The 56247-nt window shown below is 68.1% G+C and carries 50 protein-coding genes (2 of these 50 cut by a window edge); 18 read left to right on the top strand and 32 right to left on the bottom strand.

Annotation, left to right across the window (positions count from 1 at the left end):
* The 4 genes in view from AC3A6J_RS13900 to AC3A6J_RS13885 are tightly spaced (at most 42 nt apart) and all read left to right on the top strand, a layout consistent with a single transcriptional unit that may run on beyond the window.
* On the top strand, window positions 1–1094 hold the 3' portion of the coding sequence (locus AC3A6J_RS13900) for a TRAP transporter large permease (RefSeq protein ID WP_487860532.1). The gene continues 814 nt to the left of window position 1, outside the view; the window shows 1094 of its 1908 coding nt (coding positions 815–1908); its start codon lies beyond the left edge, outside the window; its stop codon occupies window positions 1092–1094.
* Between the two features lie 42 nt (window positions 1095–1136).
* A complete protein-coding gene (locus AC3A6J_RS13895; RefSeq protein ID WP_487860531.1) occupies window positions 1137–1676 on the top strand; it encodes a VOC family protein in 540 nt (179 codons plus the stop codon).
* A 2-nt stretch (window positions 1677–1678) separates the two neighbouring features.
* Window positions 1679–2947: a ribulose-bisphosphate carboxylase large subunit family protein gene (locus AC3A6J_RS13890; protein ID WP_487860530.1), complete on the top strand. Its 1269-nt coding sequence runs from the start codon at window positions 1679–1681 to the stop codon at window positions 2945–2947.
* On the top strand, window positions 2944–4269 hold the full coding sequence (locus tag AC3A6J_RS13885) for a four-carbon acid sugar kinase family protein (protein WP_487860529.1): 1326 nt from the start codon (window positions 2944–2946) through the stop codon (window positions 4267–4269). The genes AC3A6J_RS13890 and AC3A6J_RS13885 overlap by 4 nt, the downstream gene beginning before the upstream one ends.
* 36 nt (window positions 4270–4305) lie before the next feature.
* Here the strand turns inward: AC3A6J_RS13885 and AC3A6J_RS13880 are convergent, their stop codons facing one another.
* Together AC3A6J_RS13880 and AC3A6J_RS13875 are read right to left on the bottom strand one after the other, a co-directional pair.
* Entirely contained in the window at window positions 4306–5175 is an 870-nt protein-coding gene (locus AC3A6J_RS13880) for an alpha/beta hydrolase (RefSeq protein ID WP_487860528.1), read from the bottom strand.
* 109 nt (window positions 5176–5284) lie between these two features.
* Complete coding sequence (locus AC3A6J_RS13875) at window positions 5285–6961, bottom strand: methyl-accepting chemotaxis protein (RefSeq protein WP_487860527.1); 1677 nt, start codon at window positions 6959–6961, stop codon at window positions 5285–5287.
* 121 nt (window positions 6962–7082) lie between these two features.
* Here AC3A6J_RS13875 and AC3A6J_RS13870 point away from each other — a divergent pair, with 121 nt between their 5' ends.
* Window positions 7083–8729, top strand: coding sequence for a phosphoethanolamine transferase (locus AC3A6J_RS13870; protein ID WP_487860526.1), 1647 nt, complete (start codon window positions 7083–7085; stop codon window positions 8727–8729).
* 18 nt (window positions 8730–8747) lie between these two features.
* Here AC3A6J_RS13870 and pgaD read toward each other — a convergent pair whose 3' ends face one another.
* From pgaD to pgaA, 4 genes are read right to left on the bottom strand one after another with little or no spacing between them, the layout of a single operon-like run.
* Window positions 8748–9332 carry a poly-beta-1,6-N-acetyl-D-glucosamine biosynthesis protein PgaD gene (gene pgaD, locus AC3A6J_RS13865; protein ID WP_487860525.1) on the bottom strand — a complete coding sequence of 195 codons (585 nt, stop codon included), beginning with the start codon at window positions 9330–9332 and terminating at the stop codon, window positions 8748–8750.
* The gene (gene pgaC, locus AC3A6J_RS13860) at window positions 9322–10599 is read right to left on the bottom strand and encodes a poly-beta-1,6-N-acetyl-D-glucosamine synthase (protein WP_487860524.1); all 1278 of its coding nucleotides are present in this window, start codon (window positions 10597–10599) and stop codon (window positions 9322–9324) included. The genes pgaD and pgaC overlap by 11 nt, the downstream gene beginning before the upstream one ends.
* The gene (pgaB, locus tag AC3A6J_RS13855; RefSeq protein WP_487860523.1) at window positions 10596–12650 is read right to left on the bottom strand and encodes a poly-beta-1,6-N-acetyl-D-glucosamine N-deacetylase PgaB; all 2055 of its coding nucleotides are present in this window, start codon (window positions 12648–12650) and stop codon (window positions 10596–10598) included. Before pgaB ends, pgaC begins: the two co-directional genes overlap by 4 nt.
* Window positions 12650–15163 carry a poly-beta-1,6 N-acetyl-D-glucosamine export porin PgaA gene (gene pgaA, locus AC3A6J_RS13850; protein WP_487860522.1) on the bottom strand — a complete coding sequence of 838 codons (2514 nt, stop codon included), beginning with the start codon at window positions 15161–15163 and terminating at the stop codon, window positions 12650–12652. The genes pgaB and pgaA overlap by 1 nt, the downstream gene beginning before the upstream one ends.
* A 511-nt stretch (window positions 15164–15674) precedes the next feature.
* Here pgaA and AC3A6J_RS13845 point away from each other — a divergent pair.
* Entirely contained in the window at window positions 15675–15869 is a 195-nt protein-coding gene (locus AC3A6J_RS13845) for a hypothetical protein (protein ID WP_487860521.1), read from the top strand.
* 228 nt (window positions 15870–16097) lie between these two features.
* Here AC3A6J_RS13845 and bdcA read toward each other — a convergent pair whose 3' ends face one another.
* Window positions 16098–16811, bottom strand: a complete 714-nt coding sequence (gene bdcA, locus AC3A6J_RS13840; protein WP_487860520.1) for an SDR family oxidoreductase — start codon at window positions 16809–16811, stop codon at window positions 16098–16100.
* A gap of 70 nt (window positions 16812–16881) precedes the next feature.
* Here bdcA and AC3A6J_RS13835 point away from each other — a divergent pair, with 70 nt between their 5' ends.
* Window positions 16882–17472 (top strand): TetR/AcrR family transcriptional regulator, encoded by a 591-nt coding sequence (locus AC3A6J_RS13835; protein ID WP_487860519.1) that lies wholly within the window; start codon window positions 16882–16884, stop codon window positions 17470–17472.
* Window position 17473: 1 nt separating this feature from the next.
* On the opposite strand, the gene AC3A6J_RS13830 is transcribed toward AC3A6J_RS13835, so the two are convergent.
* Window positions 17474–18370 (bottom strand): LysR family transcriptional regulator, encoded by an 897-nt coding sequence (locus AC3A6J_RS13830; protein ID WP_487860518.1) that lies wholly within the window; start codon window positions 18368–18370, stop codon window positions 17474–17476.
* 120 nt (window positions 18371–18490) lie between these two features.
* On the opposite strand from AC3A6J_RS13830, the gene AC3A6J_RS13825 reads away from it, so the two are divergent.
* Window positions 18491–19108, top strand: coding sequence for an FMN-dependent NADH-azoreductase (locus tag AC3A6J_RS13825; protein WP_487860517.1), 618 nt, complete (start codon window positions 18491–18493; stop codon window positions 19106–19108).
* Window positions 19109–19126: 18 nt separating this feature from the next.
* Here AC3A6J_RS13825 and AC3A6J_RS13820 read toward each other — a convergent pair whose 3' ends face one another.
* The 4 genes from AC3A6J_RS13820 to AC3A6J_RS13805 all read right to left on the bottom strand — a co-directional run bounded on the left by AC3A6J_RS13820 (window position 19127) and on the right by AC3A6J_RS13805 (window position 22807).
* A complete protein-coding gene (locus tag AC3A6J_RS13820) occupies window positions 19127–19813 on the bottom strand; it encodes a class I SAM-dependent methyltransferase (RefSeq protein WP_487860516.1) in 687 nt (228 codons plus the stop codon).
* Between the two features lie 21 nt (window positions 19814–19834).
* On the bottom strand, window positions 19835–20815 hold the full coding sequence (locus AC3A6J_RS13815) for a Bug family tripartite tricarboxylate transporter substrate binding protein (RefSeq protein ID WP_487860515.1): 981 nt from the start codon (window positions 20813–20815) through the stop codon (window positions 19835–19837).
* Window positions 20816–20854: 39 nt separating this feature from the next.
* Window positions 20855–21892, bottom strand: a complete 1038-nt coding sequence (locus AC3A6J_RS13810) for a Rieske 2Fe-2S domain-containing protein (RefSeq protein WP_487860514.1) — start codon at window positions 21890–21892, stop codon at window positions 20855–20857.
* 108 nt (window positions 21893–22000) lie between these two features.
* Window positions 22001–22807 (bottom strand): helix-turn-helix transcriptional regulator, encoded by an 807-nt coding sequence (locus tag AC3A6J_RS13805; RefSeq protein WP_487860513.1) that lies wholly within the window; start codon window positions 22805–22807, stop codon window positions 22001–22003.
* A 199-nt stretch (window positions 22808–23006) separates the two neighbouring features.
* Between AC3A6J_RS13805 and AC3A6J_RS13800 the strand changes: the two genes are divergently transcribed.
* Entirely contained in the window at window positions 23007–23558 is a 552-nt protein-coding gene (locus tag AC3A6J_RS13800; protein ID WP_487860512.1) for a PH domain-containing protein, read from the top strand.
* Here the strand turns inward: AC3A6J_RS13800 and AC3A6J_RS13795 are convergent.
* The 6 genes from AC3A6J_RS13795 to AC3A6J_RS13770 form a co-directional block, all read right to left on the bottom strand.
* Complete coding sequence (locus AC3A6J_RS13795; RefSeq protein ID WP_487860511.1) at window positions 23461–24198, bottom strand: class I SAM-dependent methyltransferase; 738 nt, start codon at window positions 24196–24198, stop codon at window positions 23461–23463. The genes AC3A6J_RS13800 and AC3A6J_RS13795 overlap by 98 nt on opposite strands.
* A gap of 174 nt (window positions 24199–24372) precedes the next feature.
* Entirely contained in the window at window positions 24373–25761 is a 1389-nt protein-coding gene (locus AC3A6J_RS13790; protein ID WP_487860510.1) for an FAD-dependent oxidoreductase, read from the bottom strand.
* Window positions 25762–25767: 6 nt separating this feature from the next.
* Entirely contained in the window at window positions 25768–26313 is a 546-nt protein-coding gene (locus tag AC3A6J_RS13785; RefSeq protein WP_487860509.1) for a phosphonate degradation HD-domain oxygenase, read from the bottom strand.
* 13 nt (window positions 26314–26326) lie between these two features.
* A complete protein-coding gene (gene phnY / locus AC3A6J_RS13780; protein WP_487860508.1) occupies window positions 26327–27775 on the bottom strand; it encodes a phosphonoacetaldehyde dehydrogenase in 1449 nt (482 codons plus the stop codon).
* A gap of 19 nt (window positions 27776–27794) precedes the next feature.
* On the bottom strand, window positions 27795–29021 hold the full coding sequence (gene phnA / locus AC3A6J_RS13775) for a phosphonoacetate hydrolase (RefSeq protein ID WP_487860507.1): 1227 nt from the start codon (window positions 29019–29021) through the stop codon (window positions 27795–27797).
* A gap of 1 nt (window position 29022) precedes the next feature.
* Window positions 29023–29751, bottom strand: coding sequence for a phosphonate utilization associated transcriptional regulator (locus AC3A6J_RS13770; protein WP_487860506.1), 729 nt, complete (start codon window positions 29749–29751; stop codon window positions 29023–29025).
* A gap of 114 nt (window positions 29752–29865) precedes the next feature.
* Between AC3A6J_RS13770 and AC3A6J_RS13765 the strand changes: the two genes are divergently transcribed.
* Entirely contained in the window at window positions 29866–30996 is a 1131-nt protein-coding gene (locus AC3A6J_RS13765) for a 2-aminoethylphosphonate--pyruvate transaminase (protein ID WP_487860505.1), read from the top strand.
* A 124-nt stretch (window positions 30997–31120) separates the two neighbouring features.
* Entirely contained in the window at window positions 31121–33598 is a 2478-nt protein-coding gene (locus AC3A6J_RS13760) for a sensor domain-containing protein (RefSeq protein WP_487860504.1), read from the top strand.
* On the opposite strand, the gene AC3A6J_RS13755 is transcribed toward AC3A6J_RS13760, so the two are convergent.
* The 10 genes from AC3A6J_RS13755 to AC3A6J_RS13710 form a co-directional block, all read right to left on the bottom strand.
* A complete protein-coding gene (locus tag AC3A6J_RS13755) occupies window positions 33576–33812 on the bottom strand; it encodes a hypothetical protein (protein WP_487860503.1) in 237 nt (78 codons plus the stop codon). The genes AC3A6J_RS13760 and AC3A6J_RS13755 overlap by 23 nt on opposite strands.
* A gap of 20 nt (window positions 33813–33832) precedes the next feature.
* Window positions 33833–34384, bottom strand: coding sequence for a YbjN domain-containing protein (locus AC3A6J_RS13750; protein ID WP_487860502.1), 552 nt, complete (start codon window positions 34382–34384; stop codon window positions 33833–33835).
* Between the two features lie 25 nt (window positions 34385–34409).
* On the bottom strand, window positions 34410–35351 hold the full coding sequence (locus AC3A6J_RS13745) for a peptidylprolyl isomerase (RefSeq protein ID WP_487860501.1): 942 nt from the start codon (window positions 35349–35351) through the stop codon (window positions 34410–34412).
* On the bottom strand, window positions 35348–36088 hold the full coding sequence (locus AC3A6J_RS13740; RefSeq protein WP_487860500.1) for a hypothetical protein: 741 nt from the start codon (window positions 36086–36088) through the stop codon (window positions 35348–35350). Before AC3A6J_RS13740 ends, AC3A6J_RS13745 begins: the two co-directional genes overlap by 4 nt.
* Window positions 36089–36098: 10 nt before the next feature.
* Window positions 36099–37964, bottom strand: coding sequence for a putative porin (locus AC3A6J_RS13735; protein WP_487860499.1), 1866 nt, complete (start codon window positions 37962–37964; stop codon window positions 36099–36101).
* Window positions 37961–38662, bottom strand: coding sequence for an energy transducer TonB family protein (locus AC3A6J_RS13730; protein WP_487860498.1), 702 nt, complete (start codon window positions 38660–38662; stop codon window positions 37961–37963). The genes AC3A6J_RS13735 and AC3A6J_RS13730 overlap by 4 nt, the downstream gene beginning before the upstream one ends.
* A gap of 10 nt (window positions 38663–38672) precedes the next feature.
* The gene (locus AC3A6J_RS13725) at window positions 38673–39086 is read right to left on the bottom strand and encodes an ExbD/TolR family protein (RefSeq protein ID WP_337314779.1); all 414 of its coding nucleotides are present in this window, start codon (window positions 39084–39086) and stop codon (window positions 38673–38675) included.
* A 12-nt stretch (window positions 39087–39098) separates the two neighbouring features.
* Window positions 39099–40904 (bottom strand): DUF2341 domain-containing protein, encoded by a 1806-nt coding sequence (locus AC3A6J_RS13720; RefSeq protein ID WP_487860497.1) that lies wholly within the window; start codon window positions 40902–40904, stop codon window positions 39099–39101.
* 89 nt (window positions 40905–40993) lie between these two features.
* Entirely contained in the window at window positions 40994–42607 is a 1614-nt protein-coding gene (locus AC3A6J_RS13715; RefSeq protein ID WP_487860496.1) for a ShlB/FhaC/HecB family hemolysin secretion/activation protein, read from the bottom strand.
* Window positions 42608–42795: 188 nt separating this feature from the next.
* Window positions 42796–44022: an alkaline phosphatase PhoX gene (locus AC3A6J_RS13710; protein ID WP_487860495.1), complete on the bottom strand. Its 1227-nt coding sequence runs from the start codon at window positions 44020–44022 to the stop codon at window positions 42796–42798.
* A gap of 343 nt (window positions 44023–44365) precedes the next feature.
* Here AC3A6J_RS13710 and AC3A6J_RS13705 point away from each other — a divergent pair, with 343 nt between their 5' ends.
* Complete coding sequence (locus AC3A6J_RS13705; protein WP_487860494.1) at window positions 44366–44983, top strand: YdeI/OmpD-associated family protein; 618 nt, start codon at window positions 44366–44368, stop codon at window positions 44981–44983.
* A 27-nt stretch (window positions 44984–45010) separates the two neighbouring features.
* Here AC3A6J_RS13705 and AC3A6J_RS13700 read toward each other — a convergent pair whose 3' ends face one another.
* Complete coding sequence (locus AC3A6J_RS13700) at window positions 45011–45730, bottom strand: GntR family transcriptional regulator (RefSeq protein WP_487860493.1); 720 nt, start codon at window positions 45728–45730, stop codon at window positions 45011–45013.
* 113 nt (window positions 45731–45843) lie between these two features.
* Here AC3A6J_RS13700 and AC3A6J_RS13695 point away from each other — a divergent pair, with 113 nt between their 5' ends.
* Genes AC3A6J_RS13695 through AC3A6J_RS13675 form a run of 5 tightly spaced genes read left to right on the top strand, consistent with a single transcriptional unit; the run spans window position 45844 to window position 51004 of the window.
* The gene (locus AC3A6J_RS13695; protein WP_487860492.1) at window positions 45844–46731 is read left to right on the top strand and encodes a fumarylacetoacetate hydrolase family protein; all 888 of its coding nucleotides are present in this window, start codon (window positions 45844–45846) and stop codon (window positions 46729–46731) included.
* Window positions 46732–46740: 9 nt separating this feature from the next.
* On the top strand, window positions 46741–47760 hold the full coding sequence (locus tag AC3A6J_RS13690) for a TRAP transporter substrate-binding protein (protein WP_487860491.1): 1020 nt from the start codon (window positions 46741–46743) through the stop codon (window positions 47758–47760).
* A gap of 15 nt (window positions 47761–47775) precedes the next feature.
* Window positions 47776–49191: an FAD-binding oxidoreductase gene (locus tag AC3A6J_RS13685; protein WP_487860490.1), complete on the top strand. Its 1416-nt coding sequence runs from the start codon at window positions 47776–47778 to the stop codon at window positions 49189–49191.
* Window positions 49192–49207: 16 nt separating this feature from the next.
* Window positions 49208–49711 (top strand): TRAP transporter small permease, encoded by a 504-nt coding sequence (locus AC3A6J_RS13680; protein ID WP_487860489.1) that lies wholly within the window; start codon window positions 49208–49210, stop codon window positions 49709–49711.
* 12 nt (window positions 49712–49723) lie between these two features.
* The gene (locus AC3A6J_RS13675; RefSeq protein WP_487860488.1) at window positions 49724–51004 is read left to right on the top strand and encodes a TRAP transporter large permease subunit; all 1281 of its coding nucleotides are present in this window, start codon (window positions 49724–49726) and stop codon (window positions 51002–51004) included.
* 35 nt (window positions 51005–51039) lie between these two features.
* On the opposite strand, the gene bioD is transcribed toward AC3A6J_RS13675, so the two are convergent.
* From bioD to bioA, 3 genes are read right to left on the bottom strand one after another with little or no spacing between them, the layout of a single operon-like run.
* Window positions 51040–51762 carry a dethiobiotin synthase gene (gene bioD, locus AC3A6J_RS13670; RefSeq protein ID WP_487860487.1) on the bottom strand — a complete coding sequence of 241 codons (723 nt, stop codon included), beginning with the start codon at window positions 51760–51762 and terminating at the stop codon, window positions 51040–51042.
* On the bottom strand, window positions 51759–52991 hold the full coding sequence (gene bioF / locus AC3A6J_RS13665; RefSeq protein WP_487860486.1) for an 8-amino-7-oxononanoate synthase: 1233 nt from the start codon (window positions 52989–52991) through the stop codon (window positions 51759–51761). Before bioF ends, bioD begins: the two co-directional genes overlap by 4 nt.
* Window positions 52975–54369, bottom strand: coding sequence for an adenosylmethionine--8-amino-7-oxononanoate transaminase (gene bioA, locus AC3A6J_RS13660; RefSeq protein ID WP_487860485.1), 1395 nt, complete (start codon window positions 54367–54369; stop codon window positions 52975–52977). The genes bioF and bioA overlap by 17 nt, the downstream gene beginning before the upstream one ends.
* A 545-nt stretch (window positions 54370–54914) precedes the next feature.
* On the opposite strand from bioA, the gene AC3A6J_RS13655 reads away from it, so the two are divergent.
* On the top strand, window positions 54915–56247 hold the 5' portion of the coding sequence (locus AC3A6J_RS13655; RefSeq protein WP_487860484.1) for a nitric-oxide reductase large subunit. The gene runs 1004 nt beyond the window's last position; only the first 1333 of its 2337 coding nucleotides appear in the window; its start codon is at window positions 54915–54917; the stop codon falls past the right edge of the window.

Here is a 56247-nt window from a genome sequence, read left to right as displayed (position 1 = left end):
CGCTCTTCATCTTTCTGGGTGCGCTGATCGAGATGACGGGCATGGCGCGCGCAATGATCCAGTTTCTCGCGAGCCTGCTGGGCCATGTGCGCGGCGGCCTGTCGTATGTGCTGATCGGCGCGATGTACCTGGTGTCGGGCATCTCGGGCTCCAAGATCGCGGACATGGCCGCGATTGCGCCGGTGCTGTTCCCCGAGATGGTCAAGCGCGGCGCCAAGCCCGGCGACCTGGTCGCGCTGCTGTCGGCCACAGGCGCACAGACCGAGACCATTCCGCCGTCCATCGTGCTCATCACCATCGGCTCGGTCACCGGCATCTCGATTGCCGCGCTGTTCACGGGCGGCCTGCTGCCGGCCGTGGTGCTGGGCGCCGCGCTGTGCGTGGTGGTGTGGTGGCGCTATCGCCATGAAGACCTGAGCGGCGTTGCGCGCCACAGCAAGCGCGAGATCGGCCGGCTGCTGCTGGTCGCGCTGCCCGCGGTGCTGCTGCCCTTCGTGATCCGCGCCGCCGTGGTCGAGGGCGTGGCCACGGCCACCGAGGTGTCGACCATCGGCATCGTCTACTCGGCACTGGTCGGGCTCTTCGTGTACCGCCAGTTCGACTGGCAGCGGATCAAGCCGATGCTCGTGGACACCGCCTCGCTCTCGGGCGCGATCATCTTCATCGTCGGCTGCGCCACGGCCATGGCCTGGGGCCTGACGCAGTCGGGCTTCTCGCAGGACCTGGCACGCATCATGGGCGCCCTGCCCGGCGGCACCTATGGCTTCCTGGCCGTGTCGATCGTCGCGTTCATCGTGCTGGGCAGCGTGCTCGAGGGCATTCCGGCGATCGTGCTGTTCGGCCCGCTCCTGTTTCCGATTGCCAAGGCCGCGGGCGTGCACGAGGTGCACTACGCGATGGTCGTGATCTTCGCGATGGGCATCGGCCTGTTCGCGCCGCCCTTCGGCGTGGGCTACTACGGCGCCTGCGCGGTCAGCAAGGTCAACCCCGACGAAGGCATCCGGCACATCTGGGGCTACATGGCCGCGCTGCTGGTGGGCCTGGTGATCGTGGCCGCGTTCCCGTGGTTCTCGACCGGCTTCCTCAAGTTCTGATTTCCACACAACAACACACTCACATCACCGGAGCCAACCGCAATGAGTCGATTCCTCGGCGAGATTCGCCAGCTGGGCTATGTCGTGCACGACATCGAGGCCGCCATGGACTACTGGAGCACCACGCTGGGCGTTGGCCCGTGGTTCTACAACCCGCGCGTGCCCATCAAGAACTACCGCTACAACGGCGAGGCGCACGAGCCCCACAACTCGGTGGCGCTGGCCAACTCGGGCTATGTGCAGGTCGAGCTGATCCAGACGCGCAACGACGTGCCCTCGATGTACCGCGACTTCTTGCAGGCCGGGCGCACGGGGCTGCAGCACGTGGCCTACTGGACGGCCGACTACGACGCCGACCTGGCGCGCCTGACCGCGCAGGGCTTCAAGCCCGTGATGAGCGGTGAAGTGGGCGAGCGCGGCCGCTTCATCTACTTCGACACCGAGTACCACCCGGGCACGGTGATCGAGCTCTCCGAAGTGGCGGGGCCCAAGGGCAAGATGTTCGACCTGATCCGCAGCGCCTCCGAGGGCTGGGACGGCAGCACGCCGGTGCGGCCCTTTCCCGACCTGAGCACGCTGTGACGATGGCGCCCGATCGCGTCCGCGCGCGCTACCTGATCGAGACGCCGCTCGCGCCGGCCGCCGTGGCCGAGGTGATGGCCGGCGAGCAGTCGTGCGGCACCTTCACGCGGGTCGAGGGCGAGACCGATGCGCTGCGCGAACGCGCGCGCGCCACGGTCGAAGCCATCACCGAGCTGGCACCCGCCGAGGCGCCGAGCCTGCCGAATGCGCTGCTCGAACGCAAGGGCATGCGCGGGCCGTGGCGGCGCGCGCACGTCGACATTTCGTTTCCGGTGGCGAACATCGGCGCCAACCTGCCGACGCTCTCAGCCACGGTGTCGGGCAACCTGTACGACCTGGGCGAAGTGACCGGCCTACGGCTCGAATCGCTGCAGCTCCCCGCCGCCTACCGCGCGCGCTTCGAGTTTCCGCGCGCCGGCATCGCGGGCACGCGGCGCGCCACGGGCGTGGCGAGCGGTGCGCTGGTCGGCACGATCCTCAAGCCGAACGTGGGGCTCTCCGCCGACGAGACCGCGGCGCTGGTCGCCAGGCTCTGCGCTGCCGGCGTCGACTTCATCAAGGACGACGAGGTCTGCGCCGACCCTGCGCATGCGCCGCTCGCCGAGCGCGTGCCCGCGGTGATGGCCGTGGTGCGCGCACACCATGAGCGCACCGGCAAGCATGTGATGGTGGCGTTCAACATCACCGACGAGACCGATGCGATGAAGCGGCATGCCGACCTCGTCGAGCGCGAAGGCGGGTCGTGCGTGATGGCCAGCCTCAACTGGTGCGGCCATTCGGGCATCCAGACCCTGCGCCGCCACACCGGCCTGGCGCTGCACGGCCACCGCAATGGCTACGGCGCGCTGTCGCGCCATCCGCTGCTGGGCATTTCGTTCCAGGCCTACCAGACGCTCTGGCGGCTGGCCGGCGTCGACCACATGCATGTGCACGGCCTGCAGGGCAAGTTCTCGCAGCCCGACAGCGAGGTCGTCGAATCGGCGCGCGACTGCTTCACGCCGCTGGCCGAAGGCATCGACGACCGCGTGATGCCGGCGTTCTCGTCGGGGCAATGGGCCGGAACGGTGCCCGCGACCTGGGCCGCGATCGGCAGCGACGACCTGCTCTTCATGGCGGGCGGCGGCATCCTCGCGCATCCCGATGGCGCGGCAGCGGGTGTCACGAGCATCCGCCAGGCCTGGGCGGCCGCGCGCGCGGGCACGGCGTTGCAAGACGCCGCGAAGCACGCGCCCGAACTCGCGCGCGCCCTCGCCTTCTTCGGCAAGCCATGACGCCGCCTCCGGCCGTCGTCTACTACGGCGACGATTTCACCGGTGCCACCGACACGCTCGGCACCGCCGCGCGCGCGGGCCTGCGCGCGCTGCTGTTCCTGAAGACGCCCGATGCGGCGCGGCTCGACGCGGCGGGCCCGCTCGATGTGCTCGGCATCGCCGGCGCGGCGCGCGCGATGTCGCCCGAGGAGATGCAGGCCGAGCTCCGGCCCGTGGCCGCACTGTTCCGCTCGCTGAAAGGCGCGCGCGTGCTGCACTACAAGACCTGCTCCACCTTCGACAGCGCACCGCACATCGGCTCGATCGGTGCCGCGGTGCGCGTGCTGCGCGCGGCGGTCGAGACGCCGTGGACCGCGGTGGTGGGCGGGCAGCCGAACCTGGGCCGCTACTGCCTGTTCGGCCACCTGTTCGCGGCCGCGGGCAGCGGCGGCGAGGTCTTTCGCATCGACCGGCATCCGACGATGCGCCGGCATCCGGTGACGCCGATGGACGAATCTGACCTGCGGCTGCACCTTGCGAAGCAGGGGCTGGCCGATGTGTGTTCGATGCCGTTCACCGCGGCGTCGCAGGGCGCCGAGGCGCTCGACAGCGCATTGCAGCAGGCGCTCGATGCGCCGCCCGCGGACGCGGTACTGTTCGACGTGGCCGACGCGGAGCAGCTCGCTGCCATCGGCCAGGTGCTCTGGGCGCGTGCGCGCAGCGCTACCCTGCTGGCCGTGGGACCGAGCAGCGTGGTGGATGCGCTCGGAAGCGCGATGGCGCCGCGTGATGACGCCGGCGCGCGCGTGTTAGAGCGGCCCACGGTGGCGCCGGCGCACGGGCCCGTGCTGGTGCTGGCGGGAAGCCTGTCGCCGGTGACCGCGCGGCAGGTCGCCGCGGCGCGCTCCTTCGACATCGTCTGGCTCGATACGCCCGCCCTCGCGCAGCGCGATGCCGCCACGCTCGCGCGCCATGCAGAGGAGATCACGCAGTGCCTCGCGCACGGCCGCCATGTGCTGGCATGCACCCGCGCGCCCGCTGCGGACATGCCGCCGGCAGAAGTCAACGCCCAGGCACTCGCGCGCGCCGGCGGCGAGTTGCTGGCCCGCGTGCTCGCGATGGCGCCGCTGCGTCGCATCGGCATCGCAGGCGGCGACACCTCGAGCCACGGTGTGCAGGCGCTCGATGCCTGGGGGCTTTCCTACATCGCCGACCTGGGCGCCGGCGCCTCGCTGTGCCGCATGCACAGCGACGATGCGGCGCTCGACGGGATGGAGATCATGCTCAAGGGCGGACAGATGGGCGCGCAGGACGTGTTCGAGCGGCTGGTGCATGGCACCTGACGCGCGCGGCACGGCGCGTGACGCGGCTTCTTCGGCCTACTCGAAGATCCGCACCATCGCGTCTTCGAACGCGAGAACGTCCGCGCCCACATGGCTCGCGCCGAACTCGGTCTCGATGAGCTGCAGCCCTGGATAGTGGCGGTCTGAAATGCGCTGGTACATGGCCTTCACATGCGGCCCGTTGCAGTTTCTGTCGCAGTGCGCCAGGATCAATGTGACGGGAAGCGGCCTTCCGGCCAAGGCGTCGAACATCTTCTGCTCCAGCTGGTAGAGATGCGACTGCTGCTGCCAGAAGGCGGCCTCGATCGAGATGAAATGCGAGAAGACCAGGTTGTCGGGCGCTTCCAGGAACAATGCCGAGGCCGCGAGGTTGCCGCTCGTCGACAGGCCCGTGAGCATGCGCATCTTCGGATCGGCCCGGTACTTCGATTCGATGAAGGGAATCAGCTCCTTCGCGAGGAAGGCGTGGTAGGCGTCGGCACCGGGAAAGTTGTAGTCCTCCTGCCTGCGCGCGGTGTTGCCGATGCCGATCAGGAGCGCCTTCGTCCCGCGCTTCAGCAGGATGTTGCGCAGGTTCATGAAACGCGTGTCGGGCTGCCCGTTGGTGGCGTCGCCATCGAGCGCATAGATGGTGGGGAACGCATCGCTGCCAGCTTCGTAGGCCGCCGGAATGAAGATCGTGATCGGGTAGGTCACGCCGTTGGTGCTCGAGGTGATGCTCTCGCTCACGACACGGCCATCACCCGAGGGCGCGGGCGGCTGTACCGGCGCGCCGCTGGTCGGCGGCAGCATCGGCACGCCACCGCCGCCCCCACCTCCTCCACCGCCGCCGCAGGCAGACACGCCCGCAAGAAGCACGCAGCACCCGAGCGCCATGAGCACACGGCGAAGTTTGTCCAATCGCATGACGAGCCCTCTTTTCCTCCGGTGCCAGCCGCACCGGGCTGGGATCGTCGCTGTTAACAAGGAGGGCGTCAACGCCCGGGCGGTGTGCGAAGCCTGCGCTGTGCCGGTATCAGCCGGCGGTCGGCTGCAGCCGCAGCGCGGGCCCCGGCAGGCGCACCGGCACGGGACCGGGCCGCACCGCACCGGTTGCTGCGGCACGGTCTTCCTCGGGCAGCACGAAGCGGCTGATCAGCGCGTCGAGGCTTCGCGCCTGGTCGTGCAGCCCTTCCGACGCCGCAGTGGACTCTTCCACCAGCGCGGCATTCTGCTGCGTCATCTGGTCCAGGCGCGCGACCGCGCTGTTGACCTGCGCGATCTCCCGGCTCTGCGCCTCGGCCGCGGCGGTGATCGTGCCGAGGGTGCCGGCCGCCAGATGGACCGAGTCCATGATGCGGGCCATGGTGCGGCCGGCGCCGTCGACCAGCGCGGTGCCGGCTTCGACGCGCTGCACCGTGTCGCCGATCAGGCTCTTGATCTCGCGCGCGGCGGCGGCCGAGCGGGTCGCCAGCTGGCGCACTTCGGCGGCCACCACCGCGAAGCCCCGGCCCGACTCGCCGGCCCGCGCGGCTTCGACGGCTGCGTTCAGCGCGAGGATGTTGGTCTGGAACGCAATGCTGTCGATCACGCCCACGATGTCGGCCACCTTGTGCGAGGCGCGCTGGATGTCCTGCATGGTGCCGACCACCTGCGACATGGCCTCGCCGCCCTGCACGGCCACCTCGGCGGCCGTGCCCGCCATCTTCTCGGCGCGCGCTGCCTCCTCGCTCGACTGCTGCACGCCATGCATCAATTGCGCCAGCGCCGCGGCCGTCTGCTGCAGGCTGGCGGCGGTGTTCTCGGTGCGTGCCGAAAGGTCGGCGTTGCCGTGGGCGATCTCGCCGGCGGCGCTGCGCACGCCCTGCACCGACTCGCGCACGCGCGCCACCAGTTGGCGCAGGGCGCCCTGCATCGCGCCGAGGGCCAGCAGCATCTGCCCCGCCTCGTCGCGCGCATGGCCCTGGATGTCGTCGCGCAGGTCGAGCCGCGCAACGCGCTGCGCCGTGTCGCCCGCCAGCCGGATCGGACGGCAGATGCTGCGCACCAGCCACAGCGCCAATCCGCTCCCGAGCAGCAGCGCGGCGGCGCCGAACAGCGCCAGCGCCAGGCGGGCCGACGCGCTCAATTCCTCGATGCGCCGGCCGGCCGCGTCGATGGCTGCGCGCTGCGAGCCGGCGAGCCCCGACACGGCCGCGAGCAGCGCGGCGGCGCTCGGCTGGAAGCGCTGCGCATACACCGTGCGGATGCGCTCGGTGAGGCCCGAATCGCGCGCCGCCACCAGCTCCTTGACGGCGGCATTGAAGTCGCGGGCCGCGGCTTCGGCCGTCGCCAGCCGCTCGCGGTCGGCGTCCGAGCGCAGCCGGCCGGCAAGCGCTTGCAACCGCGCATGGAACCGGGCGTCGGTCGCCTGGATGTCGGCGGCCAGGATCTCGCCGACCTCCGGCTCGGAGCTCAGCGCCATGGCCTTGTAGCGCTCGGCATTGATGGACTGCAGGCGATAGGCGTCCTCGGCCATGCGCTCGGAGACGCCGCTCTGGAGAATGGTCTCGCGCGTGGCCTCGTCGATCTTGGCGAGCGATGCCATGCCGATGCCGGCCCCTGCGAGTGTCAGCAGCACGACGGTGCCGAAGGTGAGCAGCAGGCGACGGGCGAGAACGTTGGAGCGCGGGGAAGCAAGGGCGTGGGGGATGGGGTCGGTGGTCGCAGGCATGGTTCGACCGTCCTGCTGGCGGGACGGCAAGGGAGATGCACACATTGGACAGACATCTTGTTACGGCGTGTTGACGGTGCCGACCTTCCGGGCCGGTTCGCTCTGCCAGAATCCACCGCGCATGAACCACCCCGAAGCCGACCGCCTCCGCGAACCCGCTCGCGCAGCCTATCGGGGTGTCTGGTTCGCCTTCGCGGCGATCGCGGCCGTGCTGCTCGCGATGATCGTGCTGGGCCATGACGGGCGGCGCATCGCCCAGCTCGTCGCGCTCGCCGCGCCGGCCCTGGCGTGGATGCTCTGGCCGATACGCAGCCCGGTGCTGCATCGGTTCCGCACCGTGGCCATCTGGCTCTGGGCCATGGCTTTCACGTTCGACGGCGTGCTCCGCGCCTACCTGCTCGACACCTACCAGGCCGCGCCCGACAGCTCTTTCGTGCAGGCTGCAGCGGCCAACACCAACAGCCGCGAGACCTACGAATACCTCGCCACGCATTGGCGCGCCATGTTGATCTGGTCGGGCGCGGTCGTCGTGGCCGCGCTGATCGTCGCGCGGTCGGCCGGCCATGGCATGCGACAGGCAGATCGCTGGCCCCGCGGCGTTGTCGCGGTCGTTGCGCTGGTGCTCGTCGTGGGGAGCATCGCGCACCTCAGCAAGCCGTGGCGCCGGCTCCATCCGGTCTTGTTCTGGGCCAATTGGCACGACGCGGTACACAAGCTCCGCGCCGGCTGGGCCGACCAGCACGAGGAGCGCGAAGCCGCGCACGCACGTGCGCGGTCGGTCGCGCCGGTGATCGACAAGGAAGGGCCCTCGACCGTGGTGCTCGTCATCACCGACAGCATCAATCGCGACAACATGTCGCTCTACGGCTACCAGCGCGCCACCACGCCGAGGATGCAGGCCCACAAGGGGCAGCTGCAAGACAAGATGGTCGTCATGCGCAATGCCTGGTCGGTCGATGCGAGCACCCTGCCCTCGCTGCGCAACATGTTCAATTTCGGCCAGCCGCAGAGCGAGCAGCCGCAGCACGTGCTGGCGCTCGCGCGCGCCGCCGGCTACAAGGTCTGGTGGATGAGCAATCACGACGACGTGGCGATCGAACAGCAGCACGCGAAGCTGGCCGACATCGTCGACATCGTCAACCGCGTGCCGGGACGGGCCGGCGCTTCGCTCGACGGAGAACTGCTCGATTGCGTGCAGGAAGCGCTCGAAGACCCGACCGAGCGCAAGCTCATCGTGGTCCATCTGATGGGGGCGCACCCGCACTACAGCCTTCGCTTTCCCGCGGGCCAGAACCCTTTCGACGACCGGATCGACGATGTGGAAGAAGGGCTCGAGAAGCGCGGTCGATCGGCCTGGGTGCGAAAGTTCCGGCAGGAGTACGACTCGGCCATGCTCTATCACGACTTCGTGGTGTCCGAGACCCTGCAGCTCACGCGCCGGATCGGCCGCCCGAACGAGTATCGGGCATGGCTGTACCTGTCGGACCACGGGCAGGAAGTCGGCCACGGCAGTGACCATGCCGGCCACAGCCCTTCGACGGCATCGGGCTACCGCATACCGGCGGTCATCTGGCGCAACAGCCCCGAGTGGTCGCCCCACCCGGCCATCGGCGAACGGCCCTTCCGGGCCGACTGGATGGGCTGGACATTGGCCGACTTGCTGCACCTTCGATGGCATGGCGGCAGCAGCAATCGCAATGCCCTGGGGACGGACTACGGGTGGGTTGCGCCGGAGCTGCCGGTGAAGGTCGAGTCGTTCGTCCGTTGAACGGACGAAGCCACCGAACTAGCGCGCCGTGGGTGCCGGGCGCAGCGCGGGCTCCAGCAGGCCCGGCGTCGTGTCTTGTGCATCATGCAGATGGCCGTGCAGATCATGCTGCACCAGCAATTGCCGCGCGCGCTGCCAGGCCGACAGGCGCGCAGGTGGCACGGAGATGTACGACGCCAAGGCAAACAGCGACGAATGCGCCTCGTCGGCAGGTGCTGCGCGCCGGCGCTGCATCCGCCGCAGCGGCGCAATGGCCAGCATCGACGCGAGGATCGCGCCGATGACGAGGGCATACAGTCCCAGCAGATGCAGCACTTCGGGTTGCGAGCGTGCGCCGAGCACGTAAGGCCATGCGTACCAGACAGCACAGAACCAGATAGCAACGTTCACTGCGGGGCGCAGCACGCGCAGCCACAGGTACATGGCGAGGGTCCGCAGGGGCGAGCGGCCGTCACCGAAGGCGCGCAGCGGAATGCGTGCGGCGTCGATGATCGGTTCTTCTCCCGCGGGCTGCCCCCAGGAACGGCGCCGCACGGGTGGCGTGGCGTCGGTACCGGCGGTGGTGGTGGTGGCTTGGATGTGTAGATTGGATTCAGGGTGCATTGGAAACTCCTCGGTCAGGGCTCGTCCACACCGCGCGCTTGCCGCGACGGCGCAACAGGGCCTTAGGTAAGGCGACCACCGTGGCCGCCATGGTGATGGTCCAGAAAGCGATCGGGTACCAGATGGTCCCGACGAAATAGCGCATCAGGTCTCGGTCGTAGCGACGGTCGATCCACAGGCTCAGCAGCATCTGCAGGATGCAGGTCATCGCGAGCAAGGTGCCTTGCCAGTGCGGCAGCAGCGCCGAATGCCACGCCGATCCGGCGGGCAGGAAGGGGCGCAGAACGCCGATGATCAGAACGAGCGCCATGGCATAGGCCCACACCACGCTGACCATGTACTCGGCGTAGATCAGCCACATGCGCCAGTGACGAGGCCGCAGGATGCGGGTGGTGTAGCGCAGCATGGTCTGTATGCCCCCGAGGGCCCAGCGCTCGCGCTGGTTCCAGAGTCCACGCAGCGTCTCGGGCATGAGGATCCAGCACAGTGCGCGCGGCTCGAAGCGCAGCTGCCAGCCGCCGAGCTGGAGCTTCCAGCTCATGTCGATGTCTTCGGTCATCACGTCGGGACTCCAGAAGCCCACGTCGATCACCGCGCGGCGGCGGAACATCGCGATCACGCCCGAGACGGTGAACAAGGTGCCCACCAGCTGCTGAGAGCGCCTGATGAGGCCGATGATCGAGGAGAACTCGCCGACCTGCATGCGTCCGAGCAACGAGGTGCGGGTGCGGATGCGCGGATTGCCGGTCACGGCGCCGATGCGCTCGGAGTCGAGCATCGGCTTGAGCATCCATGCGATGGCGTTGACGTCCACCAGCGCATCGCCATCGATGCCGAGAATGTATTCGCCGCGCGAGAGCTGGCAGGCGGTGTTCAGACCCACAGCCTTGCCCTGGTTGCTTGTGTTGTGAATCACCCGCAACCGGCTGTATTCCGCCGTCATGGCGTCGAGCAGGTCGCCTGTGCCGTCGGTGCTGCCGTCGTTGACCGCGATCACCTCGAAGTTCGGATAGCGCGTACGCATCAGCTGCTCGATCACCTCGCGCAGGTGCGGTGCCTCGTTGAAACACGGCACCACCACGGTGACCAGGGGCTGCGATGCAAGCGTCTCCAGGGGATCGATGTCGACGTCCCGTCGGCGCTCGAAGAACCAGGCGTGCGACAGCCCACCCGCCATCCATACGTACGCCATGAAGAACGGGTAGTAGAAGACGAAGCCGAACAGCAGCGATGGCAGCATCTGCGAAAGGTCGTGAAAGGTGTTCATGGCGAGCGGCTCTCTGGCGCAGTGCTGGCTGCGGGTGTCGTGGCTTGAATCGGCAGGGCGCGCGGCAGCAGGGTGCGCACCGAGATCGCGCGGCGCACGACCTCCAGCGAAGGCTGGTTGTTGAGGAAGTCGTCCGGGTAGTAGCCCAGGTGCCTCACGCCCATGCGATGCAGCAGCGCCCATTGGCGCGCGAGTTCTTCGTCGGCCACCGGCTTGCCGGTGCGCCAGTCACGTGCCTGCAGTTCGAACACGGTGCCGTCCAGGCCGCCCGGCGTGGACGCCACCCGGCGCGCCAGGCGCGAAAGCCAGGCGTTCGCATCGTCCTCGCGCTCCATGCGGGGCATGGCCATCAATGCCACGTAGTCGTAGGCGGCGAGCGAAGCCTCGTAGCTCTGTGCGAACCACTGCTCCGCGGCCGGGTCGAGCACCGGCCGCGCGTAAAGGTTGCGCGCGGTTTCGAGGCCCGGCCGCCAGGCACCCGTGCGCGCGGCGAGCTCTTGCGTGAATTCCGTCAGGTAGCGCGTCTTGGCGTCCGTCCAGCGCGCCATCAACGCTGGATCGGCCCGGATGGCGGCCACGTCGGCCGGCAGGCCCCAGTGGCCGTAGGCAGCGAGCGCGGAGGGGCTTGCGTCCTCGTCGTCCGAGAGCGTGGCATCGTCATGGAACAGCAGGCCCTCGAAGAAGGCATGGCGCCCCAGGTCTTCGTAGATGTCGCCCACGAGCGAGCGCACCGCCGGATCGAAGGGCGACAGCCGGTGGTAGCGGTCGACCGGTGTGCCGCCGTCCGTGGTGCGCACCGTGTGCGTCGCCAGCGGGTTGGATGCCGGCAGCCGAAACGCCATGACCGGCATCCACGCGTAGACCTTCACGCCGGTGCGGCTACGCAACTGCCAGGCCGCGCGGCCGAAGAGGTCGGCCCTTGTCGGAAGCTGGCGGTTCGGAAAGTAGAGCGCATCGGCCACGCCGTCGCCGTCGGGATCGGCATAGGCCTGCAGGAACACCGCGCGCGGCCGTACCGCGGCCACGCGGTCGATCAATGCCGAGAGGTTGCGTTCCTGCTGCGCCGGGTCGGGATCGTAGACATAGTCCAGGTCCACATGCATGACCCGGTTGATCGGCCGCAGTTCGCCGCCGACGGGGCTGCGCAGCAGCCGGGCGTAGTCCGGCCCTTCGTTGTCGTAGGCCACCAGCGCGCGGCGAATGCGAGACAGCGGCACCGATGGAGCGTTCGGCCCGTCGTCGAGCGTGAAGCCGACCGGCATGCCTGCGCGTTCGGCGGCCTTCAGTGCCACGGCGTTGTAGGCGCCATAGGGCCACACGATCGCGCGGACCTTGGCGCCGGTGCGCGCCTCGATGATCTGCCGGCTGCGGCGCAGGTCCGACTCGATGCGCTGCATGTAGGTCGCGTCGTCCTCATAGCCGGCGGTGGCCGGATCGTAGCGGTGGGTCGCAGCCGACGGCAGCATGTTGCCTTGGGGATTGGCCTGCACGCCGGTGTGCAGCGCGTCGCTGTGACTCGCCAGTTCGACCAGGCCGGAGCGCGCCATTTCGGCGGCTTCGCTCCAGCGGAGGAAGTTGCCGCGGGGCACGGGCTTGTCGCCGTAGGCGACGTTGCCGTTCTCCGGTGCCTCGAGCCAGCCCGTCACCAACGCCAGCAGCGCCGGATACTTGAAGCGCTGCAGCAGCGGGAAGACCTTGGTATAGGCGCTGCGGTAGCCATCGTCGAAGGTCAGCAGCACGGGTCTGGAAGGCAGCGGGTTGCCGCCGGCGCGCGCATCGATCACCTGCTGCAGGCTGATCGGGTGGTAGTCGTTGTGCTGAAGCCAGGCAAACACATCGGCGAGCGTGCGCTCGTCGATGGCGGTTTCGTCGGGTGAGTCTTCGAAGCTCGCTCGCACGTCGCCCCGCACGTCGTGAAAGGAAAGCACGCGAAAGCTCACGCCATCGTCGGCGTCGGCCGGCGGCAGCGGCTGCGCCTGGCCCGGGAGCGCAAGGCCCAGCAGCAGCCAGGCAGCGGCGGCGCGCAGGAAGGGAAAGAGGTGGGTTCGCATCACGGCAGAGGCATCGAAAGATTCATGAAGACGCTGCGCTGTCGTTCGCGCACACCGTCGTAGGGATGGCTGGAAATACCCAGCCCGTATCGCAGAGTCAACTTCGGGCCCAGGGCCCATTTGTGTTCGTAGCGCAGGGCCCAGAGCGGGCCGGTGCCGAAGCCGGCCTGGTGGTAGCGGCCACCGGTGGCCTCGATGGCCTGAAAGAACTGCCGGTCGTCGCTTTTCCAGTTGAGCCATTGCGCGCGCACGGTCAGTTGCGCGCTGGCGTCGCTCGACGGGCTGAAGTACGGCACCTCCTGCTGCTGGCTGCGGCTGGCGCCGGCGCCGAGCCGCGTTTCGAGCTGGAAGCGTGGCGTGCTGACCCAGCGTTCGTGCCAGGTGAAGTCGAGGCCGTTGCGCAGATTGCCGTCGCTGAAGTCGAGCCGCCGCCATTGCAGATCGAAGCGGCGCGCCTCGTCGACGACATGGCTCAGGGCGGCACCGGTTTCGCGTGCGCCGACGCCGGCCACGCGCGCCTTCCATGGCAGTTCCTTGCTGTCGCCATCGAAAGTGCCCGAGAGCCGCCATGCGTCTCCCGCTCGGTAGTCGAGGCGACCGGCCATGCTGGACCGGTACGGCCCGGCGTTCGAGCGCTGTACGGCGCCCTCCGCCAGCCAGCGGCCGCGCTGCCAGTTCAGGCCGATGCCGCTGCGCGCCCAGCGGGCGTTGCCGATCGAGGTGTCTCCGCGCCCGAGCGACTGGTCGTAGAAGATGCGCCATTCGTCGTCGATCAGGCCCGAACTGAGCCGGCTGTCGACGCGCCATTCACGGTCTGCGATCGCACCACCTCCCGTCGAACCTTCGGCATCGACCTCGAGCAGAGGACCCGTGAACGCACGTCGCATGCGGCCCAGCTCGCGCACTTGCGCCGTGTCCGGCGCGTCCGCCTCGAGCGATGCGGCGCGGCGGCGCGCTTCAGCGAACTCGCCCGCGTCGAGCAGCGCCTCGACATGGCCGGCGCGCGCGCCGATGTCATGAGGTTGGTCGGCGGCAAGCGCCTCGAAGCGCGCGAGCGCCGCTTCGGGATGGTCGCGCAACCGTTCGGCGAGACCGGCACCGGCGGCGAATTCGGCATTGAGCGGCGCTTCGCCGGTCAACAAGGCGAAGCGCCGTTGCGCGAGTGCGTGCCGGTCGCCGTAGAGCAGCAGCTTGCCGCGCATGCCGTTGATGTCGGTGTACTGGTCATTGGGCCGGCCGGCTTCCGGCGCGAGCCGCATCAGCGCCGGCGTGGCGGCTTCGATCCGCGTCAGCAGTGCGTCGGCTTCTTCGAAGCGGCCGGTGTCGAGGTAGGCATAGGCCAGCCCCAGGTAGAGCGGATCGGGCACTGGCAGGTTCGCGTCGCCCGCGGCAACAGCCGCTTCGAACAACGGCACGGCCTCGGCCGAGCGGCGTTCTTCCGCGAAGGCGCGCGCCGCCGCGCCGAGTGCGTACGGCGGGAGATCGGTGCCGCTCTCGCGCAGCATCTCGTACTGCGCAATGGCGTCGGACGGGCGTCCGCGTTCGACAAGGGCCAGCAGGCGATCGCACGCCAGGCGCAAACGTAGCGTGCGCCATGCCTCGGTGTCCGCAGGCTCGGCGCGCGGCGCCGATGCATCGATCCGAGCCAGTGCGCCCTGCTGTTGCGCCAGCACCTTGTCGAGCGCAACCACCCGGGCAGCGCCCATGAGTTCGTCGCGTTCGCGCACGGCCCAGCGCAATTGCTGGGCGAGTGCCTGGTGTTGCAGCGTGGACAAGGCCAGCGCAGAGAAAGTCCCGGGGTGCGCCCGTTCTGCCGCCTCGGCGTCGTCGAAAGCGGCCGATGCCGCGCCACTCGAAGCCATCAGAAATACGACCTCGCGTTGCGCGTCACGTCCTTCGGGCTGCAGCGCGGCGATCTCGGTGTACGCCGCGAGCGCTTGCAGCGGATGGCCCTCGGCACGCGCAATGGCCGCATGGAGTTCGAGCCCTTCCACGCGCTCCGCGTCTTCCGTGGGCGCGGGTTCCACAAGCGCACGATGGATGTCTCTGGCACGGGCGGTGTCACCGCTGTCGAGACGCCAGAACCCCTCGTGGATCCGCGGCGCCCGCGCTGCGGGCAGGCGTTCCCGCCAGACCGCGACGGTTTCGCCTTGCAGCGCAAGGTCTTGCGTGCGGCGTGCAGCACCTGCCAATGGACCCAGCGCGTAGTCGTGCAATCCGGCGGGCGACCGCTCGCGGCCCAGGACCACCGCTTCGGCGAACTGGCGGTCGTCGACCGCGATCACGACCGCGTCGGACACCGCGCGTTGGCGCTGGGCATTGCTGAGCGGCATGGCAAGCCACGCCTTCAGCTGCGCCAATGCCTGTGCGGCCGAGATGCGGCCAACGCGTTGCGCGTCGATCAGTTCGTCGTGTTGGCGGGCGTCGTATGACGCCGTGCTGCGCTCTGCGGCGGCCGGCGGCTCGATGCCTTTCGGATTGGCAAGCGCCGCCGAAGCGCCGAAAGCCAGCATGCAAACGATGGGGGGTAAGACACGCACTTTCTGTGCGAGGTACTGAGGCAAGGCGTCGGGCTGCGCTGAATTGCGCGCGGCCACGACCCTGCCTCCATCAATCTTGTGGAATGGCACTCTGCTCCCTTGGGTGACACCGCTGCGCAGCGAGTCGCCAGGGCAGAAGCGAACGTTCAAGCACAAACTCGTGTGCCGGAAAGTTAGTAAAAACGGACTCTATGAGGATTTGCTAACAAAAGGTCGCGTTCTGGCAAAGATGTGGCCAGAGCGTGACCTGGTGCGCAGAAACCGGCTTATCTCCGCGGTTGAGCGCAAGAAAGCCTTCGAAGGGCTTGAATTGGCGTGTCAGCCGATCCAGCGATCGGAGCCGGGCCCTTGTCCGACGCTCAGAATCCCGGGGCGGGCATAACTTAAGTTCTCCCCGCTCCCTCTGCGGGACCTGGATGCACCACCGCACCCAGGTTTACACCCAGCTGCGCGCTGGGTTTTTTTCTCGCTCACCTGGACACACATGGCCGTTAAGAAGAACGACACGCTCGCCCGCATTCGGCAGAAGTTTTCCGTCCCCGCACGCCGCGGCGGATTGGTCAAAGTAGCGGGCGTGAGTGGCGTCATCACCGGCATGAGCGGAGACTGCGTCAGAGTGAAGCTGGTGGGAATGGAGCGAGGCGTTCCATTTCACCCGCATGAGATCCACTATTCGTAGCTTGCTGGCGGGCGAGACGCATGCTCCATGAGGAGCGAAAGGCCGGTGCCGCGCGCCGTGATCGAGGGCCTCAGCGCTCAGGGCAGTTCTGCAAGTGAACGCCCGTGAGCCCCGTCTGAAGACGCGCGCGAAGCTCATCGACGAACTGCATCGGCTTCGCAGGTGGCGTGGTTCCGCAGAAAGCCATCAGCACCTTCTTCCCGCTTCTCAACGCGGGCTGCTGGCCGGTCAAGCCCCGAAAGCGCCGTCGATCGTGTGCATGGCCCCGGTCACGAAACTGGCTTCGGGGCCCGCCAGCCAGGCCACCATTCCCGCCACCTCGTCCGAGCGCCCGTGGCGCTTGATGGCCATGAAGCTGTGCATCAGGTCCTTCATCGGACCGTTCTCGGGGTTCGCATCGGTGTCGATCGGACCGGGCTGCACGACGTTGATCGTGATGCCACGCGGTCCGAAGTCGCGTGCCAACCCGCGCGCCATTCCTTGCAGCGCGGATTTGCTCAGCGCATAGGACGCCATGCCGGGCAGCGGCATCCGGTCACCGTTCACCGAACCGATCACGATGATCCGCCCGCCGCTGGGCATCTGCCGCGCGGCCTCCACCGAGGCGTGGTACGGCGCATGGACATTGATGCGGAACAGTCGATCCACCGCGTCCGGGTCCTGCTCGAGCGCGTCGCCGAAGATCGCGATGCCGGAGTTCACCACGAGCACGTCCAACGGGCCGCTGTCACGGACCCGGGCAATGACGGCGTCCCGATCGGCACTGTCCGTCGAATGCGCCGTGCTGCCGGTTTCCTCGGCCAGGCGCTGTGCCGCTTCCGGTGAGCCGGCGTAGGTGAACGCCACCCTCGCGCCGTCCGCCACGAAGCGCCGTACGATGGCGGCCCCAATTCCCCGGCTGCCGCCGAGCACCAAAACCGACTTGCCTTTGAACGCTGACATGGTGTTCCTTCATATTAATGTAGTGCATGATACATAATTCCCTTTGGTCCATGTCAAGGATTTTGTAATCATGACTACAGATATTGCGCGCACCCGTGGCCGGCCACGCGCATTCGATCCGGACGAAGCCGTCGCGACCGCGCAGCGCCTCTTCCACGAGCGCGGCTACGACGCGCTCGGCGTCTCCGACCTCACGAAGGCGCTCGGCATCAACCCGCCGAGCTTCTACGCGGCGTTCGGCAGCAAGGCCGGCCTGTACGCGCGGATCCTCGATCGTTACGCCAAGACCGGCGCTGTCCCGCTCTCGGAGATCCTGGGCGCCGACCGTCCATTGGCGGAATCGCTCGCGCAGGTGCTGGAGCATGCCGCTCGCAGCTACGCCGCCGACCCCCACGCGACGGGGTGCATGGTGCTCGAGGGCACACGCGCCAACGACCCAGAGGCGCGTGGCGCAGCCTGCGGCTTCCATGCGGCTGCGCAAGACGTGATCCGTCGCTGCATCGCCGAGCAGTACCCGCAAGAAGCGGATCGGCTGGCGGATTTCGTCTGCACGACTATGGCCGGGCTCTCGGCGAGCGCGCGCCACGGGCAAGGTCTCGACCGCCTGCTGGCCACCGCGCGGCTTGCGGGCGAGGCGATCAAGCAGGCCCTGCCGGGTTGAATCAGGCCTTGAGACGCCGCTGGAGGTCGTCGAGCAACCAGCGGCCAGCCGGCCCGGGCGTGCGGTTGCGCTGGTGGGCCGCATAGATCATCAGTCCCTCGCGCGGGGTCGGATCGTCCTGGACCTTGAGCACCTTCAATTGCCCTGCCTGGATCGGGCCGGCGACCAGATGCTCGGGCATCCGGCACCATCCGAATCCGGCAAGAAGGAAATCAAGGCGACGTCCCAGGTCAACGAAGCGCCACAACCTGGCGCTCGATAGTCCGTAGCTGGGCCCGGACGGGTCCACCGGATCGGAGAGCACCAGTTGCACATGGGGCTCGAGGTCGCTGGGCGTCGCTGCCCGTTTCAGCGCAGCCAATGGATGCGTCGGTGCCACGACAGCACGCATGCCGATGCGCAGCAGCGGGTGGGCAACGATGTCCTCGGGCACGGCAGGCAGGAGCATGCAGATGGCCAACGCTGCCGAACCGCTGCGCAGCCGCCGCAGCGAGCCGCCGAGTCCTTCGGTCGAGAAGCTCACCGGAAGATCGGGAAAGGTATCGCTGAGCGCGCGCAAGCTTTCGATCAAGGGCGCCGTCGGCACCAACGGATCGATCGCGAGCGCGAGTTCCGGCTCCAGCCCGCCGCGCGTGCTCGCCGCGACAGCCTCGAAACGCGCAGCGCTCGCCAGCACCAGCCGCGCCTGGTCGACCAGCACGCGCCCGGCCTCGGTCAATTGGGGCCGGTGGCCGCGCCGGTCGAACAGCGCAACGCCCTGCACTGTTTCCAGCGCGGCGACGGCCTGGCTGATCGCCGATTGCGCCCGCCTGAGCGTGCGGCCGGCGGCAGAGAAACTGCCGGCATCCGCGATCGCGACGAGAACACGCAGCTGGTCAAGGGTCAGGGTTCCGATCATGATCCATCATATATTCAGATGGAAATCATCATATTTTTATCTCTTCCCCTGATGAGTAGCGCACGGTCCAATCATTCCGAACAGCCCAATTTCTTCGGCTGGCATTCTCAGGAACCATTGATGACCCAGCTTCTTGTCGTTGAGACCAGCCCCCGCGGCGAGCACTCCATCTCGCGCCAGATGACCCGGCGCTTTGTCCAGGATTGGCGCGCCGCGCATCCCGATGGAGAAGTGATCGTGCGCGATCTCGCAGAAACAGACCTGTCGTTCGTCACCGCCCCCTGGCTGGAGGCCTATTTCACGCCGCCGCAGCAGCACTCGCCCGAGATGAAGCGCGTGCTGCAGGTGTCCGACAGCCTGGTCGACGAATTGCTCGCAGCCGACCACATCGTCGTGGCAACTCCCGTCTACAACTACAACGTGCCGGCCGCACTGAAGGCATGGGTCGATCACATCGTGCGCAAGGGATTGACGCTCGGCTTCGACGGCCAGGGTCTCGTCAAGGGCAAGAAGGCCACCGTGCTGCTCGCCTCCGGTGGCGTCTACGCCGAGGGCTCGCCGATCCGCGACCGCGATATCGCGACGCAGTATCTGCGGCTGATCCTGAATGTCATCGGCATCAGCGATGTGACGGTCGTGGCCGGCGGCGGTGCCAAGGCGGTGGATTTGCGCGAGCAGACCATGGACGGGTTCCTGGCGAAGCTGCAGCCGGCGATCGAGCAGGCTGCGAGGGGTTAGTGTCCTGTTCGCGAGCCTTCAGGCACACGCCACCCACCCCCGAAACGCCAGCCCCGCATAGAACAACTGCACGTCCGTGAAGCCGGCTTCGCTCAGCAGTTCTTCTTCCTGCGCCGGCGCGAGCAGCGGCAGGCGCTCGCCGATTGCCGTGGCCGCATGGCGCGCGTTCTCGGGCGCGACACCCGAGGCCGCTGCAAAGGCCGCATAGCGCGAGAGCCACAGCGACTTCTGCGCTTCCGGCGACTGCGGAAAACTCAGGTGCGCCATGACCAGCGGCGCGCCCGGGCGCATGCGGCGGCGGATCTCCAGCAAGGTCGCGCGGCGTTCCTCGAGGCTCAGGAAGTGCATCGTCAGCAGGCAGGCCGCGGCATCGAATGGCCCCCCCGGCGCGGTGTCGGTATAGCCATGGTGGAGCGCGACACGCGCCATCAGCGGGCCGAGGGTCTGCTGCGCCAGGTCGAGCATCGGCTGTGCGGGATCGACGCCGACGAAGTGCCATTGCGCAGCGGCCTCGGCGAACGCCTTCAACTCCAGGCCACCACCCGCGCCGACGATGAGCACGTGCGCGTCCACCGGCGCGCGCTCGGCGAGCAGCACTGCCGCCATCTTGTGGAGGTCGTGCACGCCCGGCACCAGGCGGGCGGTCTTCTCGGCGTAGTTGGCGACAGCGCTTGCGTCGCCGAAAGGGGCTTGGGTCTGAGACATCCGGACAGTCTAGGCCCTGCCCTACTGCGCCTCGATCCCAAACTCACGCATCCGCTTGACGATCACCTCGAAGTCCCGCTTGTAGCTTTGGCTGAACTCCTCTGGCGTCGTGTTGAGCATCTCGAGGCCGCGCTCGGCCATCTTCGCCTGCACATCCGGCATCGCGGCCGCGGCGCGCAGAGCGGCGGTCAGGCGCTCGACGACGGGCTGCGGCGTCTTCGCGGGCGCGACGAAGGCGATCCAGACCGCGGCTTCGAACAAGGGGTCGTCGAAGCCGAGTTCGCGCATGGTCGGCACCTGCGGCAGCACTGCTGAGCGCTCGCGCCCCATGATCGCGAGCGGCACGATCTTGCCGGCCTGCACATGCTGGCGCGCGAGGCCGGCCGAGGTGAGGCCGACGCTCACGGTGTTGCTCAGCAGGTCGGCCATCACCGGCGCTTCGCCGCGCTGCGGCACATGGACCATGTTCGCATCGAGTTTGCGATTGAGCGCCTCGCCCGCTAGGTGGCCGAGCCCGCCCGGCCCCCATGTACCGTAGCTCAGTTGCTGGCCGGGCCTGGCGGCGAGCTTCTTGAAGTCGTCCATGTTCTTCACGCCGAGCGCCAGGTTGGCGGACAGGATGGCGGGACTGCGCACCACCTGCGTGAGAAAGACGAAGTCGCGCTGCGGGTCGTAGGGCAGGCTCTTGTAGAGCGCGACGTTGTTGATAAGCGAGTCGCCCAGCGTGACGGCGATCGTGTAGCCATCGGGCGCAGCCCGAGCCACCTCGCCCAAGCCCACGGCACCGTTGGCGCCCGCCTTGTTGTCGACCACCACCGCCTGGCCGAGCGACTTGGCGACACGCTCGCCGATCAGCCGCGCCACGAAGTCGTTGGCGCCGCCGGCCTGCGCGGTGACGACGATGCGTATCGGCTTGGTCGGGAAGGTGGCTTGGGCGAAGCCGGCGACGGGCAATGCCGAGAGGACGGTCGACAGGCTCAGGGCCAGGAAGGTGCGGCGCATCGGGGGTCTCCTTTTCTTGTGTGTTTCAGGCGGTCGAATTCAGGCCGTTGCGCGCGCCGGCGACGGCGCGCTGCGCTCCCGCTCGACCTCCTGCTGCAGCAGGCGGCGATAGCGGACCAGGGCCTGGTCCATGCCGAGCAGCAGCATCGGAACGTCGGGGTCGATGTTGCGATGCTGTGCCGTGATCGTCTCGCGGTCTTCCTCGAAGGCGGTGACCAGCCCGCGGTAGATCGCTTCCGTCACGGCCGGGTCGCCGATGCTGCTGCGGTGCGACTGCTGGAAGAAGTAGTGCGTGGTGGTCTCGGTCTCTGGCGTCAGCGTCTGGCAGCTGTGCAACTGCACGCCGCCGCGCAGGTCGCCCTCGGCCTGGCCCACGGGCGCCCCGCCCGAGTGCATCAGCAAGGTGCCCGGCAGCACGAAGTCGTAGATGAAGTAGCGGTCGACGTTGCGGTCGAAGGCCTGGAACGATCTCCAGAATGGCGAGGGCGGCACGTCCGGAACATGCCGCGTGACGCGGATGCCGCGCGGGATCGGCTCGATCTTCGGAACCGCCTGCGCGATCGCGGTCGACCCGCCCAGCGTGGCCTCGTGCACATAGCTCAGGTGCGAGAAGTCGAGCAGGTTGTCGCAGACCAGGAGGTAAGGCGTGTCGTAGTGCACGTAGCCGGGCTTGTACGACCAGTCGGGATGGTCGCAGGAGAAGTTGTCGGGCAGCAGTGCGCGGTCGGCCAGCGCCGGGTCGCCCATCCAGACGAAGATCCATTGGTTGTGCGACACCACCGGATAGGTCCGCACGCGCGTCTTGGCGGGAATGCCCGCGAGGCCGGGCGCTTCGACGCAGATGCCGGCCGCGTCGAACTTGAGCCCGTGGTAGCCGCAGCGCACGCAGTCGCCTTCGCGGCGTCCGCGCGACAGCGGCGCATGGCGGTGGCAGCAACGGTCCAGCATCGCGACCAGGCCGCCATCGGCAGTGCGGTAGACGAGGATCGGCTCATCGAGCACGCGCCGCGTGAACAGACCTTCGGCGGGAACCTCGTGCTCCCATGCAATGACGTACCAGCAGTTTCGAATCCACATGCCTGTCTCCGTAATGTCCAGGCAATGTAGAAAACGCAGGCCGTGCCGTCTGTCCCCGCAGAAGGGTACAAGCGCACCCGGGCCGCGTCGGCCGCGCGGGCCTGCCGCTCAGTGGATGAAGCGCATGAGCTGCTGCCGCCCGTGGATCGCCAGCTTGGCGTAGGCGCGCTTGCGCAGCGTCGCGACGGTCGACGCCGCGATGCACAGGTCGGCAGCGATGCCGTCGGTGCCGATGCCGCAGGCGATCCGCGCACACACCGCGCGCTCGCGCGGCGAAAGCAGCGGCGCCGTACGCTGCAGCGTGCGCTCGATCTCTCGCCCGCGCAGCGCGGCATCAGGCGACGCGAGGTGGGCGAAGAGCGCGTTGCGATGCGCTCTCTTGAGGATCGGCGCCAGCCCCAGGAGCCGCTCGACGTCGGCCTCTTCGAACCGGCCGTCATGCGCGTCACGGTAGAGGTTGATCGCGAACAGCGTGCGCGGCAGCGGTGCATAGAGAAAGCTCAGCCGGCCGGTGAGCTGACGCCCCACGAAGATCTGGTCGCGCCAACCTGGGTCGGGAATGTCCGCCACGTCGTAGAGCAGCGCGGTCACGGGCGCATGTGAAGAGGCTTCGCCGACCATGCGCGCGGCCAAGCGCGTGAGCTCGTCGGCCTGGCGGAAGCGGCGCTTGTAGAGCGAGAAGCACTCCGCCGTGATGTTTGCGTGGCGCCCCGTCGAATGGCCTTCGACCTGCGAAGGCACGCCATCCACGTACTCGACGAGCGAGATGTACTCCACCGGCAGGACCTGGTTCACGAAGTCGAGCATCTCGCGCGCCGGCGCACGCCCGTCGCCCGCGTCGAGCAGGCGCGCCATCGCCGCGGCATCGAGCATGTGCCCTGCCGGTGGAACGTCGAGCAGCCAGGTGGAAGCCATGACGCCGGAATATAGGCAAGCCACCCGCGAATCAACAGAGTGAATGCCCGCAGCGACGCGCCGCCGCGGGTAAATACCCAACAACTCGATGCGGCAACCAGTGCCTCCCGCTTTTCCGTGACATCTTCCTCGACATCCTGGTCAACGCTATGCTGCGCCGAGCCGGCTCAGTTTGAGGCGAGTAAAGTCTTGCGGCCACATGACACTCCAGCCACTGCAACCCAAATCGATCCTCTTCCTGGTTGCAGCCGTCGCCATCGGTCCGGTCGTTGCAAGCTGGGCACTCCTGCGCCAGAACGCCCCCGCGGCGAACACGGTCGTGCTCTGGGCGATAGTGACCATCGCAGTCATCACGGGTGCTGTGCTCGGTGGCGCGCTGCTGCGCCGGTCCTTGACGCTCGGCAAGGACGAGATCGCGCTCAAGACAACCTTCTACGCGCGCACGGTCAAGCTCGCCGAGATCACCGGCGTGGAGGAGATCAGGCCCGGGAGCACAGAGGATGTGATCGGCATGAGAGTCAACGGGCTCGGGCTGCCCGGATTTCAATCGGGCTGGTTCAGCGCCAGGTCCGGAGGTCGGGTTTTCGTAGACCGTGGAGCGGGCGGCTACCTTCTGATCTCTGTCGGGCAGCAGCCAAAGCTCGCAGTGGGCGTCAGGGATGCGACGGCAACCATGGCGCTTCTTCAGCAACGCCTTGCGAGCGCGCAGCATTGCGCAACACCACCAGCTTCGACAGCCCGAACAGATTGACCGACTCCACGCTGAGCTCCTGCCAGTCGTGGGCAAGGATCTGCTCGTCGTAGCGAAAATCGGAGCGGAACCCCACATGCTCGGCCGCCGAGCGCACGGCGCGTTCCAGCAGCCACCACGCCTTGCTGCCGCTGAAGTGATTCAGCACCACGAGCGTTCCGTCGGGCTTGCACACCCGCCGCGCCTCGCGCACGAGCTCGGCGGGCCGGGGCGTGACCGACAGCACGTAAGGCAGGGTCACGCAGTCGAAACTGGCATCGGGAAAGCGCATGCGCTCGGCATTCATGTGCTCGATGGCGATGTGGTGCTGTGGCAGCCGGGCCGCGCGCTCGCGGGCGCGCTCGAGCATGTCGTGCGACAGGTCGATGCCGACGATGCGGCATTCGGGCGGGTAGCCGGCCAGCGCCAGGCCGGTGCCCACGCCGACCTCAAGCAGCGAGGCCGGCTGCAGCGTGCGAACGCACTGCGCCATGCGCCTGCGCCCGGGCTCGAGCACCTGGCCGAACACGGTGTCGTACAGCGGCGCCAGCCGGTCGTAGGTGCGGGCAACGCCCGCCTCCAGGGCTGGCGACTCGGGCAGCGGGCGGTCGCCGTGCGCCGCGTGATGAGGGTCGACCGATCGGGCTCTGCTGTCCGTCATCTTCATTCCGTTCCAGTTCCAGGTGGGGCGCAAGCCGCCAGTTTGCACATTCCTGGCTGCGCGGCAAGCGGGATGCCCGTCCGCGCGTGCGCACGCACCGGGTGGCGCACGCTGAAGCTCCGCAAGAATTGCCGAAAGTCTTGCCGCGCGGACGCCCTGCCGCCGCGGCGCTTCTCAGCCCTTGTCGGCCTTGCCCGCCGCGTTCGCCAGCTTGCTCAGCATGCGGTCCACCAGCCAGGGTTGGCGGTTCTCGTCCTCGGCGCGCTCCTTGCGGCGGATCGCGTTGCGCACCACGATGGATCCCGCGTAGCGCAGCGGCTCGGGCGGAAACTGGCCGAGCGGCCCGTGCGTGATCGGGCTGCGCGTCCAGGCGTTGTCCTGGTCGAGCAGCAGCGACGAGAGGATCTGCCCGCCCATGTAGGTCGGCCCGACGCCGTTGCCCGAATAGCCGAAGCCGTAGTAGATGTGGGGCGCGCCGTCGAGCCGCCCGAAGAACGGAAAGCCCGTGGCCGAGCGGTCGGACGGCCCGTTCCAGCTCGCCGTGATCGGCGTGTCGCGCAGCGCCGGAAAGAACGCATGCAGCGCCTGCGTGAGCTGTGCCTCGTACGGCGATCGCTGGTCGAACACCCGGGCCATGCGCCCGCCCCAGGCGAAGGTGTTGCCGCCCTTGCCCAGCATGAGGCGGCCGTCGACCGTGCTGCGGTAGTAGTAGACGAAAGTGCGCGAGTCGAGCACCGAGACGCCGTCCGTCAGGCCGATGCGCTGCAGCAGCTCGGGGCACTTCTCGGTGATGACCATGTCGCTCGAGACGATCGCGATCGTGCGCTCGAACTGCGCGAAGCGGCTCGCCATCCAGGCGTTCATCGCGAGCACCAGCTTCTTCGCCTGCACACTGCCGGCCGGCGTGCGCACCACCACCGGGTGGCCGCGTTCGAAGTCGAGCATCGGTGTGCGTTCGTGGATGCGGATGCCCATCGCCATCGCCACCCGGCGCAAGCCCCGCACCAGCTTGCCGGGGTGCACGGTGGCGGCGATCGGCGAGTACACGCCCGCGAGGTTGCGCGCCGACCCCGAGCGCCGCGCCACCTCGTCGGGCGGCAGCGCGTGGTACGAGTGGATGCCGCGCGACGCGAGCGCCTGCATCATCGGATCGAGCGTGCCGACCTGCGCCTGCGAGGTGGCGGTGTAGAGCGTGCCGTCGCGCCGCAACTCGGCATCGATGCCGTGGGCGGTGCAGAAGTCGGCGATGTGCCCGACCGCGGCCTCGGAGGCCTTCACGAGCCGCACCGCCTCGTCCTCGCCGAACAGGCGGCGCAGTGTCAGGAACTTGGCCGACCAGGTGAGCAGGCAGCCGCCGTTGCGGCCGCTCGCACCGGCGCCGCACAGGTCCTGCTCGAGAATGACGATGTCGAGCGCGGGCGCCTGCAGCTTGGCCTGGATCGCGGTCCAGAGGCCGGTGAAGCCGCCGCCGACGATGCAGACATCGGCCTGCTGTTCGCCCTGCAGCGCGGGGGCCAGGTCGCCGTCGTTGAAGAGGGCCTGCTCGATCCAGAAGGGGCGCATGCGTGCTTACGCCGCGGCGAGTTCGAGGTGCCGCAGGAAGTGGGCGAGGTCGGGCGTGCGCGCGTCGGGCAGCTTGGCCACGTCGTCCCAGCGCCGCAGCCGGACCGCGTCCATCGCATGGGGGAGCGCCTCGAAGGCGCGGGCCGCGGCCTCGTCGAACACGCCGCCCTGCAGTTGCAGGCTGCGCTTCGAGTCGGGAGACAGCGCCTCGAGGTAGCCCGACTCGCGCGCACAGAGAAAGCGCTTGGCATCCACATGCAGCCGGATCGGCGCGAGCGTCGCGTCGCCGAACAGTCGGCGCAGAAACGGCAGGCAGCGGTACTGGTGCAGGTCGTCCAGGCCCTGCTGCGTCGGCGTGCCGCCGAAGTCGTGCAGCAAATGGCCCAGGTCGTGCAGCAGAGCGGCCGCGATGAGCGCGCTGTCCGCACCCGCCTGCTCGGCCAGGTGCGCCGACTGCAGCGCATGTTCGAGCTGCGTGACGGGCTCGCCGTCGTATTGCGCGTGCCCCTTGGTTTCGAACAGGCCGACGATGTCGGGAAGGTTCAGGCTCACGGTCTTGGCCCTCTCACCACGGCAGCGAATAGGTCTTGGTGTTGGTGAAGCTCTTCATCGCCTCGAGCACGCCTTCCTTGTAGCCCAGGCCCGAGTCCTTGATGCCGCCGAAGGGTGTGAGCTCGAGCCGGTAGCCCGGCACCTCGCGCACGTTCACGCTGCCCACCTGGAGCTCGCGGATGAACTGCGTGATGTAGTCGAGGCGGTTGGTGCAGATCGACGACGACAGGCCGTAGGCCGTGCCGTTCGAGATGCGGATCGCCTCCTCGATGTTCTTGAAGCGGATCACCGGCGACACCGGCCCGAAGGTCTCTTGCTTGGCCACCGTCATCTCCGGGTCGACATGGTCGAGCACCGTCGGCGAGTAGAGCGCGCCGCGGCGCTCGTTGCCGTACAGCAACTTCGCGCCGCCGGCGATGGCCTCGTTGACCACCGCCTCGAACTGCTTCGCGGCGGCTTCGTCGATCACCGTGCCCATGTCCATGGCGGGGTCCATCGGGTCGCCGTATTTCAGCGCGCGCGTCTTGGCCACCAGCAGCTCGACGAAGTGGTCGGCCACGGATTCGTGCACCAGCATGCGCTTCACTGCCGTGCAGCGCTGGCCCGAGTTCTTGTACGAGCCGCTGGCCGCGAGCGTGGCGGCCTCCTCCACGTCGGCGTCTTCCATCACGATGATCGGGTCGTTGCCGCCGAGCTCGAGAATCTGGCGCTTGTAGGCCGCCTTGCCCGCGATGTACTTTCCGATCGGCACACCGCCCGTGAAGGTGACGAGGTCGACGTCGGCGTTGGTCAGCAGCTCGTCGGCGATCTCCTTCGGGTCGCCCGTGATCACCGACAGCATCTGCGGCGGCAGCCCCGCCTCGTACAGGATGTCGGCCAGCAGGAAGGCCGCGAGCGGCGTCTTCTCGCTCGGCTTGAGCACGATGCGGTTGTTGGTGGCGATGGCCGGCGCCACCTTGTGGATCACCTGGTTCAGCGGATGGTTGAACGGCGTGATCGCGGTGATGGCGCCCAGCAGCGGCTCGCGCAGCGTGTAGACCTTGCGGCTCTTGCCATGGTGCGTGAGGTCGCACGAGAACACCTGGCCGTCGTCCACCAGCGCCTGGTTGGCCGCGAACAGCAGCACGTCGGAGGCGCGGCCCACTTCGTAGAGCGAGTCCTTGCGGCACAGGCCCGACTCGAGCGTGATGGTGCGCGAGATTTCGTCGAGGCGCGAAGCGATGATCTCGCCGGCGCGCATCAGGATCTTGTAGCGCTCGTAGCGCGTGAGCGTGGGCTTGTAGTCGCGCGCGGCGCGCAGCGCGTTGCGCACGTCGTCGAGCGTGGCCTTGGGCACGGTGGCGATCACCTCCCCGGTGTAGGGATAGGTGACGTCGATGGTGCGGTCGCGGTGGACCTTTTCTCCGGCGATGCGCAGTGCCTCGCGGTGAATCTTGCCTGGCTGGAGGGCGGCTTGGCTCATGGGGTGGTGCTCCGGAGAATTATTGGGCGTGGTTCAGCGCGAGATCGAGCGCATCGAAGTTGCGCAGGCGGCGGCCGGCGTCGACGCCCGTGACCGGGCGGTTGCAGATCAGCGGCACGCGCTGCTCCGACACGCCGCCGTGGGAACGCAGCGGCACCTCGAGCGCCGACAGGTCATGGCGGCTCGCGGCGGTGCCGATCACGGTGCTGCGCTCGCTCACCACCACGATGTCGCCGATGCGGTCGGGCGGCAGCTCGAAGCGCTTGGCAGCCTCGGCGCGCGAGAGCACCGACTCCATGCCCGGGATCTGGCGGATGCGCTCGATCCAGCCCGGCACGCTCGCGGCGTCGGGCGCATAGACGGTGGCAAACGAGCCGAGCGCGCCGTGGTGCACCACGTAGGGGTCGGTGATCGGCAGGATGACGCGCGCCGTGCCCGCGCCGTACCAGCCGTCGAGCACGTCCTGCAGGTAGATGACGTTGGGCGTGCCGTCGCTGCCGTGCTTGTCGTTCATGCCGTGGTCGGCCGTGACCACGATGGTCGCGCCCAGCGCATCGAGCTGCGCGAGGTAGCCGTCCATCATCTTGTAGAAGGCGTTGGCCGCGGGGCTGCCCGGCGCGGCCTTGTGCTGAACGTAGTCGGTGGTCGAGAGGTACATCAGGTCGGGGCGGCCCGATTCCATGAGCTTCACGCCGGCCGCGAACACGAACTCCGACAACTCGGCGCTGTAGACCGAGGGCACCGGCATGCCGACCATGCCGAGCACGTCGTCGATGCCGTTCTCTTCCATGGTCACCTGGTCCGACTTCTCCGACGAGAAGCAGATGCCCTTCATCTTGTGGCCCAGCAGCTTGCGCAGCTTGTCCTTGGCGGTGACCACCGCCACCTTGGCACCCGCATCGGCAAAGGCCGCGAGCACGGTGCCGGCGCGCAGGTACTTGGGGTCGTTCATCATCACTTCCTGACCGAGCTCGCGATCGAAGAAGTAGTTGCCGCAGATGCCGTGCACCGCGGGCGGCGCGCCGGTCACGATCGAGAGGTTGTTCGGGTTGGTGAACGAGGGCACCACGCAGTCGGCCAGCAGGTCGGCGCCCTCCTTGCGCATGCGTGCGATGGCCGGCGCGACGCCGGCCTCGATGGCGGCGTCGAGGTAGGCAGGCTCGCAGCCGTCGACGCAGACGACCACGATCGGGCGCGCCATCCAGCGGTAGCTCCTGGCATTGACTTCGAGTGTCTCCGGTGTCATTTCAGACTTCCTTTTGGGGTGGGTTGTTCGTTGCGTCGGCCATGCCGGGCGCGGTGCGGCCGAAGGCCTTGTGCATGCGGGCGCGGCTGCCCGCCACGTGCTCGCGCAGCGCGCGCCCCGCGGTGTCGGGGTTGCCGCTCGCAATGGCGTCGACGATGCGGTTGTGCTCGTCGGCCGACACGCGCAAGCCGCCGCCGCTGTCGAGCGCGCGCATCCGGAAGAGGTGGAGCTCCTTCACCAGGCGCTTGTAGGTCTCGGTGAGCTTCTGGCTGCCGGCGGTGTCGAGCAGGATCTCGTGGAACTGCAGGTTGAGCTGCGCGTACTGCGCCACGTCCTGCGCCTGCGCGGCCGAGCGCATGGCCTCGACCATGGCGCGCAGCCGCGCCACCGCGTCGGGCGAGATCGCGAGCGCCACGCGCCGCCCGATGATCTCTTCGAGCGCTTCGCGCAGTTCGTAGATCTCGTCGGCTTCCTCGAACGCGATCTCGCGCACGAACACGCCGCGGTTCTTCTCGTTGCGCACCAGCCCCGCTTCTTCCAGCGCCCGCAGGGCTTCCCGGATCGGGCCGCGGCTGGTGTTGAAGCGCTGCGACAGCTCGCTCTCGTTGATGCGGCTGCCCACCGGGAGCTCGCCCGTCATGATCAAACGCTCGATCTCTTCCTGCATCAGCATTGGCAGCGAGCTGGACTGGAGGAATGCGAGGGCGGCGGAGTGATTGCTGGTGATCATGGGGCGAATTTTTCTCGATGGATTGCAAACTGTCAACAATTTATTATTGACAGTCTTCAATCATCCATCTACATTTCGCTCTCCGCCCGGAACGCCACGCTCGGAGAGAACACGATGACACCGACCCCCAGCCCCATCCTGCTCACGCCGGGGCCGCTCACCACCTCGGACCGCACGCGCCAGGCGATGCTGCGCGACTGGGGCTCGTGGGACGGCGACTTCAACGAGATCACCGCGCGCATCCGCGAGCGCGTGCTCGACATCGTGCACGGCACGGGCACGCACGAATGCGTGCCGATGCAGGGCAGCGGCACCTTCTCGGTCGAGGCCGCCATCGGCACGCTGGTGCCGCGCGACGGCCATGTGCTGGTGCCGAGCAACGGCGCCTACTGCCAGCGCCTCGTCAAAATCTGCCGCGTGCTGGGCCGCAAGGTCACGACCATCGACTACACCGAAGACCAGCAGGTGCAGCCCGCCGACGTGGACCGTGCCCTCGCCGCCGACCCGGGCATCACGCACGTGGCGGTGGTGCATTGCGAGACCGGCGCCGGCGTGCTCAACCCGCTGCACGAGATCGCGCTGGTGGCCGCCAGGCACGGCCGCGGCCTCATCGTCGACGCGATGAGTTCGTTCGGCGCACTCGAGATCGATGCGCAGAAGACACCCTTCGATGCGGTGATCGCGGCCTCGGGCAAGTGTCTCGAAGGCGTGCCGGGCATGGGCTTCGTGGTGGTGCGGCGCGCCACGCTCGAGCGCTGCGAGGGCAACAGCCACTCGCTCGCCATGGACCTGTACGACCAGTGGGTGTACATGGAAAAAACCACGCAATGGCGCTTCACGCCGCCCACGCATGTGGTCGCGGCGCTCGACGAAGCCATCGCCCAGTACCTCGAGGAAGGCGGCCTCGCGGCGCGCGGTGCGCGCTATGCGCGCAACTGCAAGGCGCTCGTCGACGGCCTGGCCGCGCTCGGCCTGCGCAGCTTTCTAGCCCGCGCCATCCAGGCGCCGATCATCGTGACCTTCCACGCACCTGACGATCCGGCCTACGACTTCAAGGCCTTCTACCAGCAGGTGAAGCAGCGCGGCTACATCCTCTACCCCGGCAAGCTGACCCAGGTCGAGACCTTTCGCGTCGGCTGCATGGGGCACTTCGGCGATGCGGGCATTCCGGGCGCGGTGGCGGCCATCGGGGAAACCCTGAGGGCGATGGGCATCCGCCAGGGCGCGGCCGCCGTGGCAGCCTGAGGCCGAAGCGGCGCCACGACAGTCACCGCTGACGCGCCGGCCCGAATCCGTCCTGCCAGGGCGGGGTTGGCAGTGACCTACCATGCATGCCTTGGGAGATCCTCTTCAGAGGAAGGACATCGACATGGGTGACTACCGGGCGGCGCATTCGCCGGCGCATCTGCTGGACCCCTCGGTACCGGTGGCGGCGATCCTCGACAGCGTCGGGCACGCCGTGATCATCAAGGACGAGGCCTCGCGCTTCGTGCACCTCAACGCGCCCGCCTGCGCGCTGCTCGGCATCCCGCTCGAGCGCGCGCTCGGAAAGACGGATCACGACGTGCTGCCCGCGGCGACGGCCGACCGCATCCGCGCCGTCGACCTCGAAATACTCGCCAGCGGCAACGCGCGCAGCTTCGAGGAAGAGATCACCCTGGCGGACGGCTCCACACGGATCCTGTTCACCTGCAAGCAGCCGGTCGAACTCATCGGTGCCGAGGGCCGGCTGCTCGTGGCGGTGATCTCCGACGTCACCGCGCTGCGCACGGCCGAGCGGGTGCTGCGCGACAGCGAGGCCCACTACCGGTCCTTCGTCGAACTGCATCCGCAGATCCCGTGGATCGCCGATGCGTCCGGCGCAGTCATCGAGGCCGGGCCCGGCTGGCCGCTGCTCACGGGCACCAGCGTCGAAAGCGGGCTGGGCGTCGGGTGGGAATCGGTGCTGCATTCCGACGACCTCGAACGCGTGCAGGTCCAATGGCAGGCGTCACTGGTCGATGGCACGCCCTTCGATGCCGAATACCGGGTGCAGAGCGCCGAGGGAGGGTACAGGTGGCACCGCAGCCGGGCGGCTCCGCGGCGCGATGAGCACGGCCGCATCGTGCGCTGGTACGGCCTGCTCGAGGACGTTCACCCGCAGCGCATCGCAGTCGACGCGCTGCGCGAAAGCGAGGCATCGGTCAAGGGCATCTTCGACAGCAGTCCCGACTGCATCAGCATGCTCGACCTGTCGGGACGGACGCTGCTGATGAACAAGGCGGCACAGCGCATGATCGGCGTGGACATCGCGGAGCTCGCCGACCGCGCGGTGCTTGAAAAGATCTTTCCCGAGGGCCGGCTGCAGAGACTGCGCGCCATGTTCGACGTGGTGCGCGCGGGCGGCACCGCCCGCATCGAGCTCGACTCCGTCGATGCGGAGGGCACGCACCGCTGGCTCGACGTCATCGCGGCGCCCGTGCTCGACAGCGCCGGGACGCCGAGCCGCATGGTGTCGATCTGGCGCGACGTCAGCGAGCGGCGCCATGCCGAGGAGGAACGGCTGCAGGCGCAGAAGCAGGTGTCGCACATGGCGCGCCACGACGTGCTCACGGGGCTGCCGAACCGCGTGGCCTTCCGCGAGGCGCTGCAGCGGCACCTCGCCGACGCGGCCGGTCGCGCGGCCGCGGTGGCCGTGCTGACGCTCGATCTCGACGGTTTCAAGGCCGTCAACGATGCCTACGGCCATGCGACCGGCGACCTGCTGCTGCGCGCCGTGGCCGAGCGCCTGCGGCTGTGCGTGCGCGCCGACGACGACACGCTCGCACGGCTCGGTGCCGACGAATTCGCGATCGCCTGCACGGGACTGCAGCAGCCCGACGAGGCCATGGCGATCGCCCAGCGCCTTGTGGGCATCTTGCAGCCGCCCTTCGAACTCGACGGGCAGAAGGTCGGCATCGGTGCCAGCGTCGGCGTGGCCGTGGCGCCCGACGACGGCAACGCGGCCGACGAAGTCATCCGGGCATCGGCGGTGGCGCTGCACCAGGCCAAGGCGGCAGGCGGTGGCAGCTTCTTCAGGTACGTCCACAGCATGGACGCGCAGCTGCAGACACGCCAGGCGCTCAAGCTCTCGATGCGCGAAGCGCTCGCCAAGGGCGAGTTCGAGGTGCACTACCAGGCGCTCGTCAACCTCGCATCGGGCCGCATCACCGCGTTCGAGGCGCTGGTGCGCTGGCGCCACCCCGAGCGCGGCATGATCCCTCCGGCCGAGTTCATCCCGATCGCAGAGGAGACCGGGCTCGTCACCGAGATCGGCGAGTGGGTACTTCGCGAGGCCTGCCGCGAATGCGCGGCATGGCCCGACGGCATCGCGGTGGCGGTGAACCTCTCGCCAGTGCAGTTCCGCGTCGGCCACCTCGTCGACACGGTGCGCAACGCGCTCGATGGTTCGGGCCTGGGCCCTTCCCGCCTCCAGCTCGAGATCACCGAGTCGGTGCTGCTGGGCAATGACGACATGAACCTGCGAACGCTGCAGCAGATCCGCCAGCTCGGCGTGAAGATCGCGATGGACGACTTCGGCACCGGGTACTCGTCGCTCGGCTACCTGCGCAGCTTTCCGTTCGACAAGATCAAGCTCGACCGCAGCTTCATCGCCGACCTGCCCGATGGCAAGTCGCTTGCGATCATGCGCGCAGTGGCGGGCATCGGAAAGGCGCTGGCCATCGCCACCACGGTCGAGGGGGTCGAGACCGAGGCGCAGCTGCAGGCGGTGACGCGTGAAGGCTTCGACGAGGCCCAGGGCTACCTGTTTGCGCGGCCGGTCCCGGCGGCGCAGGTGCCGGGCGTCATTGCCGCGCGGAGGGCTTGACCCGCTGCTGCCTGGCCGGCTGGGCCGCGCGGCGCGCTGCACCAAGTTCCGCCATCGAGATCTGCAGCTCGGCCATCGTCTGCACGAGGAGCGCCAGCAGCGCGGCACGCTGCCGCAGGCGCACCGCCTCGGCACGGCGCGCGCGCTCGGCCTGGCGCGTCGTCGCCTCGATGGCCGCGAGCGCCGACGGACCGGCCGCGGTGCCCTGGTGCATCGTCACGCCCGCCATGCCCATCACACGGCAGCGGCGGCCACGCCTTCGGGCGCCGTGGCGGCCTCGGCATTCGCGGCATCCCCGCGCGCCTCGGCCGCCGGCGTGTGGTTGCGCAGGTGCAGGAAGAACTCGCCCATCATCTGCATCCACAGGCGCATCGCGAACGCGAGGTAGGTCGGGCTCACGCCACCGGCCACCACCACGTCCATCTCCAGCACCACGAAGTCGCCATGCTGCGCCACCCGCGCGAAGCGCTTGGTGCGGTGCCAGGCGGCCGGCACCGAGTCGGGCAGCGTGCCGCCCTGCACGCGCAGCGGGCAGCTCAGCGTGAAGTCCGCGTACTGCGTGGTGGTGACGGGGTTGCCCCACAGCACCTGGAAGCCGATGCCGTGGCTCGCGCTGTGCAGGCGCACCACGCCGTCCTGCTCGATGGCGGTGACGGCGGCACCGGCCGCCTTGATGGCGTCGGACACCTGCTCGGGCGTCACGGCGTCCAGCAGCAGGTCGAGGTTCGTTGCAGCGGCGGCGCTGTCGGCCGCTTCGGTGTTCGTCGTCAGAGATTTGTTGGTCATTCAGGAGCCTTTGGGCTTGGGTTGTTCAGTTCGTCTTCTTCAGTGCCGCGTCGAGCGCGGCGGCGTCGATGCTCAGCTGTGCCGGCGGCGCCAGCTGCGCCAGGAAGGCCTGCACCAGCTGCTGCTGGCGCTGCTGACGCACGGCGGCGCGCAGCTGCGGCGTCATCTCGTCGAGCGTGGCGGTGCGCGCGGGCTGGATACCGAGCAGCTTCACCACATGGAAGCCGGCCTCGGCCTCGACGGGCTCGCTGACCTCGCCGACCTTGAGCTTCGCAATGGTGTCGCGCAACGCGGGCAGGATGCGCGCGAGCGGCAGGGTGTCGACCTCGCCGCCGCGCTCGGCGCTGCGCGGATCCTGCGAGCGCGCGCGCGCCAGGGCGGCAAAATCGCCGGCGCGCGCCTCGCGGGCGAGCGCTGCGGCCGTGTCGCGCACCTTGGCCATGGCGGCGGCATCGCGCTCGGGCGTGGCCAGGTAGATCTGCGCCACGCGGTAGGCGGCGGGCAGGTTGAAATTGGCCTTGCCCTGCTCGTACGCAGCCTTCAGTTCGGCGTCCGACGGAAAACCCGCCGGCACCTGGCTCACCGAATCGAGGTAGCTGCTGCTCACGATGCGCGACGTGACCTCGCGCACGGCGGCATCGATCTGCGCCTTCACCTCGGGGCGGTCGGCCCAGCCCTTGGCGCGCGCGTCGCGCAGCAGTGCCTCGCTCACGAGGCGCTGGCGCAGCCAGGCGTCGAGGCTCGCGCGGTCGACCTTCACGGCGGTGCGGTCGGCCTCGGGCAGCGCCTGCAACAGCCGCTCGACCTCGTCCTGCCGGACCGTGGCGTCGCCCAGGCGCGCGACCACGGCCTGACCCGGTGCGGGCGCCTGCGCGGCGGCCACGCCCATCGACGAGGCCAGCACCACGCCGGCGGCGGCGCGAAGCCCCTGCGCCAACACGGTGGACGACGACTTGGTGCGCTTCATGGCTTGTCTCCCGCGGCGGGGGCCGCCGTTGTGGCGGCAGCGGCAGCCGCGGGCGCGGGCATGTTCACCGCGCGCACGTCGAACTTGCCTTCGTACAGCTTGTCGCCGTACTGCTGCGCGATCTGCTCGAACTTGACGCGGCTCTGCGCGGCAAAGGGCTGGCGCGATGCGAGCACGCTGCCCAGGTCGACGGTCTCGTAGGCGCGCAGGATCTCCTGCCCCACCGCATAGAGCTGCTTGTTCTTGGCCTCGCACTGCGTGAGCGCGGTGCGCTGCATCGCGGCCTCGCCCGCGAGGCGCTGGCGCTCGGTCTCGGCGGCGCGCGCCATCTTCAGCAGCTCGTCGTAGGCGCCGCGGTACTGCGCCACCTGCGCGGCGGCCTTTTCGTTGGTGGCCTGCGCCTGCTGGCGCAGTTGCTCGGTGCCGGCGGTGGCCTGGCCGCGCGCATGACGCTCGGCCGACAGCTGCGCCTGGCTCTGCGCCAGCTCCTTCTTGAGCGCCTCGAGTTCGGCCGGCGCCGGCGCGGCAGCTGCGGCCGTGGCACCGGTACCCGCGAGCTGGCCGGCCTTCAGCGCGGCCAGCTCGTTCTGCACCTGCTGCAGCTGTGAGGTCGTCACGCGCAATTGGGCGCGCAGCCGTTCCTCCATGCTCTGGCCCTGCGCCTGCTGTGCGTGGGCCACGCCGGCCGCGGCGGTCAGCACGGCCAGCACCAGCGCCGAAAGATGTTTTCTGGACACGGGGGCCTCCTCAGAATCGCGCATTGAATTCGAGCTGCAGGGTGTCGATCGACAGCGGCGGTCCATAGATTTCCTTGGTCGAGATCCAGCGGCCGGTGAACCACATGTTCTTGTCGATCGCGTACGAGCCGCCCAGGAAGTAGCCGCGGGCATTGGTGCCGCCGCCATGGAAGGTCGAGTCGTTGTAGCCGTCGGGCATGGCGTCGGGTTCGATGCGCTTGTAGCCCGCGAGCACGTTCCAGTCGCCGCGCGCCGACGGCGATGGCTTGCCGTAAGTGGCCTGCAGCATGTAGGCGTTGCCGCCGCTCTTGAAGTCGCTCTGCGCGGTGCCGCCCGTGGGGCCGAAGTTGTTGACGATGGCGCCGCGCGCGCCCGCACGGCTCCAGATGTCGTTCGCGTCGTACGCGGTGTTGCGCACGAAGTTGGCGTCCAGGCGCAGGTTGTTGCCCGCCACCGCAGTGTCCCAGCGCAGGTTCAGGTCGATCAGGCGGAACCGCGATGCCAGACCCACGTACTGCGGCTGCGGCGTGCCGGCCGGGTTGAGCGGATCGAGCGCGATGTCGCGCAGCAGCATGAGCGTGTTGCCCTTCTGCATGAAGGCCGGGCGCGACCAGTCGGTGCTGCAGCCGTCGGCGCCGGCGTAGAGCGCGCAGGGCTGCGAGACCTGGCCGCTGATGTTGCGGAAGTTGTAGTACGCGAGCGCGCCGCGCACGCGGTTGTCGTCGTTGATCTTCCAGTCGGCGCCGATCTGCGCGCCGAGCAGCCACTTGTTCTCGCTCGCCATCTTTTCCTGGCTGCGGCTCGGCGAATGGTCCGACGAGTATTCGAGCGGGATCAGCCCGAGCGTGCCGAACAGCGACAGGTCCGGGTTGGACGCGAGTTTCTTGTCGAACTGCGCGGCGATGCCGTCGAAGTTCAGGTCGTTCGAGAACACCAGGTCGCTCGACATGAACGGGTTGCCGAAGCGCCCGCCCGTCACCGTCAGCCAGTCGACCGGCTTGTGCGAGATCCACATCTGGTCGAGCCACACGCTCTTCTTGCCGAGCCCGCCGCCCAGCGTCTGGGTGGTCGAGACCGGGCTCTCGTCGCTGCCCGAGGCCAGGCGCACGCCAGCCTTGGTGTTCTCCGACAGGTCGGCCAGCACGCCCAGGCGCGCACGCGCACGGAACAGGTTGCGGCGGTCCTGCCGGGTGTTGAGGATCGACGGCAGCGCGAGGTTGGTGTTCGGGTTGACGTCGTAGCCGCTGCCGTCGTTGAGCGCGGGCCAGTTGATCTCGATGTTGCTGTTGTTGCCCGCGTAGCTGCGCGATTCGTTGCGAATGCGCACGTCGCCTTCGAGGCGGATGCGCTTGCTCCACTCGGGGGTTTCGTTCGGCGCGGCCCAGCCTTCGTCCTTGGCCTGGGCCATCACCTGGGTCTTGACCTCGTCGCGGATCTGGTCGCGCACGGTCTGCGAGATGTAGGGCACGCGCACGTCGCCGGCTTCGAGCCGCAGCCCGCCGGCGGTGCTTGCAGAGGCAGCCGTGGCAGAGGCGGCGATGCGCTGCTGCGCCTGCTGCGAGGCCATGGCTTCGGTCTGGGCCTGCGCCAGCAGCGCCTCGCCCACGTCCTTGGCGAGCGTGCCGCTCTGGATCAGGCCGCGGATCAGCTTGACCATGGTGGTCTCGGCGGGTGCCGGCGCGGCGGCCTGCGCATGGGCGCCGGCGGCCGCGAAGACGAACGCGGAGGCCACGGCCGCCGCGAGCGCGCACTTGCGCAGGGTCGGCATGGCGCCCCGGCTCTGGATGTTGGTGAGATGGTTCATCGCTTCGTTCACAGGATTGAATGGGACTGGCAGGGCATCGGCACGGGCCGCGCGGAAGGTCGCCGCGCTCATGGGCGGCGCCCCTTCATGGACACGCGCATCGGAAAGCGCAGCGACGCCGGCGGCGTCTCGCCCGGCCGGTCGAGGTTGCGCACCAGCGCAAGCACCGCCTCGTCGATGTCGCTGGTGCCGGTGCCGCGCACCAGCTGGACCCGCGTGGTCCGGCCGTCGGCGCCGAGCCACAGGTCGATCTGGATGTCGTCGAACACCAGCTGGCGGGTGCGCGCATCGCGCGACAGGGCCTGTTGCAGCAGGCTGGAGACATAGCGCGCATACGAGCCGCTGCCCAGGCCGCCGCCGCCGGCGCCGGTGCCGCTCATGCCGCCGCCGCTGCCGGCCTGGATGCCGAAGGCGTCGTTGCCGGCTTCGCCCGCGCTGTCCATGGTCACCGGGTCGCCCAGGTCCTTCGAGGGGCTGGGCGGCGCGTCGTCCTTGGGCGGTTCGAGCGGCTCGACCGGCTTGGGCTCGGGCTCGACCACTTCGGGCTTGATCTTTTCCGGCTCGGGTTCGGGCAGCTTCTCGGGCTCGGGCGGCGGTGGGGGCGGCGGCGGCAGCATCAGCATCGGCGCATCGGCCACCACGCGCTTGGTGCTCGCGGTGTCGGACAGCAGATACCACACCAGCGCCACCAGCGCGGCGAAGATCGCCAGGCCGATGGCCGTGCCGCCCCAGCGGCGCCAGAGGCCGGAGGTCGGATCGCGAGGTTTCACGCTCCGCTCCTCACTTCTGCTTGCCGGTCACGAGGCCGATCTGGTTGAGCTCGATGCGGCGCAGCAGGTCGAGCACGTCGACCACCTTGGCGTACTGCACGCTGGCATCGCCGCGCACGATCACCGGGAAGTCCGGCGACAGCGCCTTCTCGGTGCGCAGGCGCTCCTCGAGCTCGGGCAACGTCACCGGATAGGCGTCGAGGAACACGTTGCCCGCGTTGTCGATCGTGATCGCCTTGGTCTTGGGCTTCTCGAGCGCCACCGAGGCGCTGGCCTTCGGCAGGTCGACCTTGATGCCCGGGATGCTGGCGTTGCTGGTGAGGATGAAGATCACCAGCACCACCAGCAGCACGTCGACGAAGGGCGTGATGTTGATGCCGCCCGTGCGCTTGCGCACGGCGAACTTGGCTGCACTGTTGGCCATGGCGTTGCGGACTCAGGCGCGCTTGGCCACGGCCACGGGCAGCGAGCGGCCCTCGCCCTGCTCTTCGGCCAGGCGCGTGACGAACTCGTCGACGAAGACGGCCATGTCGGCGCCGATCGCGTCGGAGCGCGAGGCCAGCCAGTTGTAGCCGAACAGCGCGGGGATCGCGACGCCCAGGCCGGCCGCGGTACACAGCAGCGCCGCCGCCATGCCCGGGGCCACCGAGTTGATGTCCACCGCGCCGGCCATCGCCGCCACCACGAACACCAGCATGATGCCGATCACGGTGCCGAACAGGCCCACGTAGGGCGCGCCCTCGATGGTGGTCGACAGCCAGTTCATGCGCTTTGACATGCGCTCGGTCTCGCGCACCATCACGCCGTCCATGGCGGCGCGGATCGCGCCGATGGTGGCGGTCGATACGGCGCTCAGGTCGTAGCCGCGGTCATGGCGGCGGCGCATCTCGTCGATGGCCACTTCGTACAGGCGCCATAGCGAGGAGTCGGCGCGCACGCGCTCGGGCACGGTGTTGCTCACCGCCAGGCGGTCGAGCGGGGCACCGGCGGATTCGCGGAAGTGCTCGATGAAGGCCGCGTTGGCGCGCGAAGTGGCGCCGTAGCTGCGGCCCTTGCCGATCATGATGGCCCACGACAGCACCATCATCAGGCCCAGCAGGCCCACCACGATCCAGGCGTCCAGCGGCATCGCGGCCAGGATGTAGCCGAAGTGGCTCTTGCCGGCCTGCTGCTCGTCGGCACCGAACACCGTCAGGCGGGACTCCGCGCCTTGCGACACGGCATCGGCCAGCAGCAGCGCGTCGGTGCGCGCCACCTTCGAGAGGCGCACTTCGTCGACCGCGCCGGTGAAGGGCGCGAAGGTGGCCGCGGGCTGCGCGCCAGCCGCAACCGGCAGGCTGCCCGGTGCGTCGCTGCCGAGCGCGGCCGCGCTGTTCAACGCCGGCAGTCTGGCCGCCAGCGTCACCGTCGGACGGCCGCCCACGTACAGCGCCACGCTCTCGCCCTCGGCCTTGACCGCGAGGTGCGACCACTGGCCGGCCTGGATCGGCTGGCCCGGCGTGCTGCGCTGGCCGTTGACCTGCACGAAGGGCACGCCCTGGTCGATGCCCACCACGAACTCGCCCGCGCCGTCGCGGCGCGCATAGATCGCCTGGCTGGCGCCGAGCGAATCGGGCCGGACCCAGGCCGAGAAGGTCAGCGCACCGCCGGCCGCCACGGTGAGCGACGGCGTTGCGGGCAGCATCAGCGGGCCGCTGCCCAGTTGCGCGCCCTTGCCGATGACCGTGCCTTCGACCGGCACGGCCGCGGTCTGGCCGTGGTTGCCGTAGGCGGTGGTGTCGCGCGGCGGCACGGCCGCCTCGGCGAAGTGGTAGACCAGCGTGTAGTCGGGGTCGAAGCTGCGCTGGCCGTTGCCCGATGCGGGCGCCTTCGGGTTGCCGTAGTACATCCACAGCTTCTGCGGCGTGCCGGCCGAGACGTTGGGCACGTCGACCCAGATCAGCGCCATGCCCAGCAGCGGATCGAACTGCTCGATCTGGTGGTTCAGCACGGTCTTGTCGTCACCCGCCACGAAGCGCAGGTCGGCGCCCGTCTCGCTCACGCCCTCGAACTTGAAGTTGCCCGTGTGCAGGCGAACCAGCACCGGCGCGCGGCCGGCATCGCTGCCGATCGCGCCGGCCTGCGGGCCGCCGTCGATGGTGACGGGTTTGCGGTAGGCCCATTCGGCCTGCCACCAGGCGTGGGCCAGGCCCGGCAAGAGCGTGCTCAGCAGGGTGAGCACGATGAAAAGAATGCGTCGCATGACAGGGTTCTCCGGAAAGCTCGTAGAGAGAGACAAGAAAGAAGGAAAGGAATGAGCGAAGGAAAGAAGGCGGATGAAAGCCGTGCGCTTCAATAGCTCGCGGTGAGGCTGAAATTCACGCGCGTGTCGTGCTTCTGGGTGCGCGGGCCGTCGACCAGCGGGTAGCCGATGTCGACGCGACCCGACAGGTACGTGCCCACCTTGAAGGTGGTGCCCAGGCCCACCGAATACAGCGAGAAGCGCTCGTCCTGCTCAGGCAGCGGGCTCTTCAGGCGCAGCCGCGCCGCATCGGCGAAGGCATACACGCGCCAGTTCTCGACCGTGCTGCCCAGGAAGGTCAGCGGCTGGCTGCGCAGCTCGACCGAGCCGACCACGCCGTAGTCGCCGGTGGCTTCGGCCGAGAGATAGCCGCGCACCGAGTTCATGCCGCCGCCGGCGATCTGCTCGCTCGACACCAGCGGCGAGTCGGTCATCTGCCCGTTGAAGCGGAAGGCCAACTGCTGGCCGCCGCCGAAAGTGTGCGTGCCGTTGAGGTCGGCCTTCAGCACCATGAAGCTCGGCGAGGCCTTGTAGCGCTTGTAGTCGAACGCGGCCCAGTCGCTGCCGTAGTTGAACGAACTGCTGGTGCCCGCCACCAGCGAGACGCCCACGCCGAGCTGGCTCTTGTCCGACTGCCGGAAGCCCGTGTACGACAGCGTGACCGGCGCGTACTTGAGCGGCACGGTGTCGGCCGTGCCGTTCAGGCTCAGCGCCTCCTTGTTGTTCTTGAAGTCGATGCCCACGCTGAACGCGTGCCACCAGTTGCCCGCGTTCGGCACGGTGTAGGTCGCCTTCACCCCGATCGAGTGGCCCTTGCCGAGCACGTCGGTGCCGCCCACGGTGGCCACGTTGCTGTCGGACACGAAGGCGGTGGCCTCCACGCTCCACGCGGTGCCCGAGATGGGCGCCGCATACGAGGCCGAGAACACCTGGGTCTGGCTCAGGTCCTGCGGCGCGCCGAAGAAGCTCAGCGAGGCGCTGTGGCCCAGCTGCCAGAGGTTGTCGTGGCCCAGAGAGGCCGTCGCGCGCAGCTTGCGCGTGTCGGCGCTGTAGTCGTTGTTGAGGCCGACGCTGCCGCGCCATGGGCTCGAGTCCTGGACCTTGAGGTCGACGTCCATCGTGCCCGGCATCGCACCCTGGCGCACCAGCGGCATCACCTGCCGCTTCGGGCCGCGGTTGAGCGCTGCGAGCTCGGCCTGCGCCTGGTTGAAGTCGGGCACGCCGCCCTCCTTCAGCGCCGGCACCTGGTCGCGCACGTCGAGCGGCGAGTTGTATTCGGCGCCCACCACGCGCACGCGGCCCACGCGGGTCTCGTTGACCTGCAGGAACACCACGCCCTGGGTCACCTGCTGCTCGGGCAGGTCGACGTACACCGACTGGTAGCCCGCTGCCTGGTAGGCCGCGAGCAGCGCGTCGCGCGCCGCTTCCACATCCTTGAGCGTGCGCTCGGGCCCGAGGAAGGGCGTGACCGCCTTTTCGATGGCGCGCGCATCGAGCACGGTGTTGCCGCGCACGATGTACTCGGCGATGTCGACCTTGCGGGCGGGTTCTGCGGGGGCCGCGGCCTCCTGGGCCAGGGCCGCCGCCGGACTGCCCAGCGCCATCACTGCCAGCCACACCGCTTTCCAGCACAGCGGTGGCCGGCTCTTCTTCATGTCATGCATTTACAGCTCGGTTCTCAAGGATGAAGCTCGCTTGCAGCGGCTCATGATGGAGAGCCTCGATGTCGCTGCTGCGTACGGTTACCTAGACGCGTGGCGTACGCAACGACTGCGGTTTGTCACGAAAACTTCATCAAGAAAAAAGGCCTCCCGATCGGGAGGCCTTGAGCAGACTCTTCACCTTGGCGTCGTCACCGCGCCGGGCGGGGCAAGGCAATCTCGAAAGTGATGCCATCCTCGGATCTGCCCGTCGTGCCGCGCTGCGAGCTGAAATACAGGCGCGTCCCATCCGGAGAGAGGGCCGGCCCGGTGGTTTCGCTTGCGTTGTGTCCGACCAGGCGCGCGATCACCTGGGCACTGCGGTCGGCACGCACGATGCCGACTTCCAGGTTGCCGCCATCCTCGGTGGCAATGATTTCGCCGAGCGCGGTGATCGTGATGTTGTCAGGCCGGTTGACGGCGAAAGTGACCGGGTCGACCGAGTTCTTGTTGCCGTCGTAGATGACCTCGATCGTCTGGTTCGCGACGTCGAAAGCCCAGATGCGGTGGTTGCTCTGGGTAGCGAAGTAGACGATGCCGTTGAAGTACCAGGTCCCCTCGCATTTCGGAAAGAAGGTGCCCGGCGGGACGACGCCTTCCGCGGGCGCCACCGCGAGGCGGACGTAGCCTTGGCCCTGCTCGGGATGGAGGGCATCGACCCAGTCGACTGCGCATGGCTTGTCGATGTCGAGCCCAGCCGTTGCTGCGGCGGCGATCACCTCGGCGTTTGCAGGCAGGCCGCGAAGCTGCAACACCTGCAGCTTGCCGTTCTGCAAGCGCGGCCGGTCCAGCCCCTCCGGCCAGTCGGTCGCATCGCAGACGAAGCGATAGATGCGGCCACCACTGGAATCCTCGGTCAGGTAGAGGACGCGGTTGAATGGATCGACACTCACCGCCTCGTGCGAGAAGCGGCCCAGCGCGGGGAAGCTTCGTCCCGTCTGGCCGTCGACCCACGGCGTGAACGGATCGCACTCCCACACCAGGCCGGCGCTTCGGCCGATCAACGCGACCAGCGGATCGTTCGGGGCCAGCTCGAACTCCTCGCAGGACAGCCAGGTGCCCCATGGCGTGCTTCCGCCAGCGCAATTGCCTCCGGTGTTCTTGAGGATCGGGTAGCTGTCGATCAGTTCGCCATCCTTGCTGAAGCGCAGCGCACCAGCGCCACCGGCAGGCTTCATGTCGGCGTCCAGGGCCAGTTCGGAATTGCTGACGTAGACCCAGCCGCCATCTGCAGCGGCGAAACACGCCCCGCCATCCGGAGCGCCGTGCCAGGCCGGCCTGCCCGGCAACGGGGGCTGGCCCGATCGCGCCACGATGCGCGAGCTGAAACCCTGGGGCAGCATCACGCCATTGGCATCGGCGGGCTGCAGTTCGGACATGGCTTCGAACGGGCTCGTCGAACGGGGCGGCTCGGACGGCGCCGGTGCGGGTTCGGGTGCAGGCGTCGGTGCAGGTTCTGGTGCGGGCGCAGGGACAGGGGGTTGTGCCGCCCCCAATACGGGAACGATCCGGTCACTGCCGCCCCCGCAGGCTGCAACGAAGCTGGCGACGGACACGCCGCCACCGCTCGCGAGCGACAAGCGCAAAAATCGACGACGACCCGGAAGGTCGAGAGGAACAATGTCGGGCATCTTCGTGGTCTCGAAACGTGAAAAGGCGTAAGCCTGGCCGGCGTCGATGTCAACCGCGTGTCGGCTCGCTCGCTGCGGCACACTCCACGCGATGCCCGCCGCCAAACCCGCCATCCAACCCGACGCCTCCCCGACCTTGTTCAAGAACGCCAAGGCCTTCGAGACCTGGCTGAAGAAGAACCACGCCACCTCCGACGGCCTCTGGCTCAAGATCGCCAAGCGAGGCGCCGATGAGCCCAGCGTCACCTACCCCGAGGCGGTGGAGATCGCGCTCTGCTGGGGCTGGATCGACGGCCAGAAGAAAGGGCTCGATGACCAGCACTTTCTGCAGCGCTTCACGCCGCGGCGCGCGCGCAGCGTCTGGTCGAAGATCAACGTCGACAAGGTCGCCGCGCTCATCGAGGCGGGCCGCATGCAGGCGTCGGGCCATGCGCAGATCGAGGCCGCCAAGACCGACGGACGATGGGCGCGGGCCTACGACGGCGCGCGCACGTCCACCGTGCCGGAGGACCTGCTGGCGGCGCTCGAAGCCGAGCCGAGCGCCAAGGCCTTCTTTGCAACGATCAATGCGGCCAATCGCTACGCGGTGCTGTGGCGCATACAGACTGCCGTGAAGCCCGAGACGCGCGCCCGACGCATCGCCCAGCTCGTGGAGAAGCTCGCGCGCGGCGAGACCATTCACATCTTCAAGCCCGCTGCGAAGGCGTGATCTCGACGAGGCGGACCTGGCACGCTTCTATTGCGGCGCAGAAGAAGCACGTGAAGACGACGGACGGCTCTGGGGTGCTGCAAGCAGAGGCGATCGCAAGATGATCTCGGCCGTTGCAAGGAAATGCTGTTCCAGCTCTTTGAGGGCCGCTTTTTCGTCACGCTTCAGCACCGCCTCGGTCAGGCGGCGGTGCTCACCGCGCACATCGCGGGTGTCGGTTTCCAGAGGGGCCGAAAGGCGGCGATAGCGCTCGCTCTGCTCGTGCAGCAATTTGCGCAGCCGCAGCAGCCAGGGGCTGGGGCACGCGCTGACCAGCGCTTCATGAAATTCCTTGTGCGAATGGCTCCAGACGTCGGTGACCCGCGTTTCCGCGTCGGCTGGCGAGTCCTGCAGCCGTTCCATGCGATGGGCGGCAGCGACGATGCGCGATTCCCATTCGACGTCGCCCAGCCTCATCGCCTGCGCGAGGCACAACGACTCGATCTCGACGCGGGTGCGGGTGATGTCCAGCAGTTCTTCGCGGCTGACCGGACTGACCCGATAGCCGCGATGGGACTCGGCGATCACCATGCCCTCCGCACTCAGGCGAGACAAAGCCTCCCGAATGGCCCCGAGGCTGACCTCGAAGCGCTTCTCCAGTGCGCCGATGTTCAGCTTTGCCCCGGCAGGCAACTGGCCGTCGAGGATCTCGGCGCGTATCAGGCGACAGACCGTCTCGGCCTGCGTGGGTTTGGCGGTAGGCAGCATGGCTCTGAAATTTTATCCGGGTATGTACTAGCTGCCGAATAATATATTGTTAGCTAAATTATACATATCACCTGATGAAAACAAAGTTCAGGTCATTCAAAGGAAAGAGACACATGAAATTGCTGCGTTTTCTGTCGGAAGGACGCGAAGGCTGGGCGGTCCACGACGCGGCTGGCGACGCATGGCACGGCACGACGCAAAACGCCCTCGCGTATCCGGGCGCACTCGACGACCTGATCCGCCAGGGCCGGCCGGCGCTCGATGCCGCAGCATCCGTGATGCGCCAACAGCCTGCGCTGGACCTGGCGCAGGTGCAATTGCTGGCCCCGCTCGGTCGTCCCGCCAAGATCATCTGTGTCGGGCTGAATTACCGAGACCACTCGGAAGAAAGCGGCTTTGTACAACCCGACTACCCCACGCTCTTTTCCCGCTTCACCACCAGCTTGGTCGCGCATGACGCACCCATGTTGCACAGCGCGCTCTCGGACACGCTGGACTACGAAGGCGAACTGGTCGTGGTGATCGGCAAGGCAGGTGCGTGCATCACGCGCGAGCAGGCACTGTCGCACGTGCTGGCGTATTCGGTGTTCAACGACGGCAGCGTGCGCGAGTACCAGTTCAAGTCGCCGCAATGGATGGTCGGCAAGAATTTCGACGGCACCGGCGCTTTCGGACCCTGGCTGGTCACGGCCGACGAACTGCCGCCGGGCGCCCGCGGCCTGCTGCTGGAGACGCGACTGAACGGGCAGACCGTGCAATCGGCCAACACCAGCGACATGGTGTTCGACGTGGAATCGCTGATCGTCACGATCAGCGAAGCCATCACCCTCGAAGTGGGCGATCTCATCGTCGCCGGAACCCCCTCGGGCATCGGGCATGCGCGCGAGCCGAAGCTCTACATGAGGCCTGGCGACGTCTGCGAGGTCGAGATCGAAGGCATCGGCCTTCTGCGCAATCGCGTGCAGAGCAGGCCCGCGTCCCACCCGCCCGTCAACCACTGAGGAGACACCATGAACTGGTCCCGATTTATTTCCACTGCAGCTTTCAGCACGCTCGCGGTGCTGGCGCCATGGAGCGCGGGTGCGCAGGACATCAAGGCGCGCACCGCGCGTTTCGGCCACGGCATGGCCGACGCGCACCCGGCGGGGCAGGCGGCCCGGATGTTCTCGGCCGAGATGGAAAAAGCGACCGGCGGCAAGATGAAGACCGCCGTCATCGCCAACCAGGCGCTGGGGCCCGACCCGCAGATGCTGGGTGCGCTGCAGGGCGGCGTGCAGGAGTTCTACACCGGCAGCGCGCTGGCGCTGCTGGGCCAGGTCAAGGAGCTGGGGTTCCAGGACGTTCCGTTCCTGTTCAACACCGAAGCCGAAGCCCACGCCGTCTTCGACGGGCCGGTCGGCAAGCACCTGAACGACAAGCTCGCCGGTGTCGGCATCCATGTCTTGGGCTGGTGGGAGAACGGTTTTCGGCACATCACCAATTCGAAGCGCCCGGTCAATACCCTGGACGACCTCAAGGGGCTGAAGCTGCGCACCCAGCCCAACCCGCTCACGCTGGACGCCTTCAAGGCGATCGGCGCCAATGCGTCGCCGCTGCCGTGGTCGGAACTCTTCGTGGCACTGGAAACGCGGGCGTTCGACGGGCAAGAGAATCCCGTCGTGCTGATGTACACCCAGCGCTTCTACGAAGTGCAGAAGTACATGACGCTGTCGGGCCACGTCTACTCGCCGCTGATCTTTGCGGTGTCCAAGAAATTCTGGGACAGCCTTTCGGCCACCGAGAAGCAGATGATGACCACCGCCGCCGCCAGGGCCACCGCATTCCAGCGCAAGACCACGGCCGCCGAGGCCAGCAGCGCGCTGCAGGGCATGAAGGACAAGGGCATGCAGGTGACCCAGTTCTCCGCCGCCGATCTGCAGGCCATCCGCGACCGCGTGCCGCCGGCCATCGCGCCGCACCTGGAGAAGATCGGGCCCGAGTTCATGACCCTGGTTCGCAGCGAGATCGCCCGCGTTCGCGCCGCCCAATAACGTTCCCGCTCCACTGTGAATTCCCGCCCTCCACTGCCTGCCTTCTTTCTCGAGAACCTGAGCCAGCTGCTGGGCGATCGCCTGTCCACCAGCGCCGCCGTGCGCGCGCACCATGGCCGCGATGAATCGGTCCTGCCGGCCATGCCGCCCGATGCGGTCGCATTCGCACGCACCACGCAGGAAGTGGTGGCCATCGTCAACCTGTGCCGCGTGCATCGCGTGCCCCTGGTGCCGTACGGCGCGGGGTCCTCGCTCGAGGGGCACACGCTGGCCGCGCAGGGGGGTGTGACATTGAATCTGCAGCAGATGGACCAGGTGCTGGCAATCCATGCGCAGGACCAGACCGCCACCGTGCAACCCGGTGTGACGCGCAAGGCGCTCAATGCGCTGCTTCGCGACACCGGCCTGTTCTTTCCCGTGGACCCCGGCGCCGATGCGAGCTTCGGCGGGATGTGCGCAACGCGCGCGTCGGGAACCAATGCGGTGCGCTACGGCACGATGCGCGAGAACGTGCTCAACCTCACCGCCGTCACGGCCGATGGCGCGGTCATCAAGACCGCACGCCGGGCCAGGAAATCGGCTGCCGGCTACGACCTGACACGGCTGTTCGTCGGCTCCGAAGGCACGCTCGGCGTGCTGGTCGAGGCCACCGTCAGGCTCTATCCCCAGCCCGAGAGCATCATGGCGGCGGTATGCGCCTTCGCGGACATCCACGCGGCGGTGGAAGCCGTGGCCCTGATCATCCAGATGGGCGTGCCCATCGCGCGTTGCGAGTTTGCAGATGGCGTGGCCATCAAGGCGCTCAACCTGTACAGCAAGACCGGGCTGCCCGAACAGCCCCATCTGTTCTTCGAATTCCACGGCAGCGAAGCGGGCGTGCGCGAGCAGGTCGACGTGGTGCAGAGCATTGCAACGGACGGTGGCGGTGCGCAGTTCCAGTGGGCCAGCAGCCCCGAGGAACGAAGCCGGCTCTGGGAGGCTCGGCACAACATCTATTTCGCCGCGCTGCAACTGCGTCCGGGCAGCCGCTCGGTGGTCACCGACGTGTGCGTGCCGATCTCGCATCTGGCCGCCTGCGTGACCGAGACCGCGCACGACCTTCAGCGCAGCGGCATGCTCGCGCCCATCGTGGGCCATGTGGGCGACGGCAACTTCCATGTGCAGATGCTGGTCGACGGCGCCTCCCAGGCCGAACTCGACCAGGCCGAACACCTCAACGCACGCCTGGTGGCGCGCGCCCTGGCCATGGACGGCACCTGCACCGGCGAGCATGGGATCGGCCTGCACAAGCAAGGCTTCCTGCTCGACGAACTGGGCAGCGCCCCGGTCGATCTCATGCGGCAGATCAAGCGCACCATGGACCCGCACAACATCATGAACCCCGGAAAGATCTTCTCCGGGGCCGAGCCCGTGGCTGCCCCGTCTTCTTGAACGTGCACAGACAGCAATGAAACGACTGATCCACTGGTATTTCAAGGCGCTGGAACTGGTGATGGTCCTGTGCCTGGCCGCGATGTGCCTGATGGTGTTCGGGAACGTGCTGCTGCGCCACTTCTTCGATTCGGGAATCAACGTCTCCGAAGAACTGTCGCGCTTCATGTTCATCTGGCTCACCTTCCTGGGCGCCATCCTCGCGATGCGCGAAGGCGGCCACATGGGCGTGGACATGGTGGTCCGCCGGCTGACCGGCAAGGCGCAGTTCGTGGCCGTGGTGCTGGCCCAGGGCCTGGTGTTCGGGTGCTGCGCCGTCCTGCTGTGGGGCCTGATCAGGCAGTACGCGCTCAACGCCGCCAACATCGGCCTGGTGACCGGCATCTCCCTGGCCGTGGTGTATTCGGTGGCCTACCTGTGCGCAGCGTCCATTGCCATCATGGCGTTGGCCAACATGGTGCGCCTGCTGCTCGGAAAGACCAGCGCGCAGGCACTGTTGCAGACCGGCAGCACGGACTGAGGACGCACAGCCATGATCGTCACCATCTTCGTTGTTGCGCTGCTCGCCGCCATGGCGCTGGGCGTGCCGATTGCCTTTGCGCTGATGGCCTGCAGCATGGCCATGATGCTGTACATGGACTTCTTCGATGCGCAGATCATGGCGCAGAACATGTTGTCCGGCGCCGACAGCTTTCCTCTCATGGCCATTCCGTTCTTCGTGCTTGCGGGTGAGCTGATGAACGCCGGCGGCATCAGCAGGCGCATCGTGAACGTGGCCAGCGCATGGGTCGGCCACTTCAAGGGCGGCCTGGGGTATGTGGCCGTCTTCGCATGCGTGCTGATGGCGTCGCTGTCCGGCTCGGCGATCGCCGACACGGCAGCGGTGGCGGCGCTGTTGATCCCCATGATGCGCAAGGCCGGCTACGACATCCCGCGTGCCTCGGGCCTGATCGCCTCGGGCGGCATCATCGCGCCGATCATCCCGCCGTCCATCGGCTTCGTCATGCTCGGCGTCGTGGGAAACATCTCCATCACCAAGCTGTTCATTGCCGGTATCGTGCCCGGCTTGCTGATGGCCGTGGCGCTGGTGCTGACCTGGGCCTTCCAGGCCAGGCGCGGCGACATGCCGCGCGGCGAGAAGATGCCGCTGCGCGCGCGTTGGCAAGCCACCTTTGCGGGCCTCTGGGCCTTGCTGCTGCCGATCATCATCGTGGGCGGCCTGAAGGCCGGCTACTTCACGCCGACCGAGGCCGCCGTCATTGCCGTGTTCTACGCACTGTTCGTGGGCTTCGTCGTCTACCGGGAGCTGAAGGTCGCGCAGCTGTACGCCTTGCTGCTGGCGGCCGGCAAGACCTCGGCGGTCGTGATGTTCCTCGTCGCCGCGGCGCAGGTCTCGGCCTGGCTGATTGCCGCGGCGAGCATCCCCATGGTGGTCGCGGACCTGTTGCAGCCGCTGGTGGACAGCCCGACGCTGCTGTTGCTGGTCATCCTGGTGCTGGTTTTCGTGGTGGGAACCGCGCTGGACTTCGCGCCCACGATCCTGATCATGGTTCCGGTGCTCATGCCGATCGTGAAGATGGCCGGGATCGACCCCGTCTACTTCGGCGTGCTGTTCATCATGAACAACGCCATAGGCCTGATCACCCCGCCCGTGGGCACCGTGCTCAACGTGGTCTGCGGGGTCGCCAGGGTGCGAATGGAGCCGGTGATCCGCGCGGTGCTGCCTTATCTGCTGGCGCAGCTGGGCGTGCTGCTGCTGCTGGTGCTCTTTCCGCAGATCGTGATGGTGCCTCTTCAATTCCTGACACGTTGACGATGTCCTCGAGCCAACCTGAAGCGCCGGGCGATTCAGCATGTCGCAGCGGGCCGCGATGCGGCATGCGCCGCAATGGCGCGCAAGGCCCGCAGGTCGAGGTGCCGCGCGGCGCTGGCCGGGTCGGGCTCGGCCAGGTATGGCACGACGCCGAGCAGGGGCGCGCCGAGCGCGGCGCGCAGTGTCTGTAGGTTGGCTTCGGGCGCGAGCATCGCGGGATCGATGCTGCTTGCGACCCACCCCGCCAGCAAGAGGCCGCGCGTCCGGATGGCCTCGGCCGTCAACAGCGCATGGTTGAGGCAGCCCAGGCGCATCCCCACCACGAGGATCACCGGCAGGCCCAATGCGACGGCCAGGTCGGCGCTGTCGAAATCGTCGCCCAACGGCACGCGGAAACCGCCCACGCCTTCGACCACGACCGCCTCGGCGCGCCGCGTCAGTGCCGCGAAGGCCGACAGCAAAGGCGGCAACTCGATGCGCACGCCCTCTTCGGCTGCAGCGAGGTGCGGGGCCATCGGCGCGCGCAGGAGGTAGGGACAGCGCAGCGCCAGCGGCGCGTCGGCATTGCCAGCCGCGCGCAACTGCTCGACGTCGTCGTTGCGCCATTCACCCTCGACGAAGCTCAGGCCGGCGGCCACCGGCTTCATTCCGACTGCCTTCATCCCCGATGCGGCCAGCAGGCTCAGTATCGCGCTGCTCACCAGCGTCTTGCCCACGCCCGTGTCGGTGCCCGTGACAAACCAGCGCAGCGGCATCATGCGGCGTCCCTCCAGGGCTTCGCCAAGGCCTTGCCCACAGCGTCGACCAGCCGGTCCACGTCGGCCTCGCTGTGGCTGGCCGACAGCGTGATCCTCAACCGCGCGGTGCCCGGAGGAACTGTCGGCGGGCGGATCGCGCCGACGCGCAAGCCGCTGGCGTCGAGGTGTGCCATCAACTGCATCGCACGTGCGTTGTCGCCGACGATCAAAGGCTGGATCGCCGTGGGCGAATCCGGCAGCCAGGCGCTGCCGTCGGGCGGCAGCATGGCCCGGAGCCCCCGCCGCAGTTGCACGATCCTCTCTTCGAGACGCGAGCGGCGCAGGCTCCCTTCGGGACCCTCGATCGTCGCAAGGCTCGCCAGCAGCGCATGCGCGATGGCCGGCGGCGCGGCGGTGCTGAAGATGTAGGGCCTCGCCCGCTGCACGAGGTAGTCGATGACGGTGCGATGCGCCGCCACGAACGCCCCCGACACGCCGGCCGCCTTGCCAAGCGTGCCGACCAGCACCAGCCGTTCCGAACGCAGCGCCGCAGCTTGCAGCACGCCACGGCCGGTGGCGCCGAGCACGCCGAAGCCGTGGGCGTCGTCGAGCACGAGCCACGCGTCGTGGCGTTCCGCCAGCGCGAGCAGTTCGGCCACCGGCGAGATGTCGCCGTCCATGCTGAAGACGGCATCGCTCACGATCAGCTTGACGGGCGCGTTGCAGGCGCCGAGCTGTGCGTCGAGCGCGGCAACTCCGCGGTGCGGGTAGCGCTCGACGCGCGCCTTGGCCAGCCGCGCACCATCGATCAGCGACGCATGGTTGAGCGACTCGGAGAAGATCACGGCCTCCGCACCGCCGAGCGCCGAGAGAACAGCAAGGTTCGCCATGTAGCCCGTGCAGAAGAACAGGCTCTGCGCCTTCGGAATGTACGGGGCCATCCAGGAAGCCAGCCGATCCTCGAGTTCGGCATGCGCGCGCGAGTGGCCCAGGACGAGGTGCGAGCCACCGCTGCCCGTGCCGTAGCGCGCCGCGCCTTCTGCCATCGCAGCGGCCAGCGCCGGATGCGCGGCGAGGCCCAGGTAATCGTTGCTGCTGAAGCAAAGCATCGCGCGCTGCGCGGCCGAACCGGCAAGCGTGAGCGACTGCCCGGGTGCGCAGGCTGTCTCGGCGATCTGCCGGAAGCGGCGCAGCGACTGCGCGTCGAGGGCTGCGATCTCGTGCTGCAGGCGGTCAAGCAAGCGCGACATCGCCTTCTCCTTGCGTGCGGGTGGAGGCGGCCACGTCCTTCAGCGTGGCGATCGTTCCGTCGACGAGCAGGTCGATCTCGCTCTCGCCGATCGCATACGGCGGCATGAGGTAGACCGTCGCGCCGATCGGGCGCATCAGCAGTCCGTTCGCCCTGGCAGCCAGGTGGAAACGTTCGGCGAAGCGGGATCCGGGCGCACGCACATCGAAGGCGGCGATCATCCCGCGCTGGCGCAGGTGATCGACAGGCATGCCCCGCAGAGCCTCGCGCAGGCGCGCGTTCATCCGTTCTGCACGGCCGCGGTTGCGCCGTAGCGCGTCCTCCTGCTCGAACAGGTCCAGCGTTGCGAGCGCAGTGCGGCAGGCCAGCGCATTGCCAGTGTAGGAATGCGAATGCAGGAAGCTGCGCGCCACATCGTCGTCCACGAAGCCCTGGTAGATTTCGTCGCGCGCCATCACCAGCGCCAGCGGCAGGTAGCCACCGCTGATGCCTTTCGAAAGGCACAGAAGATCCGGCCAGATGCCGGCCTGTTCGCACGCGAAGAAGCTGCCCGTGCGGCCGCACCCGACGGCGATCTCATCGGCGATCAGGTGCACGCCGTAGCGGTCGCACAGCGCGCGCACGAGGCGCAGGTATTCGGGGTCGTGCATCGCCATGCCGGCCGCGCATTGCACCAGCGGCTCGACGATCACGGCGGCTATCGACTCATGCTGCTGCGCGAGCAGCGTCTCGAGATCCGCGGCGGCACGGCGCGCCACCGCGACGGAATCCTCACCGGCTCGGGCGGCCCGTGCGTCGGGCGATGCAACGTGGTGTGCGTCGGCCAGCAGCGGGCCGTAGGCGCCGCGGAACACCGGTACGTCAGTGACATGCAGTGCGCCCAGCGTTTCGCCGTGGTAGCCCTGCCGCACTGCGACGAAACGCTGCTTGCCGCTGCGGCCCGCGTTGCGCCACGCGTGGTAGCTCATCTTCAAGGCGATCTCCACGGCAGAGGCCCCATCCGATGCATAGAAGCAGTGGCCCAGCGCATTTCCGCTGAGCGCGGCCAGCCGTTCGGCCAACTCGACGGCCGGCGCGTGCGTGCAGCCCGCGAGCATCACATGCGAGAGCGTATCGATCTGGTCCTTCAACGCAGCATTGATGGCAGGATGGGCGTGACCGAACAGGTTGACCCACCACGAACTCGTCGCGTCGAGGTAGCGACGTCCGTCATGATCGAACAGCCACACGCCCTTGCCCCTTGCGATGGGCAGCGGCGGCACCGCTTCGAGCCGGATGCTCTGCGTGCAGGGATGCCACACATGTTGCCGGCTGCGCTGCTGCCAACGGGTGTTTTTCGATGGCGCGGGCAGCAGGGAAGAATTGATCGGAGAGGCCATTCATTGCGTGCTGGAGTTGCGAAGGGCGCGATCGTATCGACGCGCCTCGCGTGCGACAAACCACTGGATCGGCGTCGAACTTCCGCGCCGAAGCCCGAGCTTGGGTCGGGTACGCGGCGAGTTACGCGCAGCGCCGCGCAACATGGCCGCTTTTCAGCGGACCCCGCACCGGCGACGAGAGCGCAAGTTGTCGTTCTTGCGATAGATATAGCTGCGCAATGTCGCTCGAACTCAGCGGCCGCGGACCGTTTTTTGTAATCGGACAGCTCTATGGCGGACTCTCGCTATCGCCCGCTGCCGGCTGATTTCCGAATGGATTCGCGCAACGCAGGCATTGACGCTGTTGATGGAGAGCGTGCCGTGCGCGCCATGAAGCGCCTATAGTGGGTCGTCAAGCCTCCGAAGCACGAGCTGCTGGCCACTGCCGCCGCATCGTTCCCTGACCAAGGAGGTCTCATGCACCGCTTTCTTTCCAATGGCCGCGACCACCTGACTGGAGTCTCCGCACGCTCGACCGCCGTCGCTCCTAATCTACGGAGACTTGCATGACCAGCACTCGCAAGCTCTGGACGGCGCTGGCCGTTCTGCTGGTGACCTCGTTCGCTGTACTGCTGTGGGCTGGTGGAGAGATCTTTCGCGCCGCGCCGCCAATGCCCGAGAAGGTCGTGGCGCAAGACAGCGCCGTCCTTTATACCCGTGGCGACATCGAAAGAGGCCGCCAGGTTTGGCAGTCGACAGGTGGCATGCAGTTGGGATCGATCTGGGGCCACGGCGCCTACGTTGCGCCCGACTGGAGCGCGGACTGGCTCCATCGTGAAGCGACCGCAGTGCTGGACATATGGGCGCGCGGCCAGGGTGCCGACGTCACGTACGCGCAGCTATCCGCAGAGCAGCAGTCCGCCCTGCGCGGTCGCCTGCAGGCAATGATGCGCGAAAACACTTTCGATCCCCAGACAAGGACGATCACGGTAACGGGTGACCGGGCCGCCGCCATGTCCATCGTCGCTGCGCACTACGTCAGCCTTTTCGGCAATGACAGCGCAACTGCCGAGCTGCGCGAGCAGTATGCGATGAAGGAATCCACGGTCGGTACGGCCGAAAACCGGCGCGCACTTGGCGCCTTTTTTTGGTGGACGGCGTGGGCTGCCACCACCGAACGCGCCGACAAGCCTGGGGACCTGCCCGCGCCCGACACCGGTGGCATGACCGCCAAGAAGGTGACATACACGAACAACTGGCCCTCGGAGCCACTCGTGGGCAACGTGCCCCCGCCGGCGCTCTGGGTCTGGTCGGCCTTCAGCGTTCTGTTCCTGATCGCAGGCATCGCCATCCTGGGCTGGCACCACGCGATCACCCATGGACGCGCCGAAGAAGCGCGCGCGGTTCCGACCAGCGATCCCTTCGCATCGCTGCGGATAGCACCATCGATGCGCGCCACTGCCAAGTATTTCTGGGTGGTTCTTGCGTTGTTCCTTCTGCAGATCCTGCTCGGCGCGATCACCGCCCACTACCAGGTCGAGGGGCAGGCCGCCTACGGCTTCGCGTTGTCCAACTACCTGCCCTATTCGCTCGCGCGGACATGGCACACCCAACTGGCGGTGCTCTGGATCGCGACAGCGTGGCTGGCCACCGGGCTGTACATTGCTCCGGCGCTTTCGGGCCATGAACCCAAGTACCAGCGATTCGGCGTCAACTTCCTGTTCGTATCGCTGCTGCTCATCGTGAGCGGAGGGTTTGCCGGCCAGTGGTTCGCGGTGATGCAGATCCTGCCCCTGGACTACAACTTCTGGTTTGGACACCAGGGCTGGGAGTACGCCGACCTGGGGCGGTTCTGGCAGTGGTACCTTTTCATCGGCCTGCTGCTCTGGGTCGTGATGG

The sequence above is a fragment of the Variovorax sp. Soil_C_39 genome (assembly GCF_057656815.1).
Note: the sequence above shows the minus strand (reverse complement) of the source record. Positions and strands in the feature narration are given on the sequence as shown.

Bases quoted from the DNA above. Each gene is read 5' to 3' on its own strand.
- AC3A6J_RS13895 (WP_487860531.1), top strand. From the start codon at position 1,137: ATGAGTCGATTCCTCGGCGAGATTCGCCAGCTGGGCTATGTCGTGCAC.
- AC3A6J_RS13890 (WP_487860530.1), top strand. From the start codon at position 1,679: ATGGCGCCCGATCGCGTCCGCGCGCGCTACCTGATCGAGACGCCGCTC.
- AC3A6J_RS13885 (WP_487860529.1), top strand. From the start codon at position 2,944: ATGACGCCGCCTCCGGCCGTCGTCTACTACGGCGACGATTTCACCGGT.
- AC3A6J_RS13880 (WP_487860528.1), bottom strand. From the start codon at position 5,175: ATGCGATTGGACAAACTTCGCCGTGTGCTCATGGCGCTCGGGTGCTGC.
- AC3A6J_RS13875 (WP_487860527.1), bottom strand. From the start codon at position 6,961: ATGCCTGCGACCACCGACCCCATCCCCCACGCCCTTGCTTCCCCGCGC.
- AC3A6J_RS13870 (WP_487860526.1), top strand. From the start codon at position 7,083: ATGAACCACCCCGAAGCCGACCGCCTCCGCGAACCCGCTCGCGCAGCC.
- pgaD (WP_487860525.1), bottom strand. From the start codon at position 9,332: ATGCACCCTGAATCCAATCTACACATCCAAGCCACCACCACCACCGCC.
- pgaC (WP_487860524.1), bottom strand. From the start codon at position 10,599: ATGAACACCTTTCACGACCTTTCGCAGATGCTGCCATCGCTGCTGTTC.
- pgaB (WP_487860523.1), bottom strand. From the start codon at position 12,650: ATGCGAACCCACCTCTTTCCCTTCCTGCGCGCCGCCGCTGCCTGGCTG.
- pgaA (WP_487860522.1), bottom strand. From the start codon at position 15,163: ATGCTGGCTTTCGGCGCTTCGGCGGCGCTTGCCAATCCGAAAGGCATC.
- AC3A6J_RS13845 (WP_487860521.1), top strand. From the start codon at position 15,675: ATGGCCGTTAAGAAGAACGACACGCTCGCCCGCATTCGGCAGAAGTTT.
- bdcA (WP_487860520.1), bottom strand. From the start codon at position 16,811: ATGTCAGCGTTCAAAGGCAAGTCGGTTTTGGTGCTCGGCGGCAGCCGG.
- AC3A6J_RS13835 (WP_487860519.1), top strand. From the start codon at position 16,882: ATGACTACAGATATTGCGCGCACCCGTGGCCGGCCACGCGCATTCGAT.
- AC3A6J_RS13830 (WP_487860518.1), bottom strand. From the start codon at position 18,370: ATGATCGGAACCCTGACCCTTGACCAGCTGCGTGTTCTCGTCGCGATC.
- AC3A6J_RS13825 (WP_487860517.1), top strand. From the start codon at position 18,491: ATGACCCAGCTTCTTGTCGTTGAGACCAGCCCCCGCGGCGAGCACTCC.
- AC3A6J_RS13820 (WP_487860516.1), bottom strand. From the start codon at position 19,813: ATGTCTCAGACCCAAGCCCCTTTCGGCGACGCAAGCGCTGTCGCCAAC.
- AC3A6J_RS13815 (WP_487860515.1), bottom strand. From the start codon at position 20,815: ATGCGCCGCACCTTCCTGGCCCTGAGCCTGTCGACCGTCCTCTCGGCA.
- AC3A6J_RS13810 (WP_487860514.1), bottom strand. From the start codon at position 21,892: ATGTGGATTCGAAACTGCTGGTACGTCATTGCATGGGAGCACGAGGTT.
- AC3A6J_RS13805 (WP_487860513.1), bottom strand. From the start codon at position 22,807: ATGGCTTCCACCTGGCTGCTCGACGTTCCACCGGCAGGGCACATGCTC.
- AC3A6J_RS13800 (WP_487860512.1), top strand. From the start codon at position 23,007: ATGACACTCCAGCCACTGCAACCCAAATCGATCCTCTTCCTGGTTGCA.
- AC3A6J_RS13795 (WP_487860511.1), bottom strand. From the start codon at position 24,198: ATGACGGACAGCAGAGCCCGATCGGTCGACCCTCATCACGCGGCGCAC.
- AC3A6J_RS13790 (WP_487860510.1), bottom strand. From the start codon at position 25,761: ATGCGCCCCTTCTGGATCGAGCAGGCCCTCTTCAACGACGGCGACCTG.
- phnY (WP_487860508.1), bottom strand. From the start codon at position 27,775: ATGAGCCAAGCCGCCCTCCAGCCAGGCAAGATTCACCGCGAGGCACTG.
- phnA (WP_487860507.1), bottom strand. From the start codon at position 29,021: ATGACACCGGAGACACTCGAAGTCAATGCCAGGAGCTACCGCTGGATG.
- AC3A6J_RS13770 (WP_487860506.1), bottom strand. From the start codon at position 29,751: ATGATCACCAGCAATCACTCCGCCGCCCTCGCATTCCTCCAGTCCAGC.
- AC3A6J_RS13765 (WP_487860505.1), top strand. From the start codon at position 29,866: ATGACACCGACCCCCAGCCCCATCCTGCTCACGCCGGGGCCGCTCACC.
- AC3A6J_RS13760 (WP_487860504.1), top strand. From the start codon at position 31,121: ATGGGTGACTACCGGGCGGCGCATTCGCCGGCGCATCTGCTGGACCCC.
- AC3A6J_RS13755 (WP_487860503.1), bottom strand. From the start codon at position 33,812: ATGCACCAGGGCACCGCGGCCGGTCCGTCGGCGCTCGCGGCCATCGAG.
- AC3A6J_RS13750 (WP_487860502.1), bottom strand. From the start codon at position 34,384: ATGACCAACAAATCTCTGACGACGAACACCGAAGCGGCCGACAGCGCC.
- AC3A6J_RS13745 (WP_487860501.1), bottom strand. From the start codon at position 35,351: ATGAAGCGCACCAAGTCGTCGTCCACCGTGTTGGCGCAGGGGCTTCGC.
- AC3A6J_RS13735 (WP_487860499.1), bottom strand. From the start codon at position 37,964: ATGAGCGCGGCGACCTTCCGCGCGGCCCGTGCCGATGCCCTGCCAGTC.
- AC3A6J_RS13725 (WP_337314779.1), bottom strand. From the start codon at position 39,086: ATGGCCAACAGTGCAGCCAAGTTCGCCGTGCGCAAGCGCACGGGCGGC.
- AC3A6J_RS13720 (WP_487860497.1), bottom strand. From the start codon at position 40,904: ATGCGACGCATTCTTTTCATCGTGCTCACCCTGCTGAGCACGCTCTTG.
- AC3A6J_RS13715 (WP_487860496.1), bottom strand. From the start codon at position 42,607: ATGCATGACATGAAGAAGAGCCGGCCACCGCTGTGCTGGAAAGCGGTG.
- AC3A6J_RS13710 (WP_487860495.1), bottom strand. From the start codon at position 44,022: ATGTCCGAACTGCAGCCCGCCGATGCCAATGGCGTGATGCTGCCCCAG.
- AC3A6J_RS13705 (WP_487860494.1), top strand. From the start codon at position 44,366: ATGCCCGCCGCCAAACCCGCCATCCAACCCGACGCCTCCCCGACCTTG.
- AC3A6J_RS13700 (WP_487860493.1), bottom strand. From the start codon at position 45,730: ATGCTGCCTACCGCCAAACCCACGCAGGCCGAGACGGTCTGTCGCCTG.
- AC3A6J_RS13695 (WP_487860492.1), top strand. From the start codon at position 45,844: ATGAAATTGCTGCGTTTTCTGTCGGAAGGACGCGAAGGCTGGGCGGTC.
- AC3A6J_RS13690 (WP_487860491.1), top strand. From the start codon at position 46,741: ATGAACTGGTCCCGATTTATTTCCACTGCAGCTTTCAGCACGCTCGCG.
- AC3A6J_RS13680 (WP_487860489.1), top strand. From the start codon at position 49,208: ATGAAACGACTGATCCACTGGTATTTCAAGGCGCTGGAACTGGTGATG.
- AC3A6J_RS13675 (WP_487860488.1), top strand. From the start codon at position 49,724: ATGATCGTCACCATCTTCGTTGTTGCGCTGCTCGCCGCCATGGCGCTG.
- bioD (WP_487860487.1), bottom strand. From the start codon at position 51,762: ATGATGCCGCTGCGCTGGTTTGTCACGGGCACCGACACGGGCGTGGGC.
- bioF (WP_487860486.1), bottom strand. From the start codon at position 52,991: ATGTCGCGCTTGCTTGACCGCCTGCAGCACGAGATCGCAGCCCTCGAC.
- bioA (WP_487860485.1), bottom strand. From the start codon at position 54,369: ATGGCCTCTCCGATCAATTCTTCCCTGCTGCCCGCGCCATCGAAAAAC.